We start from the raw sequence: 57,671 nt of genomic DNA, 5'->3' as shown, positions 1-57,671 counted from the left end.
CGCGGCCTGCTCGGTGAGCACGGCCGCCACCGGGCGGCTCTGCGCACGGACCCGTTCCGCGCTCTGCTGCATGGCTCCGGCGGTCAGCGTCCCCGCCACCAGGCCGCCGGCCACGGCGAGCACCCAGGCGACGAGCACGATCCACGCCTCCACGACGTCACTCGTCCGCCGCAGCGGATTGCGCCGCCAACGCCACAGCCACACTCCCGCACGACGTGTCACCTTCGACACCCCCTCGTGCACACGGACGGCCCTTATTGCCAGTGTGCCCCCAGACGCGATCAGGGGCTCCCCGGGCGGGGGGCCGAGCCCACCCTGGGAGGCGGGAGGTGGCCGGGAGGCGGGAGGCGGTCGGGGGCGGTCGGGGGCGGTCGGGGGCGGTCGGGAGGCTGGAGGTGGCCGGGAGGCGGGGGAGCGGGAGCGGACCGCGGTCCGCCGGGTCTCACTCGGACACGGCCTCCTGCGCCGGGATACGGCCGGGTTCCTGCTCGGCCGGGGCCACCGGCAGATGCGGGGTGATCATCAGGCGGTACGCCAGCGCGCCCACGACGCCGCCGATCAGCGGGCCGATGATGGGCACCCAGAAGTACAGGTTGCCGTACTGGTCGCGCCAGGCGGTCCCGTACCCGGTGATGAAGCTGGCCAGACGTGGCCCGAAGTCGCGGGCGGGGTTGATCGCGTAGCCGGCGTCGGCGCCCCAGGCCATGCCGATCGCCACCACCAGGAGTCCGATGATCAGCGGGGCGAGGTTGGCCCCGGGCGGGGTGTTGAGCAGATCGGTGACGGCGAAGATCACCAGCACCAGGATGGCGGTGCCGATGACCTGGTCCCGCAGCGCACCCCACTCGCTGACCGGCAGCGCACCGTTGCCGGGCAGGGTGGAGAACACGCCCTGCGTCTTGATGGTGTGCCCGGGGTCGGCCTTGGCCAGAGCCTCCGTGTAGTTCCAGCGCACCAGCAGGGCGGCCACGAACGCGCCCAGTGTCTGGGCCAGCGAGTAGGGCAGGACCTTGCGCCAGGAGAACCCCTTGAAACAGGCCAGTGCCAGGGTCACCGCCGGATTGAGGTGGGCGCCGCTGATCCGGGCGGCCACATAGACGCCGAGGGTGACGCCGAGACCCCAGGCCCAGGTGATGCTGTCGTGGTCCCCGATCCCCGCGGCCACGACCTGCGCGACCACACCGACACCGAAGAGGATCAGGACCATGGTTCCCAGGAACTCCGCCGTGAGTTCCCCGATCAGACCCCGTCCGGACGTACCGTCAGCCATGGGGGCACCGCCTTCCGCTCGTGACGAGAAACGGGTGCTTTCGCCGCGAGGGTAGTGACGTGAAGCTGGACGTCCAGAGGGTGAACGTCAAGCGGAATGCCCTTCTTCCACTTGATGGTGCTTCAGGCCACCCGCACCCGGATGCCCGCCTCCTCGAACCGCCGTACCGTCTCCGGCCCGGCGGCCGAGTCCGTGACCAGGGTGTCCACCGACTCGGCCGGGCAGATCCGGGCGAAGGCGCGCCGGCCCAGCTTGCTGGAGTCCGCGGCGACGACGACCCGTTCGGCGCGCTCGCACAGCAGCCGGTTGATGGCGGCCTCCGCCTCGTCGTGGGCCGCCGCGCCGTGCGTGGCGTCGAACGCGACCACGCCGAGCACCGCCACGTCCAGGGTGATCTGGCCCAGCACCGCGTCCGCCAGCGGCCCGATGAGCTCGTACGACTGCCCGCGCGCCACGCCGCCGGTCACCACGATCTTGAACTGGGGCCGCACCGCGAGCTCGTTGGCGATGTTGAGGGCGTTGGTCACCACCGTCAGACCCGGCGCACCGGAGGACAGGTCCCCGCGCACCGCGAGGGCGCGGGCGACCTCCGTGGTGGTCGTGCCGCCGGTCAGACCCACCGCCTCGCCGGGGGCGACGAGTTCCGCCACCGCCTTGGCGATCCGCTGCTTCTCGGACGCGTGCCGGGCCGTCTTGTAGCGCAGCGGCAGCTCGTAGGAGACGCCGTGCACGACCGCACCGCCCCGGGTGCGCACCAGCATCTGCTGCTCGGCCAGCCGGTCGAAGTCCCGGCGGATGGTCGCGGCCGAGACCCGCAGCTCACCGGCCGCCTCCTCGACGTCCAGCCGGCCGCGCTCGACGAGCAGCTCCAGCAGCGCCTTCCAGCGGGCGTCGCGCGACATCCGCACCCTCCCTCCGACAGTCTGACGACGGCGATTCCGTGGTCTTCCCGGTCCTCGTGCTCTTCGTGGTCCGTGGTGACCCTAGCGCACCCGCCGCGCGGCGACATGCTTGATTGTGCTCGAAAGGCGGCGCTATCTTGCATGAACAATCACTGTGGAGGCGTGCTGTGACCCATGTCGAGGACGAACTCACCAGCCAGCCCGAGTGCTGGACCCGCGCCGCCGCCGAGGCGGCCGGACACGGACGGGCGCTGCCGGCACCGGGCGAGCGGGTCGCCGTCGTCGGCTGCGGGACCTCCTACTTCATGGCCCAGGCGGCGGCCGCGCTGCGCGAGGGCGCCGGGGAGGGGGAGACCGACGCCTTCCCCGCCTCCGAGTTCCCCCACGGCCGCGGGTACGACCGCGTCGTCGCCCTCACCCGCTCCGGGACCACCACGGAAGTGCTGGAGCTGCTGGGCGAGCTGCGCGGGCGCGTCCGCACCACGGCGGTCACCGCCGATGCCGCCACCCCCGTGGTGGACGCGGCCGACGACCTCGTCGTGCTGGACTTCGCCGACGAACGCTCCGTCGTGCAGACGCGGTTCGCCACCACCGCGCTCACCCTGCTGCGCGCCCACCTCGGCCTGCACACCGAGGCCGTCGTCGCCGACGCCCGTACGGCGCTGTCCGCCGCACTGCCCGAAGGGCTCGTCGGCTGCGCCCAGTTCACCTTCCTGGGCCGGGGCTGGACCGTCGGACTGGCCAACGAGGCCGCCCTGAAGATGCGGGAGGCCTCGCTGGCCTGGACCGAGGCCTACCCGGCCATGGAGTACCGGCACGGCCCCATCAGCATCACCGCCCGGGGCCGGGCCGCGTGGATGATCGGCCGGGCGCCCGAGGGCCTCGCCGCGCAGGTGCGCGCCACCGGCGGGCTGTGGGTCGAGGGCGCGCTCGACCCGCTCGCGGAACTCGTCCGCGTCCAGCGGCTCGCGGTCGCCGTGGCCGCGGCCCGCGGCCTGAACCCGGACCAGCCGCGGCACCTCACCCGCTCGGTGATCCTGACCCCCTGACCACCCGGCGTCCTGACCCCTGACGACCCGGCGTCCTGACCCCCTGACCACCCATCGTCCTGGCCCCCGCGCCCCGGCCCCCGGCCCTCGGCGCCCAAGGTACCCCCCGGGTTCCCCGGCTCCCCGGCGCCCGGGCCGGGGAGCCGGGGAGCCGCACCGACTGCCCACCCCGCCCGCACCGGGACTGCCCACCCCGCCCGCACCGGGACTGCCCACCCCGCCCGGTCCCGGCAATACGCCCCGCCCGGTCCCGGACCTCCGCCCCGCCCGACCGGCCGGGGCCCGCACCCGAAAGGACAGCCGTGCCGCTTGCAGCCACCGGCGAGCTGGTCGGCCGCGCCGCCGCCGCCCGTTCCGCCGTCCTCGCCTTCAACGTCATCACGCTGGAACACGTCGAGGCCGTCGTCGCGGGCGCCGAGGCGGCCGGCGCGCCCGTCGTCCTCCAGGTGAGCGAGAACGCGGTCAAGTTCCGCCAGGGCCGGCTGCTGCCGCTGGCCCGCGCGGCCGTCGCCGCCGCGGAACGGGCCGCCGTGCCCGTCGCCCTGCACCTCGACCACGTGCAGAGCGAGGACCTGCTGCGACAGGCGCCCGACGCGGGCTTCGGCTCCGTCATGTACGACGCCTCCCGGCTGCCGTACGCGGAGAACCTGGCCGCCACCGCCGCCGCCACGGAGTGGGCACACGCCCGCGGACTGTGGATCGAGGCCGAGCTGGGGGAGGTCGGGGGCAAGGACGGCCGGCCGCCCCTGGACGCCCACGCCCCGGGCGCCCGCACCGACCCGGCCGAGGCGCACGCGTTCGTCACCGGCTCCGGGGTGGACGCCCTGGCGGTGGCCGTGGGCAACACGCACGCCATGACCGAACGCACCGCCGCCCTCGACCACGACCTGATCAAGCGGCTGGCCGGCGCGCTCGACGTGCCGCTCGTACTGCACGGCTCCTCCGGCGTGCCCGACGGCGAACTGACCGCGGCCGTGTCCGGCGGCATCGCCAAGGTCAACGTCGGCACCGCCCTCAACCTGGCGCTGACCGGGGCGATCCGCGGCTTCCTGGCCGCCCGCCCGGACGTGGTCGACTGCCGGGCCTACCTCACCGCGGGACGGGAGGCGATGGCGGAGCGGGTGCGCCGGCTCATCGAGGTGACCGGCACGCCCTCCGCCGCGCCCGCCTCCTGAGGCGGCCGCCCTGACGCGCCCGCCTCCTGACGCGCCTACTTCCTGACGGCCTTCAGCACCACGAACTTGGGATCGCTGGCGACCAGTTCGCTGTTCCCGAACACCCGCCGCAGCTTCACGTGGTAGCCCAGGTGCCGGTTGCCGATCACCCACAGCTCGCCGCCGGGGCGCAGCGCGCGGCGCGCCCCGGTGAACATGCGCCAGGCCGTCGTGTCCGTGGTGGCCTGGTGGGAGTGGAAGGGCGGGTTGTTGAGCACCAGGTCCACGCTGCCCGGCGGCACTCCGTCCAGCGCGTCGCCGACCCGGAACTCCGCGTGCCCCGGCGCCCCGTTCGCCTTGTAGGTCGCCTCGGCGGAGGCCACCGCCTGGAACGACTCGTCCGTGAACAGCACGTCCGCCCCGGGGTGCGCCAGCGCCATCGCCGTACCGACCACACCGTTGCCGCAGCCCAGGTCCACCACCCGCCGGGCGCCTTCGCCGTCCGGCAGATGCCGCAGGAAGAAGCGGGTGCCGATGTCGAGGCGGTCGGCGCAGAAGACACCCGCGTGGTTGACCACGGTGCGCCCGGAGGCGGCGCCGACGCCTTCGGGCAGCGCGTACACCACGGGCCACGGGTTCGCCTCCCGCGGCCGCGCCGGATCCGGGGTGGTCAGGATCAGCCGGGCCTTGCGGCGCGCCAGTGAGGTCCGGGTCGGGCCGAGGACGCGCTCGAACAGCGCCAGGGTGGAGGTGTGGATCTCCTTCACCATGCCGGTGCCGACGACGACCGTGCCCTCGTGCACCGCCGGCGCCAGCCGCAGCAGCTGGTCCTCCAGCAGCGCCAGGCTCTTGGGCACCCGCACCAGCAGTACGTCCACGCGCTCGGGCGGCGGGTCCTGCGTGGTGAGCAGGCGCACCGCGGAGGCGTCCGCGCCGTTGCGCGCGAGGTTGGCCCGGGTCGCCCGCTGGGTGAGGTACGAGTCGGTGATCTGCGCCGGCCGGTGCTCCGCCAGCGCCGTGACCAGCGCCCCCCAGCGGTCCCCGAGGACCACGACCGACCCCGCCAACGGGACCCGCTGCTCCACGAGGTGCGTGAGGAGGTACTCGTCCGAGGCGTCCCAGGCACGCAGCCGGTCGCGCGGGTCCTCCGGGAAGCGGGCCAGCTCCAGCTCGCCCCAGGGGGTCGTCATACGGTCGTTCATCGTGCGTCCAGGCTAGCCGAGCCGCGAGTGAGGGCCGGCCGGGCCAGGACCGGCCGGGCCAGGACCGACCCGGCGAGGAGAGGCCCGACGGGGAGAGTCCGGGCAGGAAGAGTCCGGGCGGGGAGAGTCCGGGTCGGAAGAGGCAGGGCAGGAAGAGTCCGGGCGGGAAGAGGCAGGGCAGGAAGAGGCCGGGCGGGAAGAGGCCGGGCGGGAAGAGGCAGGATGGAGGGCGTGGACGCCGAGCTGTTCCCCCGCACGCGCACCGAGGTCGCGCCGGGCGCCGTGCACGTCCCGGACTGGCTCGGCGCGCGGCGGCAGCGCGAACTGCTCACGGCCTGCCGGCAGTGGGCGCGGCCCCCGGCCGGTCTGCGCACGGTGCGCACCCCCGGCGGCGGCACGATGACCGCCCGGCAGGTCTGCCTGGGCCTGCACTGGTATCCGTACGGCTACGCCCGCACGGCCGTCGACGGTGACGGCCACGAGGTGAAGCCGTTCCCCGCCTGGCTCGGCGAGCTGGCCCGCGACGCGGTCACCGACGCGCTGGGTCCCGGGGCGGCGCCCGGCGCGCCGTACGACATCGCACTGATCAACTTCTACGACGCCGGCGCCCGGATGGGCATGCACCGCGACAGCGACGAGAAGTCCGGTGCGCCGGTGGTCTCGCTCAGCCTGGGCGACAGCTGCGTGTTCCGCTTCGGCGGCACCGAGACCCGCAACCGGCCCTGGACCGACGTCGAGCTGCGCAGCGGCGACCTGTTCGTCTTCGGCGGCCCGTCCCGACTCGCGTACCACGGTGTGCCGCGCGTGCATCCGGGCACCGCGCCCCGCGAGTTGGGGCTGACCGGGCGGCTGAACATCACCCTGCGGGTGAGCGGGCTCGGACCCCGCCCCGCCTGAGCCGCCGGACGGGCCCTGCCACCCGCCCGGCCTGCGGATCATGGGAGACTCGCCCTCATGAGCGGCAAGGCGGACCCCCGGACGGCGGGGGAAGGAACCACCTCCAGAACGCGGCTGGACCGGGGGCGCGGCGCGCTCGGGCCCGCGTTGCAGCTCGTGCACACCGGGCGTGCCCCGACCAGGGCCGTGCTGACCGCCGAACTCGGGGTGACCCGGGCGACGGCCGGCGCGGTGGCCGCCGAGCTGGAGGCGCTGGGCCTGATCCGGGTGGACGCCCGGCCCGGTGCGGCGGCCGGTTCCCAGGGCCGGCCCTCCCACCGGCTCGCGGTCGCCGAGGACGGGCCCGTGGCCCTCGCCGCTCAGGTGCACGCCGACGGCTTCCGTGCGGCCCTGGTCGGCCTCGGCGGCAGGATCGTGGCCACCGCGCCCGGCTGCGAGACGGTCGACGCCGACCCGGCCAAGGTGCTCGGCTCCGTGGTGGAGGCCGGCGCCGAGCTGCTGCGCACGACCGGACGGCGCTGTGTGGGCGCCGGGCTGGCCGTGCCGTCCGCGGTCGCCGAGCCGGACGGCCTGGCCCTGAACCCGATCCACCTGGCCTGGCCCGCGGGCGCCCCGGTCCGGCGGATCTTCGCGGAGCGCGTGCGCGCGGCCGGCATCGCCGGACCGGCGTTCGCCGCCAACGATGTCAACCTGGCGGCGCTCGCCGAGCACCGGCACGGGGCCGGGCGCGGCGCCCGCGACCTGCTGTGCGTGGCCACCGGGCACCGGGGCGTGGGTGGCGCGCTGGTCCTGGACGGGCGTCTGCACACGGGCAGTTCGGGCCTGGCGCTCGAGGTCGGCCACCTCACCGTCAACCCCGAGGGGCGCCCCTGCCACTGCGGCAGCCGCGGCTGCCTGGACGTGGAGGCCGATCCGCTGGCCTTCCTGACCGCCGCGGGCCGCGAGCCGGGTCCGGAGGTGTCCCTGCTCCAGCAGGCGCACGACCTGATCCGCCACCACGCCGGCGACCCGGCGGTCCGCACGGCCGTCGAGGCCCTCATCGACCGGCTCGGCCTCGGCCTCGCGGGCCTGGTGAACATCCTCAACCCGGACCGGATCATCCTCGGCGGCCTGCACCGCACCCTCCTGGACGCCGACCCCGAGCGCCTGCGCGCCGTGGTGGCCGGCCGCAGCCTGTGGGGCCAGAGCGGCGGCGTCCCGATCCTGCCCTGCACACTCGACCACAACAGCCTGGTCGGCGCCGCGGAACTGGCCTGGCAGCCGGTCCTGGACGACCCGCTCGGCGCCCTGACCTGACCGGCCCGGCCACCCGACCGGGCGGACGGCACGGAGCACGTCGTCCGGGTCTGCCGGACGGCCGGACAGCCCGGCAGACCGAGCCTTGCGCCGTCCCGCCTCCTTGCGGGCCGCCGCGCCGCGCGCCGTCTCGTGGGGCCGGGCGCGCCCTGGGCGTCCCCTGTCCCTCGCCGCGTCTTGCCGCGGCGGGATCGGCGGGACGGTGCCGGCCGACCCCAGGAGCCCCGGCGTGGCACCTGCCGGGCGGGTGCCGAAGCACGTCTGCGCGCTGTCCGCTCCGGCGCGCGCTGTGTCGTGCTGTCGTCTGTGCCGCCGCGCGTTGGGCCCGCCCGTCGTCCGGTCCCGTGCCGCCCGGGCCTTGTCGCGGCGGGATCGGCGGGACGGTGCCGGCCGACCCCAGGAGCCCCGGCGTGGCACCTGCCGGGCGGGTGCCGAAGCACGTCTGCGCGCGTCCGCTCCGGCGCGCGCTGTGTCGTGCTGTCGTCTGTGCCGCCGCGCGTTGGGCCCGCCCGTCGTCCGGTCCCGTGCCGCCCGGGCCTTGCCGCGGCGGGATCGGCGGGACGGTGCCGGCCGACCCCAGGAGCCCCGGCGTGGCACCTGCCGGGCGGGTGCCGAAGCTCATCTCCGCGCATCCGCCCCGGCGCGCACCCGCCCGGAGGAGCCGGGCGCCGCGCGGATGCGGGCCTCCCCACGGAGCAGCCCCGTGGGAAGGCCGGCACCGCCGCCCGGCCCGCCGGGACGCGGAGAGACGGTGCTCGTGGGACGCCTGTCGGGCCGGGCGTCCGGCGACCGACGTCGCCCCGGACCGTACGGGCCCGGCTCCCGCGTACTCCCGCGGAGGTACCCGGACTGCCGCTGGCCGTACGACGACCCGGACCCCGCCCCCGGGCCACTCTCGGGACACCACCGGAAAACCGGACTTCCCGAGGAGATGAACCGAGATGCAAACGCTGGCGCACTGGGACGGCGGCGGCCCCGGGCCGTGGATCCTGTTCTTCCCGCTGATCTGGGCGGCGGTGGTCGTCGGAGCGGTCACCGTGCTGCGCCGCACCGCGTGGCGCGGGCGCGGCGGGCCGTGGCGCGGCACGGGCGCCGCACCCTGGCGCGGTGCCGACGGCCGCCCCGCCCCCGACTCGCCCCTGGCGGTCCTGGGCCGCCGCTTCGCCTCCGGCGAGATCGACGAGGACGAGTACTGGCGCCGCCTGTCCGTCCTGGACGAGCAGTTCGGCCGGCAGAGCAAGGAGGGCGCGCTGTGACGGCCAGGAGCACCACGACCCCCGCCACCGGGCCGGCCACGCCCTCCCCCGGGTCCGCGGTCGGCCCCGCCGCCGCGTCCACCGCGTCCACCGCCCCGGACACCACGCTCGGCGCGGCCGGGCGCTCGGCCGCCCGGGTCACCGACGCCGTGAAGGTCCACGGCACCGGCGACGCCGCCGTCAGGGCCCTGGACGGGGTGACCGTCGGCTTCCCGGCCGGCCGCTTCACCGCGATCATGGGTCCCTCCGGCTCCGGCAAGTCCACCCTGATGCACTGCGCGGCCGGTCTGGACACCCTCACCTCCGGCACCGCCCACATCGGCGACACCGAGCTGGGCGGCCTCGACGACCGCCGGCTGACGCTCCTGCGCCGCGACCGGATCGGCTTCGTCTTCCAGGCGTTCAACCTGGTGCCGACCCTGACCGTCGCCGAGAACATCACCCTGCCGCTCGACCTCGCGGGCGCCGAGCCCGACACGGAGTGGATCGACGCGCTGATCGACGTGGTCGGCCTGCGCGACCGCCTGCACCACCGGCCCTCCGAACTCTCCGGCGGACAGCAGCAGCGCGTCGCCGTGGCCCGGGCCTTCGCGGGCCGGCCGGAGGTCGTCTTCGCCGACGAACCCACCGGCAACCTCGACTCCCGCTCCGGCCAGGAGGTGCTCGGCCTGCTCGGCCGCGCCGTGCGCGGCATGGACCGCACCGTCGTCATGGTCACCCACGACCCGGTCGCCGCCGCCCACGCCGACGAGGTGCTCTTCCTGGCCGACGGGCGCCTGGTGGACCGCATGGAGTCGCCGACCGCCGACCGGGTGCTGGACCGCATGAAGGCCTTCGAGGTGCGGACATGAACGCCGCCCTGCGCCTGAGCCGGTCCTCCCTGCGCGGCCACGGGCGGCGCCTGGCCGGCACGTTCCTCGCGGTCTTCCTCGGCGTGTCCTTCCTGACCGGCACGCTGGTCATGGGCGACACCCTGCGCGCCGGCTTCGACTCGATGTTCGGCGAGGCGACCGCCGGCACGGACGCGGTCGTCCGCGGCGCCGACACCATCACCACGCCCGGCGAGAGCCAGGGCGTCCGCGGGCCGGTCACCACCGCACTGGTCACGACGATCGAGAGGGTTCCCGGCGTGGCCGCCGCCGCCCCCGACATCCAGGGCGCCGGCCAGCTCGTCGGCCGCGACGGCCGCCCCATCGGCGGCAAGGGCCCGCCCACCCTCGCCGGCAACTGGATCACCGACCCGCGGCTCAACCCGTACCGGCTCGCCGAGGGCCGCGCTCCCGCCCGGACCGGCGAGGTCGTCGTCAACCGAGGCGCCGCGAAGAAGGGCGGCCTGCGGATCGGCGACACCACGACCCTGCGCACCCCCGACCCGGTCAGGGTGACGATCGTGGGTCTGGCGACCTTCGGCGGCGCGGACGGCATGGCCCAGGTGACGTTCACCGGCATGACCCGGGCCGACGCCGCGAAGTACCTCACCGCCCGGCCCGGCGAGGCGACCAGCATCCAGGTGCGCGCCGCGCCCGGAGTGAGCCAGGCGGAGCTGGTGCGCCGGCTGACGCCCGCCCTGCCGGCCGGAGTGGAGGCCATCACCGGCCAGGAGGCCGCGCAGGAGAACACCGACATGATCTCCAGCCAGTTCCTGACCCTGTTCACCACCTTCCTGCTCGTGTTCTCCGGCATCGCCCTGCTGGTGGCGACCTTCTCCATCCACAACACGTTCGCCATCGTCGTCGCCCAGCGCTCCCGCGAGAACGCCCTGCTGCGTGCCCTGGGGGCCTCCCGCCGGCAGGTCACCGCCGCCGCCCTCGCCGAGGCGGGCGCCGTCGCGCTGACCGCCTCCGCCGCCGGGCTCGCGGGCGGCATCGCGGTCGCCGCCGGACTCCAGGCGCTGTTCCCGGCCATCGGGTTCCCGTTCCCCGCGGGCGCCCTCGTGATCCACACGCTGTCGCTGGCGCTGCCGGCGGCCGTGGGCACCGTGGTCTGCCTCGGCTCCGCGCTGATGCCCGCCGTACGGGCCGGGCGCACCGCTCCGATCGCCGCGCTGCGCGAGACGGCCGTGGACACCTCCGGCGCGTCCCGCACCCGGGTCGTCGCCGGCAGCGTCCTGGCCGCCCTCGCCCTGGCGGCGACGCTGGCCGGTGTCGTCCTCTCCCCGTCCGTCTGGGCGGCCGGGCTCGGCGCCGTACTGGCGACCGCCGCCTTCGTGGTCCTCGGCCCGGTCGCCTCGACAAGGGCGGTACGGCTGCTCGGCGGCCCCCTCGACCGGCTGCGCGGTGTCACCGGCGGCCTCGCCCGGCGCAACGCGCTGCGCAGTCCCCGGCGCACCGCCGCGACCGCGAGCGCGCTGATGATCGGCGTCGCCGTGGTGTCCCTGTTCACGGTCTTCGGCGCCTCGCTGAAGGCCACCATGGACCAGACGGTCTCCCGGTCCTTCGCGGGCGACCTCGCGGTGAGCACCCCGTCCTTCGGGGCGGGCGGCAGCGGGGTGAGCCCCGGGCTGGCCGGGGCGATCGCGCGGCTGCCCGAGGTGGACACGGCCGTCGGGCTGGGCCGGGGCGTCGCCGAGGTCGACGGCAGGGGACGCGCCCTGACCGTCACCGACCCGGCCGCACTCGCCCGCACCTTCGACCTCGGCACGGTGCGCGGCTCCCTGGACGCACTGGGCGCCGACGGCATCGCCGTCACCCGCGCGGAGGCCGGCCGGCAGGGCCTGACCACGGGCGACAAGGTGCCCCTGACCTTCCCCGACGGCGCCCGCCGCGTCTTCACCGTCCGCGCCGTCTACGGCCGCTCGGAACTCGCCGGCGACTACGTCGTCACCCGCGCCGCCTGGGCCCCGCACCGCACCCAGGACTCCGACCGGCTCGTCGCCGTCTCACTGCGGCCCGGCGTCGGCGCGGACGCCGGCAAGGCGGCGGTGCGGAAGGTGGCCGCCCGGTACGGCGACCCGCAGGTGCAGACCCGCGAGGAGTACGCGCAGTCCTCGGCGGGCGGCATCGACATGATGCTGACCCTGGTTTACGCGCTGCTCGCCCTGGCCGTGGTGATCGCCCTGCTGGGCATCGCCAACACGCTGACCCTCGCCATCCACGAACGCACCCGGGAACTGGGCCTGCTCAGGGCCGTCGGCCAGACCCGCGCCCAGGTGCGGGCCATGGTCCGCTGGGAGTCGGTGCTGGTCGCCGCCTTCGGCACGGCCGGCGGGCTCGCCCTCGGCGCCTTCCTCGGCTGGGTGCTGGTGAAGGCGTCCGACGGCGCGAGCGACTCGGCGTTCGCCTTCGCCGTGCCCCCGCTGCGGCTGGTCGTCGTCGCCCTGGTGGGAACGGCGGCCGGAGTCCTCGCCGGTCTGCGCCCCGCCCGTCGCGCGGCCCGTCTGAACGTGCTCCGCGCGATCGCCGCCGAATGACGGCGCCGCACGGGGACCTCGCCGCCCGGCCCGGGGCGGACCCGGCGGCGAGGTCCCCGTGCGAACGGCTCCGCCTCGGGGAGCGGGGGAGTGCTGCCCAGCCGTCAGGGGCCCGAGCCCGCACGGACGGCCCCGCCCCGTGTGGTGCGCACAGCCGTCATGACCCGCGCCCGCGTTGGCCCCGGCCGGTCATGACCCGCGCCCGCGTTGGCCCCGGCCGGTCATGACCCGCGCCCGCGCGGGCCCCGGCCGGTCATGGCCGGGGCCCTGCGCGGGCGGTGCGGTGCCTGTCGGGCGGGCCCGCCACGGGGTCAGCCCACCGCGGCGGACCGGGCGGGCGCCGCAGGGCGCGCCGCGCCGTCGAGCGCGGGTTCGACCGCGGTGAAGCGCCGTACGGGCGCCTCCCCGGCGACCAGGTGCGGCACCCGCGCGGGCACCGTGACCGGGCCGGCCGAGGTGGGCAGGGTGAACCACACGACCTTGCCCTGCCCGCCGTCCGGGCGGGCGCCCCAGCTCTCGCTCATCGCCGCGACCATGGCCAGCCCGCGGCCCTCGGTCGCCAGTGGCGCGATGTCGCCCATCTCCTCCATCACGGGAAGACGCGGGTCGTTGTCGCGTACGGAGACGGTGAGCCGGTCGAGCAGCAGCTCGAGTTCGACGGTGCACAGCTTGTCGGGCTCCGCGTGCTGGTGGACGTTGGTCAACAGCTCCGTCACACCGAGCGCGGCCCGGTCTATCAGAGGGTCCAGCTGCCAGTAGCGCAAGTGCGCCGATACGATTCTGCGGACCTGGCCGATCCGCGACGGCAGGGCTTGGAGCTCCACCGTGCAGTGCCTGCTTGGGTGACTGATCACGGCTGCGACTCCCCGACGTGAGGTCCGGAAGAACACGACGTTTCGGATGCAGCAGGACGCCTGCGTGACACTGCCGCCTGCTGTCGTGGCCGGCGGGCTGGTTCGCAGCGTTATCGCCGGTAAACCCAGAGTGACGTGAGACCAGCGTGACGCAAGTGGTTCGGCACCGCAACTTCGAGCCACCTTCCGGGCCGCTCAGCCGCCACGCCCGGCCGCCCCGCCCACGGCGTCGGCAAAACCGCGCGTGGCGCCGGTCAACCCGCGCGTGGCGCCTGCCAACCGGCGCGTGGCGCCTGCCGGCCCGCGTGCCGCGGGCCGTGCGCGGGCGAACCCGCTCGCGCGGCCGGTGCGCGGCTCGGGCCCGCCGTCGCCGGTCCGGACCTGCCCGGCCCGGGTGACCGGGCGCCGTCCCCCGCCGATCGGCACGCCCCTGGCCGTGAACCCCGGTTCCGCCATCCCCTGCCGCCCCCTCGCGCGAGTCCTGCGTCCCGCGCGGTGCAGTCTGCCCCCCTTCGGCAGACAGCACCAGTGCATGCGGCGCGCTCGTGGCCGGTACCCGGAGCACTCGCGTGAATGCGCCCCCGTCCGTGCGCCCGGCCCGCCCCGTCCGCACTCTGGCGTGCCGTCTCCCCAGGTGTTCCTTTGGGCCGTCCAAAGAGACGTTTATGCAGGTGAGAAGCGTGCCTCAGGTGTCTATCATCGGTGGCGTCCGGCCGCGCGACACGCCGTCGGCGCCCAGTGCAAGGAGTCCCGCCGTGAGCACCACCGAGCAGCGCCGGACCGGCGACACCCTCGACGTCGACCGCAGCGACCCCGGCTACCGCGACTGGCTCAAAGAGGCCGTTCGCAAGGTCCAGGCCGACGCCAACCGCTCGGCGGACACACACCTGCTGCGCTTTCCGCTGCCCGAGGAGTGGGGCATCGACCTGTATCTGAAGGACGAGTCGACCCACCCGACCGGAAGCCTGAAGCACCGTCTGGCGCGCTCGCTGTTCCTGTACGGCCTGTGCAACGGCTGGATCCGGCCGGGGCGTCCGGTGATCGAGGCCTCCAGCGGCTCGACGGCCGTCTCCGAGGCGTACTTCGCCAAGCTGATCGGCGTGCCCTTCATCGCGGTCATGCCGCGCACGACCAGCGCCGAGAAGTGCCGCCTGATCGAGTTCCACGGCGGGCGCTGCCACTTCGTGGACGACCCCCGCACGATGTACGAGGCCTCCGCCGCACTCGCGGCCGAGACCGGCGGCCACTACATGGACCAGTTCACCTACGCCGAGCGGGCCACCGACTGGCGCGGCAACAACAACATCGCCGAATCCGTCTTCCGCCAGCTGGAGTTGGAGCGCTTCCCGGAACCGGCGTGGATCGTCGCCACCGCGGGCACCGGCGGCACCTCCGCGACCATCGCCCGCTACGTGCACTACATGCAGTACGACACCCGCGTCTGCGTCGCCGACCCCGAGAACTCCTGCTTCTTCGAGGGCTGGACCACCGGCGATCCGGACGTCACCTGCGACTGCGGCTCGCGCATCGAGGGCATCGGGCGCCCGCGCATGGAGCCCAGCTTCGTGCCCGGCGCGATCGACCGGATGATGAAGGTGCCGGACGCGGCGGCCGTCGCCGCCGTACGGGCCCTGGAGCAGGCCATCGGCCGCAAGGCGGGCGGCTCGACCGGCACCGGACTGTGGAGCGCGCTGAAGATCGTCGCCGAGATGGTGGGGGAGGGGCGGCGGGGCAGTGTGGTGACGCTGCTGTGCGACCCCGGCGACCGCTATCTCGACAAGTACTACTCGGACGCGTGGCTGGCCGCGCAGGGACTGGACATCGCTCCGTACACCACGGCGATCGAGTCCTTCCTGACGACGGGCACCTGGCCGCGGCCCTGAACCGGCCCGCGCCGACTGACGCCCCCTCAGATCCCTGTGGCCCGCGGCCCGTTCGGGTCCGCGCGGTCCGCGACCCTCTCGGTTCGCCCCTCAGGCGCCCGCGATCCGTGCCCCCTCGAGTCCCCGCGGTCCGCGCCCCCTCAGGTCCCCGCGGCCTCCTCCGGCTCCTCGGCCGGCCCGCCCTCCGCCCCGTCCCCCGCGACCACCAGCCGCAGCAGCTCGGAGACCTCGGCGCGCGCCTCGGCCGGCAGCCCCGCGTCCGTCACGAGCGTGTCCACCTGCTCCAGTGCCGCGAACGAACTCAGGCCCACCACACCCCACTTGGTGTGGTCCGCGACCACCACGACCCGCCGGGCGGACTGCACCAGCCGCCGGTTGGTCTCGGCCTCCGCGAGGTTCGGCGTCGACAGACCGGCCTCGGCCGATATCCCGTGCACGCCGAGGAACAGCAGGTCGAAGTGGAGCGCCGCGATCGCCTGGTCGGCCACCGGCCCCACCAGCGAGTCGGACGGGGTGCGCACCCCGCCGGTCAGCACCACCGTGGCCGCGCCCTGCCGCCGCCCGGAGGTGCGCTGGGCGGAGTGGAAGACGTCGGCCACCCGCACCGAGTTGGTGACCACCGTCAGATCGGGCACGTCCAGCAGATGATGGGCGAGCGCGTACGTCGTCGTACCGCCCGACAGGGCGATCGCCGTGCCAGGGGAGACCAGCCGCGCCGCCGCCCGGGCGATGTCCTCCTTGGCCGTCAGCTCCAGACCCGACTTGGCCTCGAAGCCCGGCTCGTGCGTGCTCGCCTCCACGACCGGGACCGCTCCGCCGTGCACCTTCTCCAGCACGCCCTGCCGGGCCAGCGCGTCCAGATCGCGGCGGACCGTCATGTCCGACACGCCGAGCTTCCGGGTCAGCTCGTTGACCCGGACACCGCCGCGGCGCCGGACCTCGTCCAGGATCAGGGCGCGCCGCTGCTCCGCGAGGAGGTTCTGATTCTCACTCACGTGTGCTCCGGTTCCTTTCGCCTCAAGCCGACCGACCCGCCCGGCGCATCCGCCCGGTGAGGGGTTTCGCGCCGCTCCGGTGCGCGGACGTCCCATCTTTTCACGGGACGCGGCCGGTCGCGCCATCGCCCACCCCGACGCGCACATGCCATTTTCGGCGCGTGGCGCGGTACGGCCGTCACCCGGATCGGGGAGTTTGCCGCACAGGGGGTGTGCCGCGGGCCCCCGGGCGGCGATCCTGGTGTCCGCACGGGACAGGCCGACGGCGCGTCACGGGGAAGTGCGAACAGTGGAACGTGCACAGCAGCGTCCGGAGGCGGACACGGCGGACACGGCGGACACGGCGGACGGGGCGGACGGGGCCGACAGGGCGGACCACCCCGCCCCGCCGCCCCGCTCGGCGGGTGCCGCCCTGGAACTCCTGGTGCACGGGGTCGGCGGCACCACGCCCGAGAAGATGCTGGACGATCCGCGCACCGTGCGGGTGACCGGCGACGACACCGCGGCCGTCTTCCGCCGCGCCTGCGACGCCGACGCCGAGTCACGCCCCGGGCGCGACCGCGGCCGGCCGGTGCCCGAGGCGTACGTCTGGTGCAACCTCACCTCCGGCAACGGCACCCGCGCCCTGTGGCTGTTACTGCTGCCCTTCATGGTGGTCAACCTGGCCCACTGGATGCGCCCCACCGCGCACGGCAGGCCCCGTACCGTACGGCTGTACGGCCTGCTGGTGCGGCTGGCCGGCCTGACGCTGACCGTGCTGCTCGTCGCCGCCGCCTGCGAGGTCGCCCTGGACCTCGCCGCCTGGCAGTGCGCGGGCACGCGCGCGTGCGCGGCCCGGCACACCTGGCTGGGCTTCCTGTCGCCCGCCGCCGGCGGCTGGTGGAGCACCCCCGGCCGCCGGCTCGCCCTGGCCGCCGTGATCCCCGCGGCGCTCACCGCACTGCTCTGGTACCTCGCCCACCGCACCTGGAGCGCCTACGAGTCCCAGCAGCCGATGACCCCGCCGGGCGCACGACCCGGGCGGCCGGCGGGCCCGGGAAGCGCGTCCGGAACCGAGACCGATACCGGCGTCGACACCGACACCGGCACCGGCGTCAACATCGACACCGACTCGGACTCCAAGGACGAGGACGCCGCCGGCGCCGGGTCCCTGGGCCGGCCGGGGTTCTGGTACGGGCGCCGGCTGGTGGCCCGGCTGCGTGCCGCGCACACCGCCGCCGGCCTGCTCACCGTGGCCGCCGCGGTCGCCGCCCCCGCGGCCCACTTCGACCGCCGCCCCGGCGGACCCGCCGCCCTCGACGCCGCCGGATGGCTGCTGAACGCGGCGCTGGTCTCGGTGGCGGCCGGGGTGGTGGGCGTCGTCTGCCGCCGCGGCCGCAGCGAGAACCGGCTCGACCGGCGGCTGGACCGCCACCTCGTACGGCATCTGCCGCTCGGCGCCCTCCTGCTGCTCCTGCTCGCCGCGCTGTACGCCGGATGGTCCCGGCCGCACTGGCAGTCGGCGGGCCGGCTGGCCGGCGACGCCGCCTTCGGCGGCATCGCACTGGCGCAGGGAGTGCTCGTCGTGACCCTCGGCGTCGCCGCCCGCGCCCTGTACCGCACCGCCCCCGACCCCCGGGCCGCGCTGCGCGGACTGGCCGGACCCGCGGTGGCGATGCTGGCCTGCGCGCTGGGAGGGGTGATGTCCGGCGGCGTCGCGCAGCGCGTGGCCGACTGGATGGACGGCACCGGCACATCGATCCCCGGACCGCCCGTACTGCTCACCTGGCAGGCGTCCGCCATCCCGCCCCTGCTGCTGGTGCTGCTGGTGCTCTGCGGGCGGCTCGCCGGACGCACCTGGCGGCTGGCCCGCGCCGAGCGCGCCAGCGTACGGCGGGAGTACCCGGACGAGCCGGAGGACCGCGAGCGCACCCGGCGCATCGCCCGCACCCGGGCCATGGCGAGCCTCACCGACGACGGCCCCCTCCTGGCCGGCGTCACCTCCGCGGCCACGCTGCTGCTCGGCGCCGCGGCCCTCGTGGGCGCCCTGGGCAGCGACCGGACCCCCGCCCGGGCCGCCGAGGGGACCCACCCCCTCGTCCACGGCGCCGCACAGACCGCGCAGGCGCTCGGCTCCTGGCTGATCGGACTGGGCTTCGTCCTGTTCGTCACCTGGGGCCGGCGCGCCTACAAGGACGCCTCCGCCCGGCGGACCATCGGCATCCTCTGGGACGTCGGCACCTTCTGGCCGCGCGCCGCGCACCCCTTCGCCCCGCCGTGCTACGCCGAACGCGCGGTGCCCGACCTGACCTGGCGGATGGCGACCTGGACCCGGGCCACCGGCGGGCGGCTCGTGCTGTCCGGGCACTCCCAGGGCAGTGTGCTGGCCGCCGCCGCGGCCTGGCAGCTCCCCCCGTCCGTCCGCGCCCGGGTGGCGCTGCTGACGTACGGCTCACCGCTGACCCGTCTGTACGGCCGCTGGTTCCCCGCCCACTTCGGGCCCGCCGCCCTCGCCGCCCTGCACCGGGACGTCGACTGCTGGCGCAACCTGTACCGGCTCACCGACCCGATCGGCGGCCCGGTCCGGCTGCCCGGAGACTGCGGCCCCGCCGTGGACCGCGCCCCGCTGCGCGACCCGCTCGCCTACGGCCGCACCGCACGGCACCCGCTGCCCGCCCCCGTCCTCGGCCACTCCGACTACCAGGCCGACCCGGCCTTCGCCGAGGAACGCCGCCACCTGCTGGCCCGGCTCCAGCCGGACGTACCGGCGCCGCGCCACCCGCACGACCCCGGGGGTCAGGACAGCGTGGGCAGGTCCTCGGCGTAGAGCAGGGTCAGGTCGTCCGTGCTCGGGTCGTCGAACTGGGCCACCCGGCCCGCGTGCCGCTCCACCATCGCCTCGAACGTCTGCCGGGCGGTGCGGCCGTTGCCGAACGCGGCACCCTTCGGGATCCGGGTGAAGTACGCCAGCAGCGCCTCCCGGGCGCCCGGCGCCAGCCGGTACTCGTGCTCCTCGGCCTGCTGCTCCACGATCCGCAGCAGCTCCTCCGGGTTGTAGTCGCTGAAGGTGATGGTGCGTGAGAAGCGCGAGGCGACACCGGGGTTGACCGAAAGGAAGCGCTCCATCTCCGCCGTGTACCCGGCGACGATCACCACGACCGCGTCCCGCTGGTCCTCCATCAGCTTCACCAGCGTGTCGATGGCCTCCTTGCCGAAGTCGCGCCCGGCGTCCTCCGGGGACAGCGCGTACGCCTCGTCGATGAACAGGACGCCGCCGCGGGCCCGTTCGAACGCCTCCTGGGTGCGGATCGCCGTGGAGCCGATGTGCTCGCCCACGAGATCCACCCGGGACACCTCGACCAGATGGCCCTTCTCCAGCACGCCGAGCGCGGCGAGGATCTCGCCGTACAGCCGCGCGACGGTCGTCTTGCCGGTGCCGGGGGAGCCGGTGAAGACCAGGTGCCGCTTGACCGAGGCGGCCTTCAGGCCCGCCCGCTGCCGCCGCCGGCCGACCTCGATCATGTCGGTCAGGGCGCGCACCTCGCGCTTGACGTCGTCCAGGCCCACCAGCGCGTCGAGTTCACCGAGGACGTCCTTCGCGGTCCGCCCGGACTCCTCGGGCGCCCCGGGCTCCGGTTCCGGCGCGCTCGCCCGGAACTCCGGCTCGGTGGCGCGCCGGCCGGGGAGGGCGCCCAGCAGGCCCGGGGAGGAGCCGGCCGTCTGTACGGCCGTCGCCCGGGCGGCCGGCGGGCGCACGCCGCCGCTCTCGTCGCTGCCGCAGTCCTCGACCACCGGGCCCGCACCGGCCCCGGAGTCCGGCCCGCCGTCCGCGAACTCGTAGCCCCCGCGGGCACACCGCTCCGTGCGGCACTTCCTGAGCGTGGCGCGGCAGCCGTCGATGACGTGGAAGCCGTAGCCGCCGCTGCCGGTGACCCGGCAGCCCAGGAAGCTGCCCCGGCCCCCGGCCGAGACGTAGAACCCGGCCTCGGCGGGGGAGGAGACCGTGCAGCGTTCGACGGTGGGGTCGGCGCCCTTGGTGACGATGACACCCGTCTGGGTGCCGTCCAGGGTGCAGTTGCTCAGCGTGCCGCCGCTGCCGTGGTCGCGGAACCAGGCGCCCGTGGCCGCCTCCTTGATCCGGCAGTCGTCGAGCTGCGCGGTCGCCCCGTCGCTCACCGAGACCGCGGTGTTGCGCACCTGCGTCAGGTCGCTGTCGACCACGTCCGCGCGCGAGCCGCGGTCCAGCACGAACAGCGCGTCCGGCACGTCGTGCACCCGGCAGGAGTCGAGCACCGCGGTCGCGCCGTCGCTGATCCAGACGGCCGGATAGTCGCCGGTGGAGTCGGAGATCTCGCACTGGTTGGCGTCCACGCGGGTCCCGGGGTCCCACACCGACAGGCCGTTGCGGCCGAACTGACGGACCGTCGTCCGGGTCAGCGTCAGCACCGAACGCGAGCGCAGGTCCACCGCGTTCTCCGGGATGTCGTGGATGCGGCAGTCGGCCAGCGTGAGCACGGCGTCGGTGTCGAGGGTCACCCCGTCCGCGGTGGTGCGGTGCACATCGCAGTCGGTGAGGTGGGCCATGGCCCGCGCGGTGACCTGGACGCCGCTGCCGCGCACCTCGTAGATCTCGCAGCCCACCGCCTCCAGCGCGGTGTTGTCGCCCGTGGCGGACAGGCCCGCGCCCGAGGCGTGGTGGACGCGGCAGCGCTCCAGACGGGGGTGCGCCCCGCCGCGGACGGCGACGCCCGACTGCCCGGCGGCGACGACCTCGCACTCCTCGAACACGCCGCCGGCGCCGTCGAGCACGGCGACGCCGATGCCCGCCGGGTTGTCGACCGTGCAGCGGCGCACGGCGGGGCGGGCGCCGCCGCGCACCTCGATGCCCGTCGCGGAGCGGGTCACGATCCGCACGTTGGCGAGCTCCGGGGTGCCCTCCTCCACCAGCAGCGCGGGCGCCGTCGGGTCCTGGCCCTCGACGTGCAGGTCCCGCACCACGGCCGAGGCGCGCACGGTCAGCGGCACGCCGTCCGCGGGGGCGATGCGCACCGAGCCCGGTGAACCCTCGGGGCCGCGCAGGGTCACCGCCCGCTGGACGACGAGGTTCTCGCGGTAGGTGCCCGGGGCGACGGTGAGGACGTCGCCGTCCGCCGCGGCCTCCAGGGCGGCGGCGAGCGACGCGTACTCACCCGTGCGGCGCCGCCACCGCGAAGTGCCGGTGTGCGTCACCTGGACCGTGCCCTGTGCCATGGTGTTGCTGTGCCCCCACCTCGTCGTACCTGATGACTCGTCCGCCTCCGGGGCGCGCCCCTGCGGCCCGCTCGTGTGCGGGCCGGTGCCGGACGCGCCGGCCGGTCCACCGTAGCGTGCGCGCGAGCGGTCGGTTGACCGGAGCCGGAAGGCCGTCAGCTGCCGGCGCCGGTGCGGCCCCAGTCCGGGCCCGCACGGTCCCACGCCTGGTCCCAGCGGGCGTACCGGTGGCGGACCAGGCGCCAGACGATCAGCCGGCGCACGCCCTCCACCACGGCGGCGGCGAGCATGGCCGCGCCGAGACCGGCCAGCACCGCGTGCGTGGTGGCGGTGGCGGAGTCCAGGGGGCGGGTCACCATGCGTCCGTGCCGGTCCGTCCAGAGAGTGAAGTGGTCCCCGGGGCGGGGGGACTTCAGGCTCGCGGTCACCGGGCCGTGCCGCCGGGTGCCGTCGGGCGCCGTCCACTGGGCGACGACCCGGCTGCGGTGCTCCCGCCCGGAGGGTATCTCCGGCTCCGGGTCGGGCGCCTGGTACTTGAGGGTCCGGACCACGGTGGCCGGTACCTGGAAGCGGGCCAGGCGCTGGTCGCGCACCGACTGCTGCAGCGCCTCCTGGGTGACGGAGCCGACGAGGGAGCCGAGCGCGGGGGCGGCGACGAGGATGAGCAGCAGGGCCACCAGGGCGGTCCAGGACTCGACCAGATCGGTCGTGCGCCGCAGCGGATTGTGCCGCCAGCGCCACAGTCCGCTGATCGACCGCATGTCCCGCACCCCCTCCCGCTGCCCGGCCCCGCGCCGCCTTCGGCCGGCGGCCGTCGTGCGACCTTCGTCCGTGCGACCTTCAGACACGTCTCACGACATGCCAAACGGCCGGGCCCCGGCCGGGGTTCCCGGGTGCGGGGAGGTTCACTCCAGGATCGTGACCGGGTCGCCGACGCGGATGACGCCGGTCGTCTCCGGCACCAGGTTCTGCCCGAAGACCAGCGAACCGCCGAAGCGGCGGTGCCGGCCGAGCGTGCGCAGCGGCTCCTTGCCGCGCCGGGCCGTGTCCTGGTCGGTGGTCGTGACCACGCACCGGCCGCAGGGCTTGGCGACCCGGAAGGCCACCTGGCCGATCGCCAGGCGCGTCCAGTCGTCCTCCGCCCAGGGGGCGGTCCCGGCCACCACGACGCTCGGACGGAAGCGGTTCATCGGCAGCGGGCCCTCGCCGGCGTGGTCGCCCTCGGCGATCAGCGAGTTGAGGGAGGCCAGCGAGGACAGCGAGGTGAGCAGCAACGGGTACCCGTCGGCGAAGCTCACCGTCTCGCCCGGCAGCGAGTGGTCGGGGTCGACCGGCCGGAGCGTGGCGGGGTCGTCCATGTACACGAGACGTACGTCCTGCCCGGCGTACCCGCTGCACCAGGCGTGCGCGGCACCGCCGGCCAGAACGGCGTCGACCTTGTCCCCGAAGACGTCCACCGTGACCGTCTCCCGGGACCGGGGCACGGGCACCGTGAGCGGGTCCCGCCCGGGCGCGGACAGCCGGAGGCCGCCGCCGGGCATGAGCTCGGCGGCGGCCAACGCGAGGTGTGGCTGCTGGCGTTGGGTGACGACCTTTCCCCCGTCGTCGATGAGTACCCAGCGCCTGTCCCCGGCCAGCCCCCATGGCTCCACGAGGGCCTCCCGGGGCGCGAGGCCCCGGAACGCCTTGACCGGGTAGAGATGGACCGACCGCAGCTCCGCATTCCCCATGACCTCATCCTGCCAGGCGGCAGGCGCGGCCGGGGTGCGGGTCAGTAGCCGCGGTACTGCTGGTTGCCGTACGGGTCCTGGTACGGCGCCGCCATCGGGCGGGGAGCCGCGGGGCGCATCGCCTCGTAGCCGGTGCCGGGCGTCATCGGGCGCGGCGGCTGCGGCTGCTGGGGACCGGGGTACCCGCGTGGCGCGGTGGCCTGCTGCGGGATGTACGCCGCGGGCGCCTGCTGCAGCGGGGCCGGCTGCGGCGTCTGCGGGTAACCGTAGGAGGGCTGGGACGGGGCCGCGGGGAGCGCGGGCAGCGCCGACGGGAGAGCCGGCAGGTGGCTGCCCGAGTCGTACGGCGCGGGGACCCGGATCGGGGCGATCTGCGGGGTGCCCCGCTCGGCCACGAGCGAGTCGTAGATCGGGGTGTCCGGGAAAGGCGACGCGGAGTAGTAACCGCCGCCATAGGTGGAGCGGGGGGAGGTCATGGCACATAAGTTAAGCCCACGATGTGCTGGTTGGGGAGACCGATAAGAGGGTTGTTTTCCGCGTCCTGGGTGACGTGGGATCCCCAATGTGAGCGAAGTTGGCAAAAAGGGGCAGCATTCGGCGCTCGGATCATGTAAAAGCCGTGCTCCCGGCGGGTTACCGGCGGTCGCACGGGCCTTTGCGGTCCTTTCCGTGGGAGATCGGCCGGTCCGGCAATAGGTTGGGACGGACAGCGAGCCGACGGACGGCCGTGGCACGGCCTGACCGACACGTGATGGGGGCGAACATGTCAATGCCGAAGGGGTCGAACACGCCGGTGCCGGACACGGCCCTGCGCGTCGAACTGGGCTGGCGGTCCGGACCGGGCGTCCCCGACGCGGACGCCTCGGCCCTGCTGCTGGTGAACGGGAAGGTGCGATCCGACGGGGACTTCGTCTTCTACAACCAGCCGGCGCACCCCTCCGGTGCGGTCCGGCACGAGGGCAAGCGCGAGGCCGGCGGCGGGGTGACCGACACCCTCCTCGTCGACCTCCCCGAGGTGGAACCCGGCATCGAGCGGATCGTGCTCGCCGCGTCCGCGGACGGCGGGACCTTCGGCCAGGTGCCCGGCCTCTACATCGAGGTGCGCGACGCGGCGCGGGACACGGTGGCCGCGCGCTTCGACAGCACCGGCGCGAGCGTCGAGACGGCCTTCGTCCTGGGCGAGTTCTACCGCCGTCAGGGCGCCTGGAAGTTCCGCGCCGTGGGCCAGGGGTACAGCAGCGGGCTCGAGGGACTCGCCACGGACTTCGGCATCACCGTGGACGAACCCCAGCACGCCGGGCAGCCCGCTCCTGCGGCTCCTGCGGCTCCTGCGGCTCCTGCGGCTCCTGCGGCTCCTGCGGCTCCCGCGGCTCCCGTGCCGCCGTCGCCCGCCGCCGGACCGTCGGCGTCCGTGCGGCCGCCCGTCACTCCCTCCGCCACGCCCCCGTATCCCACGCCCGTGTATCCCACGCCCCCGGCCACCGTGCCCCCGCCCGTCCCGCCGCAGCCCGTCACGGCCCCGCCGCCCGCACCGCCCGCCTCCCCGGTCCGGCTGACCAAGGTGACGCTCACCAAGGCGGCTCCATCGGTGTCGCTCGCCAAGCAGGGCGGCACCTCGGGCGCCCTGCGGGTGAACCTCAACTGGCAGGTCCGCAAGCAGTTCTCCGGCTGGGGCAGCAAGCGCGGACGGGCCGTCGCCCTGCACGCGGACCTCGATCTCGACCTGTGCGCCCTGTACGAGCTGTCGGACGGCCGCAAGGGCGTCGTGCAGGCCCTCGGCAACGCCTTCGGCTCGCTGCACCGGCCCCCGTACATCCACCTGGACGGCGACGACCGCACCGGAGCGGTGGCCGAGGGCGAGAACCTCACCGTCAACCTCGACCACCAGCGGGACTTCCGGCGCATCCTCGTCTTCGTGACCATCTACGAGGGCGCCCGCTCGTTCGCCGACCTGCACGCCACGGTCACCCTGCAGCCGCAGCACGGCGCCGCGATCGACTTCTCCCTCGACGAGTGCACCGTGCCCTCGACGGTGTGCGCGCTGGCCCTGATCACCAACACCGGCGGCGACCTGGTCGTCCAGCGCGAGGCCCGTTACCTGGTCCCCGAGCGCGGAGTGAGCCCGCAGCGCACCATCGACCGCGCCTACGGCTGGGGCATGAACTGGACACCCGGCCGCAAGTGAGGCGCCGCCGGCCCGCCCGGTCACCCCTCGTCGGGCACCGCGTCCGGACGCGCGTAGGTGCGGCCCTTCCAGGCCGCGCCCCGCCCCCGGTAGTGCCGCACCGCCGAGTCCACCGTCATCAGCAGATACAGGAGGGCCGTGAACGGCAGCAGCGGCGCCAGCCACAGCGGCTGCCCGTAGTACCGGAGCATCGGGACGTACGTCCCCGCCATCACCAGCCACGCCAGTCCACCGGCGAGCGCCGCCGCCGCGCTGCCCGCCACCACCCCGGCGAGCAGCGCCGCCGGCGGCACCAGGTACACCAGGGCCAGGCCCGCGACGGTGCCGAGCAGGGTCAGCGGATTGTGCCGCAGCTGCGCGTACGCGCTGCGCGAGACCATCCGCCACAGGTCGTGCAGCCGCGGATAGGGGCGCACGCTGTCCACCCGCTCGGCCAGTCCCAGCCAGATGTGGCCGCCGGCGCCCTTGACCGCCCGGGCGAGGGCCACGTCGTCGATCACCGCGTGCCGGATCGCCTCCGGCACGCGTGCCCGCTCGGCCGCCTCGGTGCGCAGCAGCACACAGCCGCCCGCGGCCGCCGCCGTCCGCGTGCCGCGCCGGCCGATCCGGCGGAAGGGATACAGCTGCGCGAAGAAGTAGACGAACGCCGGCACCACGAGCCGCTCCCACGGGCTCGCCACCCGCAGCCGGGCCATCTGCGAGACGAGGTCGAAACCCCCGGTGCGCGCGGCCGCCACCAGGCGGCGCAGGCTGTCGGGGGCGTGCGCGATGTCCGCGTCCGTCAGCAGCAGGTACTCGGGGGCACGCGCGCGTGCCAGGCCGATGCCGTGCCGCACGGCCCACAGCTTGCCCGTCCACCCGGCGGGCGGCTCGCCCGGCGCGTCCACGGTCAGGGGCAGCCCGCCCGTGCGCCCGGCCAGCTCGCGGGCCAGCTCCCCGGTGCCGTCGCGGCTGCCGTCGTCCACCAGGACGACCTCCGCCCGCCCCGGGTAGTCCTGCGCCAGCAGCGTCGGCAGGCTCCGGGGCAGGACGGCCGCCTCGTCGCGGGCGGGCACCACGACGCACACCGCCGGCCAGTCGCCGTCGGCCGGCTCCTCCGCCGGCGGCAGCCTGACGTCCGTACGCCAGAAGAAGCCCTGGCCGAGCAGCAGCCACAGCCAGGCGGCGAGTGATCCCACGGCGGTCCACACGATCGCGCTCACCCGCGCAGTCTGCACCACCCGGACGGCCCGCCGGGAGGCATCGTCTATCGTGGCCGGGTGAAGATCGCGCTCATGGACTCCGGACTCGGCCTGCTGCCCGCCGCTGCCGCGATGCGCCGTCTGCGGCCCGACGCCGACCTCGTGCTCTCCTGGGACCCGGACGGCATGCCGTGGGGGCCGCGGACTCCCGAGGACATCACCGAGCGCGCCCTGGCCGTGGCCGAGGCCGCCGCCGCGCACGAGCCGGACGTCCTGATCGTGGCCTGCAACACCGCGTCCGTGCACGCCCTGCCCGCACTGCGTGCCCGCCTGGAACCCGACCTGCCCGTCATCGGCACCGTCCCGGCGATCAAGCCGGCCGCCGCCGGGGGCGGGCCCGTCGCCATCTGGGCGACGCCGGCCACCACCGGAAGCGCCTACCAGCACGATCTGATCGAGCGGTTCGCCGACGGCGTGGACGTCACCGAGGTGCCCTGCCCCGGGCTGGCCGACGCGGTGCACCACGCCGACGAGACGGCCGTCGAGGCGGCGGTCGCCGCGGCGGCCGCGCGCACGCCCGGCGACGTGACGACCGTCGTCCTCGGCTGCACCAACTACGAGCTGGTCGCCGAGCGCATCCGCGCGGCCGTGCAGCAGCCCGGTCTCCCGCCGCTCATGCTGCACGGCTCCGCCGGCGCGGTCGCCGCCCAGGCGCTGCGCAGGATCGGTGCCGGCCCCGCTCCGCAGGCCGCGGCCGACACCACGCTGACGGTGATCCTCAGCGGACGCGTGGCCGAACTGCCCGCGACCGCCCTGGCCTACGAGGAAGGCCGCCTCCTCCAGGCGCTGACCCCGGTCCGCTGACCCCGGTCCGCCGACTCCGGTCCGCCGACTCCGGTCCGCCGCCCCCGTGGCCGCTCCGGGGCGCACGGATCCACCGCCCGGCGGCTGCTCCGGGATGCGGATCCGCCGCTCGGCGGCCGGGCCGCACGTGCTCGGCCGCTGCTGTACCGGCCGGTGGCCGGGCTCCGAGCCGCTCGGCCGCCCGGCAGGGACATGCCCGGCCGTGTGGCCGCCCGGCCCGGTACCGTCCGGCACCCGGACGCGCCGCGCGGGGCACCGCCGGGTGCAGCGCGCTCCCCGCGCGGCGAAACCTGAGTAACCTCACTGCTATGAGGGAGCACCCCCGCCGCGAGAACGGCACGCACCCCGACGTCTGGACCGGACGCGCCACCAACCGGGTCCAGTGGCTGCTGGCACTGGCGGGCGCCGCCTGCATGGCGCTCGGTGTGGAGCTGGCCGTCGACTCGGCCTGGAGCTCCGGCACCGCCCCGCTCGTGATGTCCGTGGTGGGCTGCATCGCGGCCGGACTGCTCGTCCTCTTCGGCACCCTGGCCTTCGTGCACGTGGCGCTGCGCGTGGACAAGGAGCACCTGGAGGTGCGCTGCGGCCACATCGGCCTGCCGCGCCGCCGGATCCCGCTCGCCCATGTCGCGGGCGCCGAGTTCGCGCCCCACGTCACCCCGTGCCAGTGGGGCGGCTGGGGCTACCGCTGGCGCCCCGAGAAGGGCACGGCGGTGGTGGTACGGCGCGGCGAGGGCGTCGTACTGCGTCTGTGGGACGGTCACACGTTCACGATCACGGTCGACAACGCGGAGGCCGCCGTCCGCGTGATCAGGGACCGGCTGCGCCCCCCGAGCCCGGGCGCGGCCTGAGCGCCGACGGCGCGGTGTCACCGGCCCGCGGGGCCCGCGGTGCCCCGGGCGGGACCGCGAGTGCTCACGGTCCCGGCCGTTCGCGCCCCGGCCAGGGTTCGGATGCCACCGGGCCGGGCTCGTCGGCGAGCGGGCGTGCGGTGGCCAGGCCCGCCAGCAGTCCCGCGCCGACCGACACCGCGGTGAAGCTCAGCGCGTCGCCGACCGCGGCGATCACCGCGAGCGCCGTCAGCGCCGCGCCGGCGGTGAGGGCGACCGGCGTCGGCCGCGCGGTGCGCCACAGCGCGTACAGCACCCAGGCGAAGGCGGCCGCCAGCAGCACCACGCCCGCGGGTCCCTGTTCGGCCGCCTGCTGCCACAGCGCCGAGTGCGGCTTGCCGTCGGGCTGCAGCGACTGCGCGGCGGTCGCACTGAACTCGCCGAAGCGGCCGGGGCCGACCCCGAGGGCGGCGTTCTGGCGGGCCAGGCGCACCGCGTCCCGCCACAGCTCGACGCGGTGCTGCGTCAGCTGGCCCTCCAGGGCCTCGGCCGGCCCGGGCGGCAGCGCCCCCGCGGCGACCGCCCAGCCGGTCCCGCCGGCCACCACGGCGGCCAGGGCCAGTCCGGCGATGCCCGGCCCGCGGCGGCGCATCCGGCCGGCGGCGAGCGAGCACAGCAGGACCACCGCACAGCAGACGGCCCCCGCGCCGGAGCCGAGCACGGCGGCGGTGACCGCGGTCGCGACGGCCAGCGCGCGCAGCGCGAACCGCAGCACCGGAGCGGACGCGGCCCATGCGGCGCAGCAGGCGGCGCCCGCGGACAGGGTCAGCACCCCGGCGGTGGCACCGGCGTGTCCCAGCGGGGCGGCGAACTGCGGTCCCGGGGCCAGCCCCGGCACCGCCACGGCGAGCCCGAGGCCCGCGAGCGCCCCGGCGCACGGCGCGGCGACCGGCAGCAGCGCCCCGCAGATCCGGCCCGTGGCGTACCCGGCGGCCACCGCCAGCACGGCGAGCAGTACGCCTTCCGGGCGCCCCTCGTGCAGCGCCCCGGTGATCAGCGCCCAGGCCGCGCACGCGCCCAGTACGGCCACGCCGACCGCATCAGAAACGTTTCGTCTGTCGCCGTTCACGTGATTCGCGTCGTCTGCCCGTCTCGCGTCGCCCGCCCCGTCCGCGGACATCGTCGTCCTCGTGGCCCGCACCCATCGCTCCCCGCTCCCCGCACCCCGGTGGCCCCCCGGCACCCGTACCAGCGCCCCGCCTTCCGGCCGCCGCAGGCGACCGCACGACTGGAGCCCCGCACACCGTAGCGGCTGGAAACCGGATTGTGGACGTCTCGTGCCGAACGACGCTTCCCGGCATCGGGCCCCGGACCCTGGACCCTGGACCCGGACCGGACCCTGGACCCAGGGCCCGGTCGCCGGACCCGGACCCGGACCCGGACCTGGCCCGGGGCCCGGTCGCTGGTCGCCGCACGCCGGTCGCCGGCCCCTGGTCCCGGATCGGGCCCGGGACCCCGGCTGCTGGACGCCGGTCGCTGGACGCCGGGCCCCGGACCCGGACCCGGACCCGGACCCGGATCATGGACCCGGACGGGACCCAGGACCCGGTCGCCGGACCCCGGACGCGGACCTGGCCCGGGACCCGGTCGCCGGTCGCCGAACCCGAACCCCTGACGCCGGGCGGCGGGCGCGGCGGCAGTGCAGCGGCGCGGCGGGCGGCAGACCGCAAGGGGGGCCACAGGCACGGCGCAGGGGGCCACAGGCACGGCGCAGGGGGGCCGCAGGCGGGGCGGGGGCAGGCGGGGCCCGAAGGCACGGTCCCCGGGCCACGGCGGCGCGCTCCCTCCGCTCTCACCCCGGCCGGCCGCGCTGTCCGGGCCCGACGCACCGGCCGTACACTCCCGGGGTGACCGTCACCGCAACTTCCGTCGACGAGTCGGACCGGCTGCCATCGCAGTCCGCGCCCGCGCCCTGGAGCGCACGGCTGGTCCGGCTCGTACCCGCAGCCGCCGCGGCGCTCGCCGGCGTGCTCCTCTACGTCAGCTTCCCGCCGCGCACCCTGTGGTGGCTGGCGCTGCCCGCCTTCGCCGTACTGGCCCGGGTGCTGCGCGGCCGCGGCTGGAAGGCGGCCTGCGGTCTCGGCTACCTCTTCGGCCTCGGCTTCCTGCTGCCGCTGCTGGTGTGGACCGGCGTGGAGGTCGGGCCCGGTCCGTGGCTGGCGCTGGTCGCGGTGGAAGCGGTCTTCGTGGCCCTGGTGGCGTGCGGCATCGCGGCGGTGTCGAGGCTGCCCGCCTGGCCGGTGTGGGCGGCGGCGGTGTGGATCGCCGGCGAGGCGGCACGCGCGCGCGTGCCCTTCCGCGGCTTCCCCTGGGGCAAGATCGCTTTCGGTCAGGCCGACGGCGTCTTCCTGCCGCTGGCCGCCGTGGGCGGCACCCCGGTGCTGGGTTTCGCGGTCGTCCTGTGCGGCTTCGGCCTGTACGAGGCCGTCCGGGTGGCCCTGGAGGGGCGGCGCACCCGCACGATACGGCGGTCGGCCGCCGCCGCGGCGCTGCTGAGCGTCGCCGTCCCGGTGGCGGGCGCCGTGGCGGCCCGGCCCCTGGTCAGCGACAAGGCGGAGGACGGCACCGCGACCGTCGCGCTCATCCAGGGCAACGTGCCGCGCTCGGGCCTGGAGTTCAACGCCCAGCGGCGCGCCGTGCTCGACTACCACGCCCGTGAGACCGAGCGGCTGGCCGAGGCGGTGAAGGCGGGCAAGGCGGCCCGTCCCGACTTCGTGCTGTGGCCGGAGAACTCCTCCGACATCGACCCGTTCGCCAACGCCGACGCGCGCGCGGTCATCAACCGGGCGGCCCGGGCGGTCGGGGCGCCGGTCTCCGTCGGCGGCGTCGTGGAGCGCGACGGGAAGCTGCTCAACGAGCAGATCCTGTGGGACCCGGTCCAGGGGCCCACGCAGACCTACGACAAGCGGCAGATCCAGCCGTTCGGCGAGTACCTTCCGCTGCGCTCGCTGCTCGGAGCGGTCAACAAGGACTGGACCTCGATGGTCCGGCAGGACTTCGACCGGGGCACGGAGCCGGGCGTGTTCGACGTCGACGGCACCCGGATCGGCCTCGCCACCTGCTACGAGGCCGCCTTCGACTGGGCCGTGCGGGACACGGTCACCGACGGCGCGCAGATGATCTCCGTGCCCAGCAACAACGCGACCTTCGACCGCAGCGAGATGACCTACCAGCAGCTCGCGATGTCCCGGATCCGCGCGGTCGAGCACAGCCGGACCGTGACCGTCCCGGTGACCAGCGGCGTCAGCGCGATCATCATGCCCGACGGCCGTATCACGCAGAGGACCGGCATGTTCGTGCCGGACTTCCTCGTCCAGAAGGTGCCGCTGCGCTCGTCGCGGACGCCCGCCACCGAGCTGGGCGTGCTGCCGGAGATCGCCCTGGTGCTGGTCGCGGCGGGCGGCCTGGGCTGGGCGGTCGGGGCCGGCCTGCGCGGCCGGCGGGCCGCGCGGGCGTAGCGGCCGGCCCGGTCCGCGCGGCCGGTCGCGTTCCCTGGTCACGGCCCCGGCCCGTTAGGGTCGGGGCCATGGGCACTCCTGACTTCATCCGCACCCTCCGCGCCTCCGCGGGCCACCAGCTGCTGTGGCTGCCGGGGGTCAGCGCCGTGGTCTTCGACGACCAGGGCAGGGTTCTGCTGGGCCGGCGCGCGGACAACCGCAAATGGGCGCTGATCTCCGGCATCCCGGACCCCGGGGAGCAGCCGGCGGCGTGCGCCGTGCGGGAGGTGTACGAGGAGACCGCGGTGCGCTGCGTGCCCGAGCGGATCGTGATGGTGCAGTCCGGCGGTCCCGTCACTTTCGGCAACGGGGACATCTGCCAGTTCATGGACGTCACCCTGCGCTGCCGGGCCGTCGGCGGCGAGGCCCGGGTCAACGACGACGAGTCCCTCGAGGTCGGCTGGTACCCGGTGGACGCGCTGCCGAAGATGGACGAACGGCACTACGTGCGGATCAAACGGGCCCTGTCCGATGAACCCACATGGTTCGCGCCTATGAGCGTCGACTGAAGTATGGGTTGAGACCACATGTAGTCTGGCAGGTGCGCTGCCTAGGCTCGCGGACATGACCTCGCCCAGCGCCCTCCCGGGCCCCCACACCCCCTCGCTCGACCTCGGCGGTCGCACCGCCCTCGTGACCGGTGCCGCGAGCGGTATCGGCCGCGCCTGCGCGCTGCGGCTGGCCGCGGCGGGCGCGAAGGTCAGAGCCGTCGACCGGGACGCGGCGGGCCTGGACGCGCTCGCCGAGCACTCCCGTGGCCTCGGCGGCACGCTGGAACCGCACGTCCTGGACCTCACCGACCTCGACGCCGCCGAACAGGCGGCGACCGGCACCGACATCCTCGTCAACAACGCCGGACTGCAACTGGTCCGGCCCATCGAGGAGTTCCCGCCCGAGGTCTTCCACACTGTGCTCACGGTGATGCTGGAGGCGCCCTTCCGCCTCATCCGCGGAGCCCTGCCGCACATGTACGGGCAGCGGTGGGGGCGGATCGTCAACATCTCCTCCGTGCACGGCCTGCGGGCCTCCGCCTACAAATCGGCGTACGTGGCGGCCAAGCACGGCCTGGAGGGCCTGTCCAAGACCACCGCCCTGGAGGGCGCCGCGCACGGGGTGACGTCCAACTGCGTCAACCCCGGGTACGTGCGCACGCCGCTGGTCGAGAGGCAGCTCGCCGACCAGGCGCGGGCCCACGGCGTCCCCGAGGAGCGCGTGCTGTCCGAGGTGCTGTTGCAGGACAGCGCCGTCAAGCGGCTGATCGAACCGGAGGAGGTCGCGGAGGCCATGGCGTACCTGTGCGGCCCGCAGGCGTCCTTCGTCACCGGTACCTCGCTGGTGGTCGACGGCGGCTGGACCGCGCACTGACCGGCCGCCTTCACCTGCCCGCCCGTCCGGAGGTTTTCCACAGGGCTCACCGCACGGCCGGGCGATGGGGAATCCTGTGACCATGTCCAGCGATCACCTGCACCTCGCCGCCGGCCGCACCGCGGCGGACCCCGGTCCGCCGGCCGGCCGCGCCGCCGGTACGCCACCGGCCGGCGCCGACGCGTCACCCGCCGACCGGACCCTGCCCGGGGGTACGGGCGGAGCGTGCGCGGCGGCCGACGGCGCCCACGGGGTCCCGGGAGACGCCGCCGGGGCGCCCTTCCTCGAACTGCTGGCCCGCGGCGAGCCGGCCGCCGCCTACGAGCGGCCCGTGCTGCTCGCCCGCGCCGAGGGGCGGCCCGCCGAGTGGATCGCGGCGCTGGAGCACGCCAAGCTGCTGGCGCTGCGCGTCCGCGCGGAACTGGAGGGACGCCGGCGCCGCGAGGCCGAACTGTCCGCGCTCTTCGAGACGGCGCACGACCTGGCGGGCCTCAGGGACCTCGACTCCGTGCTGCAGGCCATCGTGCAGCGCGCCCGCTCGCTGCTCGGCACGGACGTCGCCTACCTCACGCTGAACGACCCGGAGCGTGGCGACACCTACATGCGCGTCACCGAGGGCTCGGTGGCGGCGCGCTTCCAGCAGCTGCGCCTGGGCATGGGGGAGGGGCTCGGCGGTCTGGTGGCGCAGACGGCCCGCCCCTACGTCACCGACGACTACTTCCAGGACGCCCGCTTCCAGCACACCGGCACGATCGACGCGGGCGTGCAGGACGAGGGCCTGGTCGCCATCCTCGGCGTCCCCCTCATGCTGGGCGCGCACGTCATCGGCGTGCTGTTCGCCGCCGACCGCCGGGCCCGGGTGTTCGAACGGGAGCAGATCGCCCTGCTCGGCTCCTTCGCCGCCCTGGCCGCGTCCGCCATCGACAGCGCCAACCTGCTCACCGAGACCCGCTCGGCCCTGGCCGGCCTGGAGCGGGCCAACGAGATCATCCGCGACCGCAGCGCGGTCATCGAACGCGCCTCGGAGGTCCACGACCGGCTCGCCGAACTGGTGCTGCGCGGCGGCGGCGTCCACGACGTGGCCGCGGCCGTCTCCGAGGTCCTCGACGGCACCGTGGGCTTCGCCGAGGCCGCCGACGCACCGGCCGGGGCGCTGCAGGCGTCCCGGGCCGAGGGCCACGCCGTACGGCACGGCGACGACTGGATCGCCGCGGTCGCCGCCGGCGGCGAACTGCTCGGCGCGCTCGTACTGCGCGGCCAGGGCGCCCTCGACCCGGTCGACCAGCGCACACTGGAACGCGCCGCGATGGTCACCTCCCTGCTCCTGCTCGCCAGGCGTTCCGCCGCCGAGGCCGAGCAGCGGGTCCGCGGCGAACTGCTGGACGACCTCCTCGACGCCCGGGACCGCGACCCGCGGCTGCTGCGCGAGCGCGCCGCCCGGCTGTCCGCCGACCTCGACGCCGCGCACGTCGTGCTCGCCGCCCGCCTCGACGCCCCGGCCGCCGACGCCGACCAGGAGGCCGACGCCCGCCGCCGGCTGTGGGCCGCGGCCTCCCATCTGGCGGCCACCCGGCAGGGACTGGCCGCCGCGCGCGACGGCGGCACCGTCCTGCTGCTGCCCCTGCGCGGCGGCGCCGGCGCCACGGAACTGGCCCGCAGAACCGCCCGCCACCTGGGCACCGCCGTGCACGAGGCGGTCACCGTCGGCGCCTCGGCCCCCGTGCGGGACCTGGCCGGCCACCCCGACGCCGTCACCGCGGCCTACGAGGAGGCGCGACGCTGTCTCGACGCCCTCCGGCTCCTCGGCCGGGCGGGTGACGGCGCCGCCGCCGAGGACTTCGGCTTCCTCGGTCTGCTGCTGGCCGGCGACCGGGACGTCGCGGGTTTCGTCGACCGCACCATCGGCCTGGTCGCCGCCTACGACGAGCGCCGCGGCACGGACCTCATACGCACCCTGGAGGCGTACTTCGCCTGCGCCATGAGCCCGGCCCGCACCAAGGACGAACTGCACGTCCACGTCAACACCGTGGCCCAGCGCCTGGAGCGGGTGGGCCGCCTGCTCGGCGACGACTGGCAGAGTCCGGCCCGCGCCCTGGAGATCCAGCTCGCCCTGCGTCTGCACCGGCTGGCCTCCCCACGACAGCACTGACCCCCGTACGCGCGGGGCGTACGGGGGCCGGCCGGCCGCGGGGTCAGACGGTCCGCGCGCCGGCCGTGCGGGCGGCGGCGGGCTCGGCGTCCTCCTCCTGGCTCCGTACGGCGGCGAGGTCCCGGTGCCGCGTCTCCTTGGCCGCACCCACCGCGACCAGCGTCAGCAGGGCCGCCGCGATCACGTACAGCGAGATCGGGGTGGAGCTTCCGTACTCGGAGAGCAGGGCGGTGGCGATCAGCGGGGCGGGCGCGCCCGCGGCGACCGAGGCGAACTGGGCGCCGATGGAGGCGCCCGAGTAGCGCATCCGGGTGGCGAACATCTCGGAGAAGAAGGCGGCCTGCGGGGCGTACATGGCGCCGTGCAGCACCAGGCCCACGGTGACCGCGAGGACGAGACTGCCGAAGCCGCCGGTGTCGATGAGGGCGAAGAACGGGAACATCCACAGGCCGACCCCGGCCGCCCCCAGCAGGTACACGGGGCGGCGTCCGATCCGGTCGGACAGGGCGCCCCAGGCCGGGATGACCGCGAAGTGCACGGCGGAGGCGATCAGCACGGAGTTGAGCGCGGTCTGCTTGGAGACGCCGGCGGACGTGGTGGCGTACACCAGGATGAAGGCGGTGATGACGTAGTAGCTGATGTTCTCGGCCATGCGGGCGCCCATGGCGACGAGCACGTCGCGCCAGTGGTGCCGCAGCACGGAGACCAGCGGGAGCCTCTCCGCGGCGTCCTTCTCCTCGGCCTTGCGCGCCTCGGCCTGGGCCAGCGCCTGCCGGAACACCGGCGATTCGTCGACAGAGAGACGAATCCACAGACCCACGCCGACGAGCACCCCGGACAGCAGGAAGGGTATGCGCCAGCCCCAGCTGCCGAAGGCCTGGTCGGAGAGCACGGCGGTGAGCAGCGACAGCACACCGGTGGCGAGCAACTGGCCCGCCGGCGCACCGGTCTGCGGCCACGAGGCCCAGAAGCCGCGCCGCCGGGCGTCCCCGTGCTCGGAGACCAGCAGCACGGCGCCGCCCCACTCGCCCCCGAGCGCGAAGCCCTGCACCAGGCGCAGCGTGGTGAGCAGCACCGGAGCCGCGGTCCCCACGGTGGCGTGCGTGGGCAGCAGCCCGATCGCGAAGGTCGCGGCGCCCATCATCAGCAGGCTCAGCACCAGCAGCTTCTTGCGTCCCAGCCGGTCGCCGTAGTGCCCGAACACCAGCGCCCCCAGCGGCCGCGCCGCGAACCCGACCGCGTACGTCAGGAACGACAGCAGGGTGCCCACGAGCGGATCCGACTCGGGAAAGAACAGCTTGTTGAACACGAGCGCGGCGGCCGAGCCGTACAGGAAGAAGTCGTACCACTCGATGGTGGTACCGATGAGGGACGCGGCGACGATGCGCCTGAGGTTGTCCGGGGCTGGTGGAGCGGTTGCGGGCGACGACATCGGCACCACTTCCTGCGGTTGCGACGGGGACGTTTGCGTGTCGCCACACCGTAGGAATCCCCAGATCAGGCGCACATGTGGCGGGGCAACATAGTTCGAGGGTTAGCTATGGTGTCGCCACCATGCCGCCTGGCCCTGGTGTTGGTGTCCGCGGCGGACCCGGTCGCCTCCTGGCGCGGCTAGGGCAGTTCGATCGGGCCGTAGCGCGCGTGCGGCTCCTGCCGCATCAGCGCGCCGTACCGGTCCGCCACTGAGAAGTGCCAGAACTCGGTTCCGTAGTTCGTGAAACCCGCCCTCTCCATGGCGTTGAGCAGCAGCGTGCGGTGGTGGCGCGCGCGATTGCCGAGGTTCGGCGCGTGAGTGAAGCAGGCACCGTCGCTCTCCTCGGGGGAGGCATTGACGCGGGTGCCGAGGTCGAGTTCCTGCCCGTCCCGGTCGACGAGGGTGACGTCCACGGCCGCGCCCGCGGAGTGGGGCGCGATCTCCGGCGGCGACACGTACCGGCCGGCCGCCTGGTGCAGCTGCTCAGCTGTCCAACCCGGGTGAGCGGCGGCCAGCGTCTCCCGGTACTCGGTGAAGTAGCGCTGCTGCAGGGCCGGCGGCCGGTAGCCCTCGATGAACAGAAGGTCGGTGCCGGCGGGCAGGAGCCAGCGGGCGTGCTCCAGCCGGGCCAGGACGCCCTCGCGGACGTGGGCGAACGCGCCCAGCGGATCGTGCCTGCGGAGATCGACGCGCAAGCCGTGGTCACGCACGTCGACGAGCGGCTCCCCGCACTCGCGCACCGGGACCGCGGCGACCCGCGGATCGGACATCAATACCGGACTGTTCATCGAGTCTCCCTGCGACGGCTCGCACTGCGGTGGCGGGATGGGGAGGCAGAGGCCAGGTCGGTTTCGCGCCGGATGCGGACAGGGACCTTTGTGCTGAGCCGGTCGAGTAGCCGTTCCGCGCATGCTGACATGGCTCGTCACCGTACGAGCGCGGACAGGGGTGCACGCAAGTGCGCACAGTCACTCGCGTTGCCTCGGCACGGCCGTTGTGCGGCTCAGCAGCCGGCGCGGAGGGCGTTGTTCGCGACCTCAGTTCGTGCGGCCGTCGTAGACCAGGAGGCCGTCCTCGCGCAGGCGTACGCCCGCGGTGGGCGTGTGGGGCGTCGTCCGGCCGTCGTGCATGAGGTGGAGGACCGGCACCTCGCGGGCGAGCACGGCGAAGTCGGCGATGAGACGGCGATGGCAGCGCCACCAGACCGTCTCGCCGCACATCACCGCCGTGCGCGTGCGCGCCGCCTCGCGCAGCAGGCGGTCCATGGCGGCGACGAACTCCGGCGAGCGGGTGTGGCCGGCGTAACCGCGGAAGGAGTCGTTGCGCCAGACCGTGTCGGGGCTGTCCGGGGCGGGCCTGCGGAACCCTCCCAGCGCCGGTTCCCACCGGTAGGCGAACCCCTCGGCCGGCATCCACTCGGCCAGCCGGTCCCGCAGCAGGTCCGGGTCGCGGCGGCTGCCCGGGGCGGTGCGCACGTCCACCACCGAGGCGACCCCGGCGTCCCGGAGCAGCCCGGTGATCCGCTCACGGCCCGCGGTGCCGTGGCCGAAAGTGATCAAAGGTTCCATGCCGGCCGCACGGTTTCCCGCCGTGCGTCACGGCTTTCTGCGGCGGCCCGGCGACCGGGACATCCGCTCCGCCCCGCGGGGGACCGCGGGCACCCCGGGCCTGGAGGCCCCGTCCGTGCCCGTCTCCCGGCCGGAGCGGGACGCGGTGTCCGCGGAGTCCGCGGTGTCGAGGATGTCGTGGCCGTACAGGTCCTCCAGCCAGGCCGTCTGGTAGATCGTGTCGAGGTAGCGCTCGCCGAGGTCCGGGGCGATGGCCACGGCGGTCAGGCCGGGCCGTTCGTGGCGCGCCAGCCACTCCATCGCGCCGCTGACCACCGTCCCGGTGGAGCCGCCGAACAGGAACCCGTGCCGGGCCAGCCGGTGGCAGGCGCGGATGGTGTCCGCCTCCTCGACCCGGATCACCTCGTCGACGTACGACTCGTCGAGCAGCGGCGGGCGCATGCTCATCCCGAGGCCCGGGATCATCCGGCGGCCCGGCTCCCCGCCGAAGGCCACCGAGCCGACCGTGTCCACGGCGACGATGCGCACCGAACGGTGCCACTCGCGGAAGTAGCGGGCGCACCCCATCAGGGTCCCGGTGGTGCCCGCGCCGACGAACAGCACGTCCAGCCGCGGGAACTGATGGGCGATCTCCGGCGCCGTCCTGCGGTAGTGGGCTCCCCAGTTGCCCGGGTTGGTGTACTGGCTGAGCCACACGTACCGGTCGTCGGAGGCGCACAGCGCGCGGACGTACTCGATGCGCGCCCCGAGGAAGCCCCCGTTGGCGTCCAGGTCCGCGATGACCTGCACCTCGCTGCCCAGCGCCTCCATCAGCAGCCGGGTCGACAGATTGCAGCGCGAGTCCGTCACGCACAGGAACCGGTAGCCCTTGCTGGCGGCGATCATGCTGAGCGCCACGCCCAGGTTGCCGGAGGAGGACTCGATGAGGATCGAGTCGGGCCTCAGCAGCCCGTCCCGCTCCGCGGTCTCCACCATTTCTATCGCGGCCTTCAGTTTGATGGAGCCGGCGAAGTTGAAGCCCTCGCACTTCAGGTAGAGCGAGTGCCCGAACACCGGCCGGAGGTCGACGTAGAGCTGACCTTCGTTGAAGGCGTAGGGAGTGGAGATGACGGGCACGCTGACCTCCTGATGCCGATGCCGATGCCGATGCCTGGGAGGGGGGAAGGGACGGTCAGCCGTACCGGCGCAGCTCGTGGAAGAAGTCGTCGACGACGCGCAGGTCTCCGGTGCGGGCCACCTCGTCGTGGACGTACTTGCCGACGGCGAGGTCCAGGACGCCCAGACCGAAGGGCGAGAAGACGACCGTGCGGTCGGCCGGCACCTCCACCCGGCCCGTCATGACGTCGTCGAGGGTGCCGTCGAGGAAGTCACGGCCACCGGTGAGCTGTTCGGCCAGGTGGGGGGAGGTCTCGGCCTTCAGGCAGTGGTCGACGTCGTCGACGAAGTTGGCCGACTCCAGCAGGACCTCGGGAGCGAGGTCGCGCAGCGACACGTGCAGGACCACGGGGTGGTGCGCGAACAGCGCCGGGTCCGTGACGTGCGGCCGGCCCGCCACGGTCGCGAACACCACCAGGTCGCTGGAGCGGATCAGCTCCTCGGGGCTGTCGTGCACGGTGACGTCGGCGGCGTCCGCCGCCGCGCCCGACTGCCGCAGGTAGCCGCAGAAGCCGGCGGCGCTGTCGGCGGACAGGTCGTACACCCCGACGGAGTCGAAGGTCCAGCCGGTGCCGGCCAGGAAGGTGTGGATGTAGCGGGCGATCAGGCCCGTGCCGAAGAAGCCCACCCTGGTCGGCTGGGTCCGGGTGCGCGTGAGCCAGTCGGCGGCCAGCGCGGCGGACGCCGCCGTCCTGGTGGCGCTGATGATGGAGCTCTCCAGGCAGGCGAACGGGTACCCGGTGCGGGGGTCGTTGAGAATGAGGACCGCGGAGGCGCGGGGCAGACCGTCCGCCACGTTCTCCGGGAAGCTGGAGATCCACTTCAGGCCGTCCACGGCCACCTGCCCGCCCACCGAGGCCGGCAGCGCGATGATCCGGGACGTGGGCCGGTCGGGGAAGCGCAGGAAGTACGACGGCGGATTGACCGTCTCCCCGGCTCCGTGCAGCCGGTAGGTCGCCTCGACCAGTTCGACGAGCTCCTTCTCGCGTCCGGCGAGCGCCTGGTGCACCTGCGCGCCGGAGATCACCGCGAAGGACGGCACGGGCGCGGCGCCGGAGCCCGCCGTCCCGGTGGCGGGGGAGGTCACGGGTCTCATCGGCGGTTCCCCTTCGAGCTCGGGCGGTTGTCGGCCGGGCGCTGCGGCTCGGCCATGGCGACCAGCACCTGGCGCTCGCCGGTGAAGGGCTCCCGGCTGTGCGCGGTGCGGATGTTGTCGACGAGCATGACGTCGCCGTCCTGCCAGGGCTCGCGCCGTGTGTGGGCCTCGTAGGTGCTGTTGAGCAGCTCCACGACGTCCTCGCCGATCGGCGTGCCGTCCCCGAAGCGGGTGTTGAACGGCAGCCCGTCCTGGCCGTACTCGTCCACCAGGTACTCGCGCACCTCGGGCGCCAGCGTCCACTCGTTGAGGAAGGCGATCTGGTTGAACCAGCAGCGCCGGCCGGTCACCGGGTGGTCCACCACGGCGCTGCGGCGCTGCCGGGTGCGCAGGGTGCCGTCGGGCTCCCAGGCGAACTCGATGGCGTGCGCCCGGCAGTAGTTCTCCACGGTCTCCCGGTCGTCGCTGCCGAACGACTCCTCCAGCGAGGCCCCGATCTCGTCGTTGTAGCTGCGGGTGAGCAGCCAGCCCTCGCGCTCGAACCGCTCGCTCAGCTCGGCGGGCAGCGCCCGCAGCACCTCCTCGGCGTCGGCGAGCGCGGTCGCCCCGCCCTCGGCGGGCGCGGTCAGGCACGCGAACAGCATCAGGCCGGGCACCTCGTGGGCGTAGCTCAGCTCGTGGTGCATGCACATGGGCTGGTTGGCCGGCCAGGCGGTGGAGGAGTACACCCTCGGGCCGTGCAGCTCTCGGGGGGCGAAGGCCTCACGCTCGGTCATCAGGGTGCCGGCCAGGGCCGCGAAGACCGAACCGACCTGGTCCGCGTCCCGCAGCCCCAGGCCGCGTACGAGCACGGCGCCGTGCTCGGTGACCTGTGCGCGCAGGGCCTCGCGGTGCTCGGCCGCCCAGCGGGCCGGATCGGCGGGGGTCTCGAGGTGCAGGAGCGGGGGCCGGTCCGGCCGCAGGTCCACCTCCAGCAGCGAGGCCGGGGACGAGAACGACATCTCGGGTTTCCTCTCGTTCGTCACAGCGGGAAAGGCTCGGGTCGCGGGGGAGCCGCGGTCTACGGGCACCCGCCCGGCGCCGGCCGTGCCGCGGCGCCGCGGGCGCGCGGCCGGATCGGTCAGGGGGAGGCCAGCCGGGGAGCGCGGGCAGGGGCCGCCGGCGCGCCGGCCGCGCTCAGCACGGCCGCGGCCGCCTCGGCCGGGCGGGTGCGCAGGAAGTAGTGGCCGCCGTCGGCGAGTTCGTGCAGTTCCACCTGTTCGGCCAGCCGCAGCCACTCCCGGTGGCGGCCGCGGAACGACGGCGTGTGCGGGTCGTCGGCCGCCGCCACGACGGTGACCGGGGCGGACAGGCGGTGCGCCGGCGGGTTCTTCAGGACGTCGGCGAAGTAGCGGTGCGCGCACACGCAGTCGTGCCGGTAGGCGGCGCCGATGTGCTCGGCGTGCCGTGCGTTGAGCTCGCCCAGCTCGGTGTAGCCGCTGTCGGCGCTCAGCCGCGCGGCGATCTCCGCGTTGCTCAGCTCCGTCAGCTCCCGTACGGCGGCCAGGCGTTCCTCCGCCGTGCCGGGCAACTGCGCCGCAAGGAACACCCGTTCCGTCGTCACTCCGCGCTGTTGCAGCCGACGCGCCGTCTCCACGGCGTACGCGGCGCCGGAGGAGTGGCCCCACAGCATGACGCCGCGCGGGCGGCGGGCGGTGATCTCGGCGACCACCTGGCCGACCACCTCGGACAGCGGTGCGAACGGCTCCTCGGCGAGGGCCAGGTCGTGGCCGGGCAGGTCCGCCGCGTACACCGCGATCCCGCTGCCCGCGAGGGCGGCGGCCATCGGGCGGAAGTTGACCGCGTTGCCGCCCGCGTAGGGGAAGCAGACCAGGACGCGCCCGGCGGGCCCGTCGGCGGCCGACAGCGGCTGCAGCAGCTCCGGACGGTCCCGGCGGGCGCCCTCGACGAGGGCGGCGAGGTCGGCCAGCACCGGGTGGCGGGTGATGTCCTTCAGGGACACCGCCCGGTCCAGTGCGATGGTGAGCTTCACCGCGGACAGCGAGGTGCCGCCGCGGTCGAAGAAGTGGTCGGACCGGCCCACCGAGTGCGGGGGCACACCCAGCAGTTCGGCCCACGCCGCCGCCAGTCTCCGCTCGGCCGGGGTGCGCGGCGGATCCGGGTGCTCGGCGCCGCCGCCGGGCTCCCCGTCCGCGCCGGCGCCGCCGCGGCGGCCGTCCGCACCCGCCGCCGCGCCGGGGCGGGCGTCCCCGGCGGCACCGCCCCCGGTGGCCAGCGCGGTCAGCGCCTTGCGGTCGATCTTGCCGTTGGCGGTCAGCGGCAGGCTCTCGTGCCAGTGGAAGGCCGTGGGGACCATGTACGCGGGCAGCGCGGCGCTCAGCGCCTCCCGCAACTCCTGCGCCGTCAGCCGCCGGCCGGTGTAGAAGGCGATCAAGTGCTTGCTGCCGCCCGCCAGTTCGGCGACGACGACCGCGCCGTCGCGCACGCCGGGGACCCGCAGCAGGGTGTTCTCGATCTCGCCGATCTCGATGCGGAAACCGCGGATCTTGACCTGGCCGTCCCGGCGCCCCAGGAACTCCAACTTGCCGCCCGGGTGCCAGCGCCCCCAGTCCCCGCCCAGGTACAGCCGCTCACCCGGCCGGAACGGGTCCTCGCGGTAGGCCTCACGGGTCCGCTCGGGATCGTTGACGTACCCGCGCCCGACGCACACCCCGGAGAAGGCGATCAGTCCGGGGGCGCCGAGCGGCACCAGCTCCAGCCGCTCGTCCACGACGTGGACGCGCACGTTGCCGACGGGCCGTCCGAGCAGCACCCGGTCCGGGACCGCCCGCATCACCTCGTGGTTGGTGTCGTCCGAGGTCTCGGTCAGCCCGTACGCGTTGACCAGCGCGACACCCGGCTGGACGGCGAACCAGCGCTGCACCAGCTCCCGCTTGAGCGCCTCCCCGGTCACCGACACACAGGCCAGACGGGGCAGCCGGCGGGGCCGCTGCTCCAGGTAGGAGACCACGACCTCCAGGTACGACGGCACCAGCTGGGCCACGCAGACCCGGCCGCCCTCGAGCGTGTCGACGAACCGCTCCACGTCCGTGATGGCGTCCTGCTCGACCAGCAGCGTCCGTCCGCCCACGAGCAGCCCGGCCAGCAGCTGCCACAGGGAGATGTCGAAGCACTGCGGGGCCGTCTGCGCCACCACGGCGTCCGGGCCGATGCCCAGGTCGTCGATCTTGGCGTACAGATGGTTGAGCATGCCGGCGTGCTCGCACATCGCGCCCTTGGGCTCACCGGTGGAGCCCGAGGTGAAGTAGATGTAGGCCAGTTGGTCCGCCGTCACCTCGACCCCGGGGTCGGTGCCGGGGTGGCCCTCCTCGTACGCGGCGCCGATCAGCAGCTTCTCGGCGTCCGGCACCAGGGTGGCCAGCGCCTCGTCCAGCGTGCCGGTGCTGCCGGGCTCGGTCAGCACCAGCCGGCATCCGGCGCGGGTGAGGGTCGCGCCGATCCGGCCGGCCGGGAAGTGCGGCTCGACCGGCAGATAGACGCCCCCGGCCTTGAACACGGCGAGCACCGCGGCCAGCCAGTCCAGGTCGCGCTCGGTGACCACCGCCACGACCTCCTCCCGGCCCAGCCCGCGGGCCAGCAGCGCCCGGGCCAGCCGGTTGGCGCGGTCGTTGAGTTCCCCGTACGTCCAGGTACGGTCGCCGTGCACCGCGGCCACGGCGTCGGGATGCTCCCGCGCCCGCCGCTCGAACAGCTGGTGCGCCCGGGCACGGGGAAGTTCCCGGTGCGGTCCGGCCAGCGCCTCCAGCTGCTCGCGCACCTCCTCGCGGGACAGCAGGGTGCGGCCGGTGTGGGCGGCGTCCGGGTCGGCGGTCATCAGCGTCAGCGCGGTCAGGTGGTAGCCGGCGACGCGTGCGGCCGCCCCGGCGTCCAGTGCGTCCGTGCGGTACCGCAGCCGCAGCGCCGCCTGCCCGCCGCGCTCGGCCCAGCCGACCGCCAGCACCGTTCCGTCGGGCAGCTCCGCCAGGGTGTCCGCGGGGTCGAGGACGGCCTCGTACGCCGGTCCGGTCAGCCCGAGCTCCCGGCGCAGCCCGCCCACGGCGAAGTCCCGGTGGGTCAGCAGGTCCGCCTCCACACGCCGGGCGGCCCGCACGAGTTCGCGCCACGAGGGGGCCGCGAGGGTCAGCCGGCAGGGCAGCGGGCCGTCCGGGGCCTGGGCCGCGTAACCGGTCACCACCTCCTGCTCGGTGGACAGCGCGGCCAGCACCTTGGCGTGGGCGGCCAGCACCACCGAACTCACCGGCACCCCCAGCTCCGCCGCCAGGTCGCGCACCGCCTGCGCCACGTCGGCGGGCACCTCCTCCTCGTGCTCGGCCGCACCCGGCGCCGGGTCCGGAGCCCACCGGGGGACGGCGGTGAAACCGCCGGCGGTGAGCACATCGGCCCAAAAGTCCCTGTCCGCTGCCACGAGCGCTCCCATCGACCGTCTCTCCTCAGTTCGCCGTCGGCGCGGCGGGGTTTCCTCCCCATTCCGCGTCCGGGGGGACTTCCTCGCCCTTCATGAGGAAGGAATCGGGTGCCAGGACGGCCGCGTCGCCCATCGTCACGCCGTAGTGGACGTGGGCGCCGACGCCGAGCGTGCAGCGGTCGCCGAGCGTGGTGCGGTCGGACTTGAAGGTGCCGTCCTCCTGCGAGTGGCACTGCACCTTGCTGCCCGTGTTGAGCGTGCAGTCGTCGCCGATCGTGGTCAGCGTGCGCTCGGTGATGTAGCAGCCGTCGTCGAAGACCCTGCGGCCGATCCGCACGCCCATCAGCCGCCACAACAGGTTCTTGAAGGGGGTGCCGTTGAAGACGTCGAGGTACCGGTCCGGCACCTTCCACAGGCGTTCGTGCCACCAGAAGTACGGGTCGTAGATGGAGCACAGCCTCGGGCGCAGCGGGCGGAACAGGGCGACGGCCCGCTCCACCAGCGCGAAGTACAGGGCGGTGAAGACGATGGTGACGGCCAGATAGGCGCTGATCACCACATGCCCCAGCACGCCGTACAGGTCCGCCGTGACGAGGGCGAACGCCGTGAGGGCCACGGCGTGCAGCCAGCGCAGCAGCAGGAACAGCGTCATCGAGCGCAGGTTGTAGCGGTTCTTCGCGGCCAGGCTGCGGCGCAGCTCGTCGCCGGTGCGCAGATGGTCGAACCGGGTGTCGCGCTCCACGGTGCGCGGGATCTCGAAGCACGGCGAGCCCAGCAGGCCCACGCCCTGGCGGACCTCGCCGTCGAGGGGGACCATCACCTTCGTCGCCAGCAGGCAGTTCTCGCCGGTTCTGGCCCCGGCCGGGAAGGCGATGTTGTTGCCGAGGAAGTTGTGCGCCCCGATCGAGGCCCGGCTCACCCGGAACGAGGTGCTGGAGAAGTCGGCGTTGATGACGGACAGCCCGTCCGCCACCATCGTGCCGCTGCCGACGGACACCAGGTACGGGGTCTCGTGCTGGAGCTCGGTGCCGAAGTTGGAGCCCGTCTGCTCCACCCGGGACAGGTCGTACCCGAGGCCGCGCAGATAGGGGACGATGTAGGAGCTGTCGCCGCACAGCCAGGTGAAGAAGCGGACGTTGGTCAGGGCGGCCACCAGCCGGTGCACGGCGTAGTGGAAGCCGTAGAGCGGATAGACCCGGTCGGGGCGGACCGCCAGGCTCAGCAGGCGCGGCAGGGTGAACAGCGCGACCAGGCCCAGGACGACGGCGCCGAAGAACAGCGCGGTCGCCAGCAGCAGCGTGTCCGCGGCGAACTCGGCGAAGTTCGTGTTGACCGTCTGCGCGGTGAGGCGCTCGCTGAGCGCCGGGACCTCGGCGAGGAGCATGTAGGTGCCGCCGATGGCCAGCGGCAGATACAGCAGGAACAGCTGGAGCAGCGAGGTCACCGCGAAACCGGTCCGGCGCAGCGTGCCGCACGGGGCCGGCGCCACCCGTACGTACTCGGTCTGCGTGGGCTGGGCGGGGGAGCCGTGCCAGTGCTCGCCGGCCGGCACCTGCCGGCCCCGGTACAGGGCGGAGGCGTGGCCGAGCTGGGCGCCGTCGCCCATCGCGGTGTCGATGTCCAGGATGGTCTTCTCACCGATGTACACGTCCCGGCCGAGGGTGACGGCGCCCGTCTGGATGCGCCCGTCGTGGGCCCGGTAGCCGAGGAAGAAGGAGTCCTTGCGGATCACCGTGCCGGAGCCGATGGTGAGCAGGTCCGTGCAGACCGGGACGGTGCGGGAGAGGATCGTGACGTTCTTGCCGATCCGCGCGCCGAGGGCCCGCAGATACATCACGTACAGCGGATTGCCCACGAACAGGATCATGGGATTGGCGTGCAGCAGCGTCTTGACGATCCAGAAGCGGAGATAGGCGGCGCTCCAGACGGGGAATTCCGCGGATTTCCACCGGCCGACGAGAATCCATTTGACCGCGACCGGGAAAGCGCAGACGGCGACGAATCCGACGCCGCCGCACACGAACGACCGCTCGTAGATGGAGACCAGGCCCGATCCGGCGGCGACCCATTCGTAGGCGCGGGCGGTGGCCATTCCGACGACGGTCGAATAGACCAGGAAGATCAGGGCCTGCACGGTGCCGCACAGCACGAAGTGGGAGGTCTTCCCGGGCTCTCTGCGGGCGGCCGGCGCCGGTTCACCGGCGGGCGGTGCCGCGGCCGGCGCGCCGCCGTCCGCCGGGGGAGCCGGGGGAGCGGTCTGGGCGAGGGCCGCAGCCAGACCCCGCAGGGTGGGGTTGCGGTAGATGTCCTTCATGGACACCGACGGCAGGTCCGCCTGCTTCCGCACCCGGGCGCAGAACTGTGCCATCACGAGGGAATTGGCGCCGAGATCCGTGAAGAAGTGGCTTTCGGGCGCGACCTCGTCGGCCTGCACCACGTCCGCCAGGATTGCGGCGAGTTCCGCCTCCATGGCCGGTGTCGCCGGATGAGCGCCGCGGTCTTTGGTGACCGAGAGTTCGTCCGGCTCGGGCACCAGGATGTCGGCAGACTTCTCCACCATGTGAGCTCCCTGCGGAAAGGTCGAAAACCAGCGGCCAGCGGTGGCCGGACCCCGAGACCGTGCGTTTTCGCCTGATCACGAAACCATGGATCAGTCTTGTGCGGTGATCGTGGGGCTGCCACTCGGACGTGGCGCCGGCCGGTGCGGCGGTGGGGGTGCGGTGGTCGCCGTTCCGCCTGTTCCCGGCCCTGGCGCGGCGCTCCGCGGGGCGGCGGGATCACCCGTATGGAGGTTCACCCGCCCAGGACCGGAGCGGGTCCGCGCCCCGGCCGCCCGGGCGCGCCGCGTGCGTGCTTCGCGGGACGCCCAGGTGGCTCGCGGGGCCGGAGCGGTCGGTCCCCGGCCGCTCCGCCGGGCCGCGTGCGGGCGATCCCCGCCCGGTCCGCCGGTCCGCCGGTCCGCCGGTCCGCCGGTCCGCCGGTCCGCCGGGCCGAGTGCGGGCGAGCGCCCCGCACCGCCGGTCCACCGTGTGTCCGCCGTGTGCGCGGGGGTGCGGAGGCGTCACGTCCGGGCGCCCGGGTCCGGCCGAGTGGCCCGCGCCCCGCCCGGCGCGCAGACTTGGCAGTGACGCGGGGCCGCGACTGCGCAGTGACGCGGGGCCGCCCGAAGCAGGGCTGTGCCGGCCCATGGGCCGGACCGTTCGTTGAGGGGGCCGATATGGCCGTAGAAATCCCGCCTCTGATCAAACCCTCCCGTCTCAGGCGCCGTGGAGGTCTGTGGGGCGAATGCCTGGCGGAGTTCCTGGGGACCTTCGTCCTCATCGCCTTCGGCGCGGGCGTGGTCGCCGTGGCGGTCACCGGGCTTCCCGGCTCGGGCCGCACGTCGGGTCCCACGACGTTCTTCATCAGCTCCGGCGACTGGCTGCTGATCAGCTGGGGCTGGGCCTTCGCCGTGGTCTTCGGCGTGTACGTGGCCGGAGGCGTCAGCGGCGCGCACATCAACCCGGCGGTGACGCTGGCCTTCGCGGTGCGGCGCAAGTTCCCGTGGGCCAAGGTGGGGCCCTACTGGCTCGCGCAGTTGGTGGGCGCCTTCACGGGCGCGGCCCTGGTGTACGGCGTGTACCACGACGCGATCAACACCTTCGACGCCGCCATGAAGGGTCCGAAGACGCACGGGCACACGCTCGCCTCGTTCTCGATCTTCGCCACCTTCCCCGCCCCCTACTTCCACGGTGGGGTCTGGGGGCCGCTGGTGGACCAGATCGTGGGCACCGCGTTCCTCGTCATGCTGGTGGTGGCGCTCATCGACCTGCGCAACACCGCGGTGCAGGCCAATCTGGGGCCGCTGCTGATCGGCTTCGTGGTGGCGGCGATCGGCATGTCCTACGGCGTGAACGCCGGCTACGCCATCAACCCCGCCCGGGACTTCGGCCCGCGGCTGTTCACCTACTTCGCGGGATGGGGTGATCTCGCCCTGCCCGGCAGTCTCCCAGGCGCCTTCACCGACTACTGGTGGATCCCGATCGTCGGGCCGCTGATCGGCGGAGTCGTGGGCGTGCTGGTGTACGACCTGTTCATCGGCGACGTGCTGCACATCCGGACCCAGGAGGGCGAACTGCCGGAGGTCGGCCGCACCCGGCCGGAGGACTGAGCCGCCGGGAGGGCCGAGCCGCCGGGAGGACTGAGCCGCCGGGAGGGCCGAGCCGCCGGGAGGACTGAGCCGCCGGGAGGGCCGAGGCGTCTCCTTCCCCGGATTTTCCCCGGACACGCGGACCGGCCGCCGGGACATCCCGGCGGCCGGTCCCTGTGCGGGTGCGGGTGCGACCGGGTCAGCCGTGGTACGAGATGTACCCGTTGCCGTCCCGGTCGTTGCGGGACTTGGTGTACGCGTGCACGTCGGCGCGGGCGCCGGACGGCTTGTACAGGTAGATGGTGTCCTTGTCGTTGTTCCAGATGAAGTTGCAGTTCTGGCGGTAGACGACGTTGCCGGCGTCGGAGTCCGTGCCCCGGCCGCCGCGCAGCCGCACGTAGTCGCCGGGCTGGAGGTAGTGGTCGGCGGAGAACCGGAACCTGTTGCCGACGGCGTCCTTGACGACGTAGCCCTTGAGGTTGACGGTCGAGGACCGGGAGTAGTTCTTGATCGTCAGGTACTCGTTGCGGGTGTTGCCCTTGCTGCAGCTGTTGGAGTCCCGTCCGGGCGCGTCGTACTGCACACCCCGCAGCTTCAGCGCGGAGGAGTACTCGGCGGCCTGCGCCGGGGCCGTGGCGAGCACGGTGAGGCTTCCGGCCGCGGCGGCGACGGCCAGCGTGGTGCGTATGCGCATGAGGATCCCCCCTCGTGGTGCGGATGGAGCGCATGGAGCATACACGCGTCGTGACGGGGAAGTGACCGAAAGGTGTAGGGAATGTGAAGAGGGTCGTTCCCGGTCCGTCGTGGCGGCCAAACGTTTGAAAGCGGTACCGAACCTGGCGGCGTATGGTGGGTGACCGTTCAACTCCCGCTCGACACACAGCGTTTACCCGTGGCCGGCCCGTCGGCCGACGGGACTTGTTAAGGTGCTACTCGCTAGTAGCAAGCTGAACGGGGGGCGCGGGGAGTCGTGCGGTCATGGCGCCGTGACTCCTCGGGCGGGTGGTCGAGACCGGACGGTCTGGCAAGGGGGCCAGGCCGAGCCACGGCTTCTGCGCGTACACATCACGCGGCCATCGAACTCAAGTTCCCTCGCCCGACATTCCGGACAGGTGAGACTCGTCACATGGTTCGTACCCTGGTCGATTCACTGACCGCACACGCTTCGCAACAGCCCGATCGCATCGCCTACCGCTATCTGGTCACTGGCGACTGCGACGGAGAGGTCCAGGAAGTCACCTACGGCCGGCTCGCCCGACGTGCCCGGGCCGTGGCCGCCTGGCTGCAGGAGCGCGGCCTGGCCGGCTCCCGCGCCATGCTGCTGTACCCGCCCGGCGTGGAGTTCGTCGGCGCCTTCCTGGGATGCCTGGCCGCCGGCGTCGTCGCCGTGCCCGGTGTGCCCCCGCAGGGGCGGTCGCAGAACCACCGCGCTCTGACCCGCATGAAGCGCCTCATCGCCGACGCGGACGCCAGGGTGATCCTCGGCGGCCGCGAAGTCATCGGCGCGCTCGAGGAGTTGGAGCGGGACCTGCCCGAACTCGACGGCATCGTACGCGTCGTGACCGAGGACATACCCGACGACGCCGCCGGCTCCTGGCGCGAACCCGGCCTGGACGCTGACTCGGTCGCCTTCCTCCAGTACACCTCCGGCTCCACCTCGGCCCCGCGCGGGGTGATGGTGACCCACGGCAACCTGCTCGACAACGAACGGCTCGTCACCGAGCGGATGGGCCACACCCCGGACGTCATCGCCGAACACGGTCACGAGCTGTTCGTCAGCTGGCTGCCCGTCTACCACGACATGGGGCTCATCGGGCCGGTCCTCAACACCGTCCACCTCGGGGTCACCGCCACCCTCTTCTCCCCGCTGCACTTCCTGCAGCGCCCCGAACGCTGGCTCACCGCCGTCAGCCGCTACCGCCCGCACACCTCCGGCGCCCCCAACTTCGCCTACGAGCTGTGCCTCAGGCACGCCACCCCCGACCTGCTGGACCGGCTGGACCTGAGCTCCTGGAAGGTCGCCTTCAACGGCGCCGAGCCGGTCCGCGCCGCCACCCTGCGCCGCTTCGCCGAGACCTTCGGCGCGGCCGGCTTCCGCCGCGAGGCCCTCTACCCCTGCTACGGCCTGGCCGAGGCCACCCTGATGGTCACCGGCGGCTCCGTGCACACCCCGCCCACCCTGCTCGAGGCCGACGGCGACGGCCCGCACGCGGGCACCGCCGACGCGGCGGCCGTCGGCTGCGGCCGGCCCGGGCCGGGCCTGACCGTGGTGATCGCCGACCCCGAGCGGCAGGAGGAACTGCCCGAGGGCGAGACCGGCGAGATCTGGGTCGCCGGGGCAAGCGTCGCCAAGGGCTACTGGCGCAACGCCCTCGCCACCCGCGAGACCTTCCGGGCCGTCCTCGCCGGCCGTGAGGGCCGGTTCCTGCGCACCGGCGACCTCGGCTTCCTGCGCGACGGCGAACTCTTCGTCACGGGCCGTCTGAAGGACCTCCTCGTCATCGACGGGCGCAACCACTACCCGCAGGACCTGGAACTGTCCGCCGAGCTGGCCCACCCCGCGCTGCGGCCCGGCTGCACCGCCGCGTTCTCCGTGGACGACGGCACCGACGGCGAGCGGCCCGTGGTCGTCGCCGAGGTCGCCCCGGACGCGGCGGGCGAGGCCGAGAAGATCCACGACCAGGTCCGCAGCGCGCTCGCGGAGGCGCACGGCCTTGCCGTACGGGACGTCGTGCTGGTCCACCCGGGCACCATCCCCAAGACCTCCAGCGGCAAGATCCAGCGCCGCGCCACCAGGGCGGCCTACCTCGACGGCACCCTCGCCGTGCTCGGCGGACCCACCGCGCCGTGACACCGCCGGGGCACCGGCGCGGTCCGGGGGGCGGAGGTCTGCGGGGCTCCGGTCCGCGGGGCGCGGTCCGTGCGGCTCCGGTCCGCGGGGCGGCGGCCTGCAGGGGGCTGCGGGGCGGTGCTCTGCGGGGCGGTGCTCTGCGGGGCCGAACGCCGGTCCGCCGGCGGCCGGTTGCCGCAGGCGTGGGACCTTGCCGGTCCGCCGGCCGTCCGCGCGGGCCCGCCGCGGGCGCGCCGGTGACGGCCGGGCGGGGACCGCACGCGCCAAGCCCTCGTGTCACGACCGCCTCCGTACGGCCCCGCCCGACGGCCGCCCACGGGTGAGCCGTGGTCCGGCACGGCACACCCCCACCGCACACCCCGTCCGAGCACCGCCCGCCCGAGCACCCCACGACGATCACCGCCCGCCCCTCCGGCCCGCCCGTCGCTCCGAACCGCCCCGCCGGTCGTGGGGCGGCCGCCCGAACGCCCGAAGCCACCGTTTTCGAGGACGCCCTTCCCATGCCTGCGAACGAGTTCCCGAAGCAGCCCGCCGAGACCTCCCCATCCGCGCCCGAGGACCTGCGGGCCTGGCTGGCCGCAGCCGTCGCCCGGGCCGCCGGGCTCGCCCCGCCGGCCGTCGACCCCGACCGTCCCCTTGCCGAACTCGGCCTCGGTTCACGCCAGTTGGTGAGCCTCGCCACGGAACTCGCCGAGTACACCGGCCGTCCGGTCGACCCCTCCCTGGTCTTCGACCACCCCACGATCACGGAACTCGCGCGGGCCGTCGCCGGTGAACATCCCGCCCCCGGTGAACATCCCGCCCCCGGTGAACATCCCGCCTCCGGCGCACCGGCCGCCCCCGGCACACCGGCCGCACCCGCCCTCCGCCCGGCGTCCGGGCCGGCGGAGTCCGACGCCGGCGCGGACGTCGCGATCATCGCCATGGCCTGCCACTACCCGGGCGGCGCCGACGGCCCCGAGGCGCTGTGGCGGCTGCTCGCCGAGGACCGGGACGCCATCACCGACGTACCGGCGGGCCGCTGGGACACCGACGGGCTGCTCGACCCCGACCCGGAGGCCACCGGCAGGGCCTACACCCTGCGCGGGGGCTACCTCGACGGCATCGACCGCTTCGACGCCGCGTTCTTCGGGATCTCCCCGCGCGAGGCCGCGGCCATGGACCCGCAGCAGCGGCTGCTGCTGCGCACCGCCTGGGAGACGCTGGAGCGGGCGGGCATCGTGCCCGCGACGCTGCGCGGCAGCTCCACCGGCGTCTACGTCGGCCTGTACGACGGCGGATACCTCGCCTCCGCGCCGCTCGGCCGGCTCGACGGGCACGTGGGCACCGGCACGGCCCCCAGCGTGGCCTCCGGGCGCATCGCCTACACCCTCGGACTGCACGGCCCGGCCGTCACCGTCGACACCGCCTGCTCGTCCTCCCTGGTCGCGCTGCACCTGGCCGTCCGGGCCCTGGCCGGCGGGGAGTGCGACCTCGCCCTGGCGGGCGGCGCCTCCCTGCTCCTCACCCCGCGCCAGCACGTGGAGTTCAGCAGACTGCGCGGGCTGTCGCCGTCCGGCACGTGCCGTCCGTTCTCGGCGGACGCCGACGGCGTGGTGTGGGCCGAGGGCTGCGGCATGGTGCTGCTCAAGCGGCTCGCGGACGCCCGCCGCGACGGCGACCGCGTCCTCGCCGTGGTCAAGGGCTCCGCCGTCAACCAGGACGGCCGCAGCCAGGGCCTGAGCGCCCCCAGCGGACCCGCCCAGGAACGGGTGCTGCACGCCGCCCTGGAGGCCGCCGGGCTGAAGCCCGCCGACCTGGACCACGTGGAGGCGCACGGCACGGGCACCCGGCTCGGCGACCCCATCGAGGCCCGCGCGCTGGCCGCCGTCTTCGGACCGGACCGCCCGGCCGGCCGGCCGCTCGGCGTGGGCTCGCTGAAGTCCCGCATCGGCCACACCCAGGCCGCGGCCGGCATCGGCGGTGTCATCAAGACCGTACTGGCCCTCCGGCACGAGCGGATGCCGGCCACCCTGCACACGGGGACGCCCACCGGGCACGTGGACTGGGAGGGGAGCGGGCTGCGCCTGCACACCGAACCGCGGCCGTGGCCGCGCGCGGAGGACCGGCCGCGCCGCGCGGGGGTCAGCGCGTTCGGGATCAGCGGCACCAACGCGCACGTCGTACTGGAGGAGGCGCCGCACGACGTACTGGAGGAGGAGCCGCACGACGCCGTACGGCCCGGACCGCCGGAGGAACCGCCGGGCGGCCCGCTCCTCGTACCGCTGTCCGCCCGCACCCTGCCCGCGCTGCGGCGGCAGGCCGGCCGCCTCCACGACCACCTCGCCGCCGACCCCGGCCTGCCCCTGCCCGCGGTCGCCGCGACGCTGGCGCTGCACCGCACCCACTTCGAGCACCGCGCCGTCGTCCGCGCGGCCCACCGCGGCGAACTCCTCACCGCCCTGCGCGCCCTGGCCGACGGGCGGCCCGGCACGACGGGGACGGCCGACCGGCCCTCCGGCATCGGGACGGTCGGCGGGCGGCCCGGCGCGGGGACGGCCGACCGGCACTCCGGCACCGGGACGGCCGGCGAGCAGCCCGGCACCGGGACGGCCGGCGGGCAGCCCGGCATCGGGACGGCCGGCGGGCAGCCCGCGGCGGGGACCACCGTGGGCCCGCGGCCGGTCCTGCCGCGCGGCAAGGTCGCCTTCGTCTTCCCCGGCCAGGGCGCCCAGTGGCCCGGCATGGCCCGCGACCTGCTCACGGCCGACCCGGTGTTCGCCGGCGAACTCGACCGCTGCGACGCCGCGTTGCGCCCCTTCACCGGCTGGTCGGCGGCGGCGGTCCTGCGCGGCGACGCGGGCGCGCCGTCCCTGGACCGGGTGGACGTCGTCCAGCCGGTGCTCTTCGCCGTGATGGTGTCCCTGGCCGCGGTGTGGCGGGCCCGCGGCATACGCCCGGACGCCGTGATCGGGCACAGCCAGGGCGAGGTCGCCGCCGCCTGCGTCGCCGGGGCGCTCGGCCTCAACGACGCCGCGGCCATGGTCGCCCTCCGCAGCCAGGCCCTGACGGGGCTGTCCGGCAGCGGGGCCATGGCCGTCGTCGGCCTGCCGCACAGCGAGACCGCCGCCCGGCTCGAACGACTGGGCGGTGACGTGTCGGTCGCCGCCGTGAACAGCGGCCGCTCCACCGTCGTCGCCGGCGACGTCGCCGCGGTGGCGGCCCTGCTCGACGAACTCGGCCGCGAACAGGTCTTCGTCCGCAGGCTCGACGTCGACTACGCCTCCCACAGCGCGCGGGTCGAGCCGGTCCGCGCGGCCGTCCTCGACGAACTCGACGGCGTCACCGCCACTCCCACGCCCGTCACCTGGTACTCCACCGTCACCGGCGAGCCGGTCACCGGGGAGGTGGACGCCGACTACTGGTACGCCAACCTCCGCGAACCGGTGCGCTTCGCGCCCGCCGTCGAGCGCATGGTGGCCGACGGCCACCGCCACTTCGTCGAACTCAGCCCCCACCCGTCCCTGCTCACCGCCCTGCACACGATCGGCGAGGACCTCGACGCCGACCTGGTGGCCGTGGGCTCGCTGCGCCGCGACGAGGACGGCCCCGCGTGCCTGGACCGCGCCACCGCCGAACTCCACGTCCACGGACTGCCGCCCGACTGGCGCCGCCTGGTCCCGGCCGCCGCACCCGTGGACCTGCCCACCTACGCCTTCGAGCCCGAACGCCACTGGAGCGGAACCGAGTCCGCCGCGCACGCCCCCGGCTTCCTCGACCGCGCCGCCCATCCGCTGCTGGGCATCCAGGTGCGGTCGGCCGACGAGACCCGGTGGACCTTCCGCAACGAGTGGTCCACGGCCACCGCCGACTGGCTGCCCGACCACACCGTCTTCGGCCGGACCGTGGTGTCGGGCACCACCCTGCTCGAACTGTGCCGCGCCGCGCTCGCCGTGGCCCGGCCGGACGACCCGGCCGACGTCGCCGACCTGCTGCTGCTCGCACCACTGGTGCTGCCCGCCACCGGCACCGTCGAGGTGTCCGTCGACGTGGTCACCGCCGGTCCCGTCCCCGAGGTGACGGTGCACGGCCGGGCGCGCGACGGGGCCGACGCGGCCTGGACCCTGCATGCCACCGCCTCGGCGGCCGGCCCGCTCCCGGCGGCGGCCGGCCCGCCGCCGGCGTGGCCCGAACAGGCCGAACCCGCCTGGCTCCCGGGGACGTACGAGCGGCTGGCCGGTCTCGGCCTCGGCTACGGCCCCGCGTTCCGGGGCGTACGGGAGGCGGTGACGGCCGGTGACGGCGAGGTGCTGGCCCGGCTGGCGCTGCCCGCCGCCGCCCGCGACACCGCCGGGTCCTACCCCGTCCACCCGGCGCTGCTGGACGCGGCCCTGCACGCGGCCGCCGTCCTCGAGGCCGGCGACGGCCGGGTGCGGCTGCCGGTCGCCGTCGGCCGCTGCGTCCTGCCGGACACCGGCGCCGGTGAACTCACCGCGTCCATACGGCGGACCGGCGCGGCCGACTCGACCGGCGCGGCCGACTCGACCGGCGCGGCCGACTCGACCGGCGCGGCCGACTCGACGGGCATGGCCGACTCGACCGGCGCCACGGACCCGGCCGACGCCGACCTGGTGGTGGACGTCACCCTGTGGGACGCCGACGGCCTCCCGGCCGGCCGGCTCGAGGGCGTACGGCTGCGCGCCGCCGACCCCGCGGACCTCGCCGACGCCTCCGGCAACGCCCGGCACCTGTACGAGATCGCCTGGACGGCCCTGACCGAACGGCCCGCCGGCGAGGCGCGCGGTCACTGGGTGCTGGCCGGCGACCGCTCCGAGCCGCAGGTCGCCGCCGCCGCGCGCGGTCTGGAGGCGGCGGGCGTACGGCTGGACGGGGCGGACGCCGCCGGGGTACGGGCACGGTTCTGGCCGCGGCCGGCCGCGGACGCCGAACCGGCCGCCGCTGCCCTGGAGCTGGCCCAGGCGGCGCTGGCCGAGCTGCGGTCGCTGATCGCCGACGACGAGCGGCCCGCGCGGACCCTCTGGGTCACCCGCGGGGCGGTCGCGGCCCGCGACGGGGACACGGTGCCGGCCCTCGCCCAGTCGGTGCTGTGGGGTCTGGCCCGGGCCGCCCGCGCCGAGCACCCGGACCTCGGGCTGACCCTGCTCGACCTGGACGGCGCCGACGATCCCACGGCGGCCCTGCTCGACGCCCTCGCCCGGCCGGACGAGCCCGAAACCGCCCTCAGGGACGGCGTGCTGCTCGCCCCCCGCCTGACCCGCGCCCGCCCGGCCACCACCGACCCGGCGGCGGGCACTGACCGGACGGCAGTCACCGGCCCGTCGGCTCCCGTGGATCCGGCGGCGACCAGTGGCCCGGCCACCACCGACCCGGCGGCGAGCACCGGCCGGTCGGCAGTCACCGGCCCGCCGGCCGTCGACGGCCCGTCAGCCATCGACGGCCCGGTGGCGACCAGTGGCCCGTCGGCCACTACGAACCCGCCGGAGACCAGTGGCCCGGCCACCACCGGCCCGGTGGCGACCACCGCCCTGTCGGGCATCACCGACCCGGCGGTGACCACCGACCCGGTGCCGCCCACCGACTCGGTGGCGACCAGTGGCCCGTCGGCCACTACGAACCCGCCGGAGACCAGTGGCCCGGCCACCACCGGCCCGGTGGCGACCACCGCCCTGTCGGGCA

At 74.9% G+C, this 57,671-nt stretch carries 40 protein-coding genes (1 of these 40 running past the window's edge); 19 read left to right on the top strand and 21 right to left on the bottom strand.

The genetic code is table 11. The annotated features are described in order from the left end of the window. The 3 genes from ACI2LW_RS25245 to ACI2LW_RS25235 all read right to left on the bottom strand — a co-directional run. Positions 1-222 carry the 5' portion of a hypothetical protein gene (locus ACI2LW_RS25245; protein WP_404733474.1) on the bottom strand. The gene continues 351 nt to the left of window position 1, outside the view, so 222 of the gene's 573 nt are visible here — the first part of the coding sequence; the start codon lies at positions 220-222; the stop codon falls past the left edge of the window. 220 nt (positions 223-442) lie between these two features. Beyond that, a complete protein-coding gene (locus tag ACI2LW_RS25240; RefSeq protein ID WP_404733473.1) occupies positions 443-1,270 on the bottom strand; it encodes an MIP/aquaporin family protein in 828 nt (275 codons plus the stop codon). 122 nt (positions 1,271-1,392) lie between these two features. After that, positions 1,393-2,172 (bottom strand): DeoR/GlpR family DNA-binding transcription regulator, encoded by a 780-nt coding sequence (locus ACI2LW_RS25235; RefSeq protein ID WP_404733472.1) that lies wholly within the window; start codon positions 2,170-2,172, stop codon positions 1,393-1,395. 167 nt (positions 2,173-2,339) lie between these two features. Here ACI2LW_RS25235 and ACI2LW_RS25230 point away from each other — a divergent pair, with 167 nt between their 5' ends. Together ACI2LW_RS25230 and ACI2LW_RS25225 are read left to right on the top strand one after the other, a co-directional pair. Continuing rightward, entirely contained in the window at positions 2,340-3,221 is an 882-nt protein-coding gene (locus ACI2LW_RS25230) for an SIS domain-containing protein (protein WP_404733471.1), read from the top strand. A 302-nt stretch (positions 3,222-3,523) separates the two neighbouring features. Further along, positions 3,524-4,396 (top strand): ketose-bisphosphate aldolase, encoded by an 873-nt coding sequence (locus ACI2LW_RS25225; protein ID WP_404733470.1) that lies wholly within the window; start codon positions 3,524-3,526, stop codon positions 4,394-4,396. 35 nt (positions 4,397-4,431) lie between these two features. Here the strand turns inward: ACI2LW_RS25225 and ACI2LW_RS25220 are convergent, their stop codons facing one another. Next, the gene (locus tag ACI2LW_RS25220; protein ID WP_404733494.1) at positions 4,432-5,565 is read right to left on the bottom strand and encodes a methyltransferase; all 1,134 of its coding nucleotides are present in this window, start codon (positions 5,563-5,565) and stop codon (positions 4,432-4,434) included. Between the two features lie 243 nt (positions 5,566-5,808). On the opposite strand from ACI2LW_RS25220, the gene ACI2LW_RS25215 reads away from it, so the two are divergent. The 5 genes from ACI2LW_RS25215 to ACI2LW_RS25195 all read left to right on the top strand — a co-directional run bounded on the left by ACI2LW_RS25215 (position 5,809) and on the right by ACI2LW_RS25195 (position 12,435). Beyond that, entirely contained in the window at positions 5,809-6,474 is a 666-nt protein-coding gene (locus ACI2LW_RS25215) for an alpha-ketoglutarate-dependent dioxygenase AlkB family protein (RefSeq protein ID WP_404733469.1), read from the top strand. A 57-nt stretch (positions 6,475-6,531) separates the two neighbouring features. Further along, positions 6,532-7,770 (top strand): ROK family protein, encoded by a 1,239-nt coding sequence (locus ACI2LW_RS25210; protein ID WP_404733468.1) that lies wholly within the window; start codon positions 6,532-6,534, stop codon positions 7,768-7,770. Positions 7,771-8,711: 941 nt separating this feature from the next. Further along, complete coding sequence (locus ACI2LW_RS25205; RefSeq protein ID WP_404733467.1) at positions 8,712-9,026, top strand: SHOCT domain-containing protein; 315 nt, start codon at positions 8,712-8,714, stop codon at positions 9,024-9,026. Positions 9,027-9,175: 149 nt separating this feature from the next. After that, entirely contained in the window at positions 9,176-9,877 is a 702-nt protein-coding gene (locus ACI2LW_RS25200; protein WP_404733493.1) for an ABC transporter ATP-binding protein, read from the top strand. Further along, positions 9,874-12,435, top strand: coding sequence for an ABC transporter permease (locus ACI2LW_RS25195; RefSeq protein WP_404733466.1), 2,562 nt, complete (start codon positions 9,874-9,876; stop codon positions 12,433-12,435). Before ACI2LW_RS25200 ends, ACI2LW_RS25195 begins: the two co-directional genes overlap by 4 nt. Positions 12,436-12,746: 311 nt before the next feature. Here ACI2LW_RS25195 and ACI2LW_RS25190 read toward each other — a convergent pair whose 3' ends face one another. After that, a complete protein-coding gene (locus tag ACI2LW_RS25190; RefSeq protein WP_404733465.1) occupies positions 12,747-13,289 on the bottom strand; it encodes an ATP-binding protein in 543 nt (180 codons plus the stop codon). Between the two features lie 755 nt (positions 13,290-14,044). Between ACI2LW_RS25190 and ACI2LW_RS25185 the strand changes: the two genes are divergently transcribed. Further along, complete coding sequence (locus ACI2LW_RS25185; RefSeq protein WP_404733464.1) at positions 14,045-15,172, top strand: PLP-dependent cysteine synthase family protein; 1,128 nt, start codon at positions 14,045-14,047, stop codon at positions 15,170-15,172. A gap of 140 nt (positions 15,173-15,312) precedes the next feature. Here the strand turns inward: ACI2LW_RS25185 and ACI2LW_RS25180 are convergent, their stop codons facing one another. Then, positions 15,313-16,167 (bottom strand): DeoR/GlpR family DNA-binding transcription regulator, encoded by an 855-nt coding sequence (locus tag ACI2LW_RS25180; protein ID WP_404733463.1) that lies wholly within the window; start codon positions 16,165-16,167, stop codon positions 15,313-15,315. Between the two features lie 457 nt (positions 16,168-16,624). On the opposite strand from ACI2LW_RS25180, the gene ACI2LW_RS25175 reads away from it, so the two are divergent. Then, a complete protein-coding gene (locus tag ACI2LW_RS25175; protein WP_404733492.1) occupies positions 16,625-18,973 on the top strand; it encodes a hypothetical protein in 2,349 nt (782 codons plus the stop codon). On the opposite strand, the gene ACI2LW_RS25170 is transcribed toward ACI2LW_RS25175, so the two are convergent. From ACI2LW_RS25170 to ACI2LW_RS25155, 4 genes are all read right to left on the bottom strand, one after another. Next, a complete protein-coding gene (locus tag ACI2LW_RS25170; protein ID WP_404733462.1) occupies positions 18,943-21,396 on the bottom strand; it encodes a right-handed parallel beta-helix repeat-containing protein in 2,454 nt (817 codons plus the stop codon). The genes ACI2LW_RS25175 and ACI2LW_RS25170 overlap by 31 nt on opposite strands. 155 nt (positions 21,397-21,551) lie before the next feature. After that, positions 21,552-22,157: a hypothetical protein gene (locus ACI2LW_RS25165; protein WP_404733461.1), complete on the bottom strand. Its 606-nt coding sequence runs from the start codon at positions 22,155-22,157 to the stop codon at positions 21,552-21,554. A 144-nt stretch (positions 22,158-22,301) separates the two neighbouring features. Then, the gene (locus ACI2LW_RS25160; protein WP_404733460.1) at positions 22,302-23,126 is read right to left on the bottom strand and encodes an MOSC domain-containing protein; all 825 of its coding nucleotides are present in this window, start codon (positions 23,124-23,126) and stop codon (positions 22,302-22,304) included. 41 nt (positions 23,127-23,167) lie between these two features. Then, positions 23,168-23,602: a DUF6643 family protein gene (locus tag ACI2LW_RS25155; RefSeq protein WP_404733459.1), complete on the bottom strand. Its 435-nt coding sequence runs from the start codon at positions 23,600-23,602 to the stop codon at positions 23,168-23,170. A 293-nt stretch (positions 23,603-23,895) separates the two neighbouring features. On the opposite strand from ACI2LW_RS25155, the gene ACI2LW_RS25150 reads away from it, so the two are divergent. Next, positions 23,896-25,311, top strand: a complete 1,416-nt coding sequence (locus ACI2LW_RS25150; RefSeq protein WP_404733491.1) for a TerD family protein — start codon at positions 23,896-23,898, stop codon at positions 25,309-25,311. 20 nt (positions 25,312-25,331) lie between these two features. On the opposite strand, the gene ACI2LW_RS25145 is transcribed toward ACI2LW_RS25150, so the two are convergent. Next, the gene (locus ACI2LW_RS25145; protein ID WP_404733458.1) at positions 25,332-26,513 is read right to left on the bottom strand and encodes a glycosyltransferase; all 1,182 of its coding nucleotides are present in this window, start codon (positions 26,511-26,513) and stop codon (positions 25,332-25,334) included. A 57-nt stretch (positions 26,514-26,570) separates the two neighbouring features. On the opposite strand from ACI2LW_RS25145, the gene ACI2LW_RS25140 reads away from it, so the two are divergent. After that, positions 26,571-27,356, top strand: coding sequence for a glutamate racemase (locus ACI2LW_RS25140; RefSeq protein WP_404733457.1), 786 nt, complete (start codon positions 26,571-26,573; stop codon positions 27,354-27,356). Positions 27,357-27,664: 308 nt separating this feature from the next. Continuing rightward, positions 27,665-28,207, top strand: a complete 543-nt coding sequence (locus tag ACI2LW_RS25135; protein ID WP_404733456.1) for a hypothetical protein — start codon at positions 27,665-27,667, stop codon at positions 28,205-28,207. Positions 28,208-28,271: 64 nt separating this feature from the next. Here the strand turns inward: ACI2LW_RS25135 and ACI2LW_RS25130 are convergent, their stop codons facing one another. Next, positions 28,272-29,276, bottom strand: a complete 1,005-nt coding sequence (locus tag ACI2LW_RS25130) for an O-antigen ligase family protein (RefSeq protein ID WP_404733455.1) — start codon at positions 29,274-29,276, stop codon at positions 28,272-28,274. Positions 29,277-30,093: 817 nt separating this feature from the next. Here ACI2LW_RS25130 and lnt point away from each other — a divergent pair. The 4 genes from lnt (at position 30,094) to ACI2LW_RS25110 (ending at position 35,257) form a co-directional block, all read left to right on the top strand. Beyond that, a complete protein-coding gene (lnt, locus tag ACI2LW_RS25125) occupies positions 30,094-31,704 on the top strand; it encodes an apolipoprotein N-acyltransferase (RefSeq protein WP_404733454.1) in 1,611 nt (536 codons plus the stop codon). A 68-nt stretch (positions 31,705-31,772) separates the two neighbouring features. Then, on the top strand, positions 31,773-32,252 hold the full coding sequence (locus tag ACI2LW_RS25120) for an NUDIX hydrolase (protein WP_404733453.1): 480 nt from the start codon (positions 31,773-31,775) through the stop codon (positions 32,250-32,252). Positions 32,253-32,307: 55 nt separating this feature from the next. Further along, entirely contained in the window at positions 32,308-33,108 is an 801-nt protein-coding gene (locus tag ACI2LW_RS25115; RefSeq protein ID WP_404733452.1) for a 3-hydroxybutyrate dehydrogenase, read from the top strand. A gap of 82 nt (positions 33,109-33,190) precedes the next feature. Then, a complete protein-coding gene (locus ACI2LW_RS25110) occupies positions 33,191-35,257 on the top strand; it encodes a helix-turn-helix domain-containing protein (RefSeq protein WP_404733451.1) in 2,067 nt (688 codons plus the stop codon). A 43-nt stretch (positions 35,258-35,300) separates the two neighbouring features. Here ACI2LW_RS25110 and ACI2LW_RS25105 read toward each other — a convergent pair whose 3' ends face one another. The 8 genes from ACI2LW_RS25105 to ACI2LW_RS25070 form a co-directional block, all read right to left on the bottom strand. After that, entirely contained in the window at positions 35,301-36,689 is a 1,389-nt protein-coding gene (locus ACI2LW_RS25105; RefSeq protein WP_404733450.1) for an MFS transporter, read from the bottom strand. Positions 36,690-36,868: 179 nt separating this feature from the next. Then, positions 36,869-37,519 carry a M15 family metallopeptidase gene (locus ACI2LW_RS25100; RefSeq protein ID WP_404733449.1) on the bottom strand — a complete coding sequence of 217 codons (651 nt, stop codon included), beginning with the start codon at positions 37,517-37,519 and terminating at the stop codon, positions 36,869-36,871. Between the two features lie 249 nt (positions 37,520-37,768). Continuing rightward, entirely contained in the window at positions 37,769-38,299 is a 531-nt protein-coding gene (locus tag ACI2LW_RS25095) for a DUF488 family protein (RefSeq protein ID WP_404733448.1), read from the bottom strand. A 27-nt stretch (positions 38,300-38,326) separates the two neighbouring features. Next, positions 38,327-39,415, bottom strand: a complete 1,089-nt coding sequence (gene sbnA / locus ACI2LW_RS25090; protein ID WP_404733447.1) for a 2,3-diaminopropionate biosynthesis protein SbnA — start codon at positions 39,413-39,415, stop codon at positions 38,327-38,329. A 55-nt stretch (positions 39,416-39,470) separates the two neighbouring features. Further along, positions 39,471-40,550, bottom strand: a complete 1,080-nt coding sequence (gene sbnB, locus ACI2LW_RS25085; RefSeq protein WP_404733446.1) for a 2,3-diaminopropionate biosynthesis protein SbnB — start codon at positions 40,548-40,550, stop codon at positions 39,471-39,473. Next, the gene (locus ACI2LW_RS25080) at positions 40,547-41,551 is read right to left on the bottom strand and encodes a TauD/TfdA family dioxygenase (RefSeq protein WP_404733445.1); all 1,005 of its coding nucleotides are present in this window, start codon (positions 41,549-41,551) and stop codon (positions 40,547-40,549) included. Before ACI2LW_RS25080 ends, sbnB begins: the two co-directional genes overlap by 4 nt. Before the next feature lie 119 nt (positions 41,552-41,670). After that, positions 41,671-45,027 carry an amino acid adenylation domain-containing protein gene (locus ACI2LW_RS25075; RefSeq protein ID WP_404733444.1) on the bottom strand — a complete coding sequence of 1,119 codons (3,357 nt, stop codon included), beginning with the start codon at positions 45,025-45,027 and terminating at the stop codon, positions 41,671-41,673. 13 nt (positions 45,028-45,040) lie between these two features. Continuing rightward, complete coding sequence (locus ACI2LW_RS25070) at positions 45,041-47,575, bottom strand: Pls/PosA family non-ribosomal peptide synthetase (RefSeq protein ID WP_404733443.1); 2,535 nt, start codon at positions 47,573-47,575, stop codon at positions 45,041-45,043. A gap of 657 nt (positions 47,576-48,232) precedes the next feature. On the opposite strand from ACI2LW_RS25070, the gene ACI2LW_RS25065 reads away from it, so the two are divergent. Continuing rightward, positions 48,233-49,165 (top strand): MIP/aquaporin family protein, encoded by a 933-nt coding sequence (locus ACI2LW_RS25065; RefSeq protein ID WP_404733442.1) that lies wholly within the window; start codon positions 48,233-48,235, stop codon positions 49,163-49,165. A gap of 178 nt (positions 49,166-49,343) precedes the next feature. On the opposite strand, the gene ACI2LW_RS25060 is transcribed toward ACI2LW_RS25065, so the two are convergent. Continuing rightward, complete coding sequence (locus ACI2LW_RS25060) at positions 49,344-49,838, bottom strand: lamin tail domain-containing protein (protein ID WP_404733441.1); 495 nt, start codon at positions 49,836-49,838, stop codon at positions 49,344-49,346. A 432-nt stretch (positions 49,839-50,270) separates the two neighbouring features. Here ACI2LW_RS25060 and ACI2LW_RS25055 point away from each other — a divergent pair, with 432 nt between their 5' ends. Both ACI2LW_RS25055 and ACI2LW_RS25050 read left to right on the top strand, forming a co-directional pair. Next, positions 50,271-51,995 (top strand): fatty acyl-AMP ligase, encoded by a 1,725-nt coding sequence (locus ACI2LW_RS25055; protein ID WP_404733440.1) that lies wholly within the window; start codon positions 50,271-50,273, stop codon positions 51,993-51,995. Between the two features lie 500 nt (positions 51,996-52,495). Beyond that, on the top strand, positions 52,496-57,671 hold a 5,176-nt coding region (locus ACI2LW_RS25050; RefSeq protein WP_404733439.1), incomplete at its 3' end, for a beta-ketoacyl synthase N-terminal-like domain-containing protein.

Source organism: Streptomyces sp. NPDC004065 (assembly GCF_044903565.1).
GTDB lineage: Bacteria > Actinomycetota > Actinomycetes > Streptomycetales > Streptomycetaceae > Streptomyces.
This window is presented reverse-complemented; position numbering and strand designations above follow the sequence as displayed.

Bases quoted from the DNA above. Each gene is read 5' to 3' on its own strand.
- ACI2LW_RS25240 (WP_404733473.1), bottom strand. From the start codon at position 1,270: ATGGCTGACGGTACGTCCGGACGGGGTCTGATCGGGGAACTCACGGCG.
- ACI2LW_RS25235 (WP_404733472.1), bottom strand. From the start codon at position 2,172: ATGTCGCGCGACGCCCGCTGGAAGGCGCTGCTGGAGCTGCTCGTCGAG.
- ACI2LW_RS25220 (WP_404733494.1), bottom strand. From the start codon at position 5,565: ATGACGACCCCCTGGGGCGAGCTGGAGCTGGCCCGCTTCCCGGAGGAC.
- ACI2LW_RS25210 (WP_404733468.1), top strand. From the start codon at position 6,532: ATGAGCGGCAAGGCGGACCCCCGGACGGCGGGGGAAGGAACCACCTCC.
- ACI2LW_RS25205 (WP_404733467.1), top strand. From the start codon at position 8,712: ATGCAAACGCTGGCGCACTGGGACGGCGGCGGCCCCGGGCCGTGGATC.
- ACI2LW_RS25195 (WP_404733466.1), top strand. From the start codon at position 9,874: ATGAACGCCGCCCTGCGCCTGAGCCGGTCCTCCCTGCGCGGCCACGGG.
- ACI2LW_RS25175 (WP_404733492.1), top strand. From the start codon at position 16,625: ATGCTGGACGATCCGCGCACCGTGCGGGTGACCGGCGACGACACCGCG.
- ACI2LW_RS25170 (WP_404733462.1), bottom strand. From the start codon at position 21,396: ATGGCACAGGGCACGGTCCAGGTGACGCACACCGGCACTTCGCGGTGG.
- ACI2LW_RS25165 (WP_404733461.1), bottom strand. From the start codon at position 22,157: ATGCGGTCGATCAGCGGACTGTGGCGCTGGCGGCACAATCCGCTGCGG.
- ACI2LW_RS25160 (WP_404733460.1), bottom strand. From the start codon at position 23,126: ATGGGGAATGCGGAGCTGCGGTCGGTCCATCTCTACCCGGTCAAGGCG.
- ACI2LW_RS25155 (WP_404733459.1), bottom strand. From the start codon at position 23,602: ATGACCTCCCCCCGCTCCACCTATGGCGGCGGTTACTACTCCGCGTCG.
- ACI2LW_RS25150 (WP_404733491.1), top strand. From the start codon at position 23,896: ATGCCGAAGGGGTCGAACACGCCGGTGCCGGACACGGCCCTGCGCGTC.
- ACI2LW_RS25135 (WP_404733456.1), top strand. From the start codon at position 27,665: ATGAGGGAGCACCCCCGCCGCGAGAACGGCACGCACCCCGACGTCTGG.
- ACI2LW_RS25120 (WP_404733453.1), top strand. From the start codon at position 31,773: ATGGGCACTCCTGACTTCATCCGCACCCTCCGCGCCTCCGCGGGCCAC.
- ACI2LW_RS25115 (WP_404733452.1), top strand. From the start codon at position 32,308: ATGACCTCGCCCAGCGCCCTCCCGGGCCCCCACACCCCCTCGCTCGAC.
- ACI2LW_RS25110 (WP_404733451.1), top strand. From the start codon at position 33,191: ATGTCCAGCGATCACCTGCACCTCGCCGCCGGCCGCACCGCGGCGGAC.
- ACI2LW_RS25105 (WP_404733450.1), bottom strand. From the start codon at position 36,689: ATGTCGTCGCCCGCAACCGCTCCACCAGCCCCGGACAACCTCAGGCGC.
- ACI2LW_RS25100 (WP_404733449.1), bottom strand. From the start codon at position 37,519: ATGAACAGTCCGGTATTGATGTCCGATCCGCGGGTCGCCGCGGTCCCG.
- ACI2LW_RS25095 (WP_404733448.1), bottom strand. From the start codon at position 38,299: ATGGAACCTTTGATCACTTTCGGCCACGGCACCGCGGGCCGTGAGCGG.
- sbnB (WP_404733446.1), bottom strand. From the start codon at position 40,550: ATGAGACCCGTGACCTCCCCCGCCACCGGGACGGCGGGCTCCGGCGCC.
- ACI2LW_RS25080 (WP_404733445.1), bottom strand. From the start codon at position 41,551: ATGTCGTTCTCGTCCCCGGCCTCGCTGCTGGAGGTGGACCTGCGGCCG.
- ACI2LW_RS25075 (WP_404733444.1), bottom strand. From the start codon at position 45,027: ATGGGAGCGCTCGTGGCAGCGGACAGGGACTTTTGGGCCGATGTGCTC.
- ACI2LW_RS25070 (WP_404733443.1), bottom strand. From the start codon at position 47,575: ATGGTGGAGAAGTCTGCCGACATCCTGGTGCCCGAGCCGGACGAACTC.
- ACI2LW_RS25065 (WP_404733442.1), top strand. From the start codon at position 48,233: ATGGCCGTAGAAATCCCGCCTCTGATCAAACCCTCCCGTCTCAGGCGC.
- ACI2LW_RS25060 (WP_404733441.1), bottom strand. From the start codon at position 49,838: ATGCGCATACGCACCACGCTGGCCGTCGCCGCCGCGGCCGGAAGCCTC.
- ACI2LW_RS25055 (WP_404733440.1), top strand. From the start codon at position 50,271: ATGGTTCGTACCCTGGTCGATTCACTGACCGCACACGCTTCGCAACAG.